This is a genomic window from Sphingorhabdus profundilacus, assembly GCF_009769755.1.
Lineage (GTDB): Bacteria > Pseudomonadota > Alphaproteobacteria > Sphingomonadales > Sphingomonadaceae > Sphingorhabdus_B > Sphingorhabdus_B profundilacus.
Map to the genome: position 1 here is coordinate 920,669 of NZ_SDWJ01000001.1, position 57,671 is coordinate 978,339.

Sequence of the window (57,671 nt, forward strand, 5' to 3'; positions counted from 1 at the left end):
GGGCGTGGCAACAGGGGCGAGCGGAACAACGACGTTCATCGGGTCGGGTCCGATGCTCTCGATCAATGCGGCGCCGTGCGCGGATGGCGCACATAGCTGTTCAATGGTCGCAAGCAACAGCTTGGCATCGACCGGTTTTGTGATCCGCAAATCCATACCCGCTTTCCGGCACCGGATTTCCGTATCTGCCGTGGCATCGGCTGTAACGCCGACAATTGGCAAATGCTGGCGACCCCCTTCTATTTGGCGCCACATCATGCAGGCATCTATGCCGTTCAAGCGCGGCATATTTATGTCGAGCAACAAAATGTCGAATTGCCCATTTTCTAGGGCATCCAGCGCCTCGTCACCATCGGCCACCATTGTGACTTCATGATGCGCCGTCCCCAAAATGGCTCCCAACACATTCCGGTTGGTGCGATTGTCGTCGGCGACCAATATCTTGCGCGGTTGATAATGGGGTTTTTCCGAAGGTGCATTTTCGTCGACAGGTTTGAACTGCCGCGCGAAAGAACATCCGATCCGGATGGCGCTCCGCAATTCTGCAAAATTGGGCGACGCGGGCAAAATCGATGCAAATGCCGCGCGCAAGGCAACTTCTTCGATATCCACCGCATTGTCATCAGTAACAAGAACAGGCGCGATTTCGGCATCTGCAAAGCTATCCCAAATGGGGCTTTCCGGCTCGATTTGGCGCGCTAGCGCGTGCGAAATCAGGGCCACCTTAAATTGATGAAGCCCTTTATCCGCGATAATGGCAGCCAGTTCTGCTGGCGTTTCACAGTTGATGTGCCGCAAAATGAAATTGTCCGCTGTCCTTGCCTCTACCAGCAATTCCGGCGCAATATTGCCAAAGGATATGATGTGAACGAGGTCGCTGGTCCCGGAAACCCATTCAGTTTCTTCAATCTCGACCAGATTGACCGGTACTTCGATCAGGAAAGTACTTCCCCGACCCAAATTGCTTTCCGCCGATATCCGGCCGTTGACCTGCTCGACGAGCTGCTTGCAGATGGCCAAGCCGAGACCTGTTCCACCAAAGCGGTTCAATACCGTTTCGTCCGCTTGCTGAAAGGGCTGGAAAATGCGTTCGATCGCGCTTTCCGCGATCCCGATGCCGGTATCGCTCACCGAAAACCAGATATAATCCTTGCCTGCCTGAATCGAAAAGCCGCTATGGATCGAAATATTGCCCGCCTCGGTAAATTTGAGCGCGTTGCCGACCAGATTGAGCAAAATGTTCCGCAACACATCTGTCGGTCCCTCAACCAGACGGTCTGACAGCGGCTCGGCTTGCAAATGGAGCGCCAAGCCTTTGTCTTCGATACGGACCGCCATGATGTTGCGGATTTCGGTCAGCAATTCGGTCGGACGGAATGCGGATGTTTTTACCTGCGCCGAACCAGTGCCCGTTTTGGCGACTTCAATCAATTGTTCGATCAGGTGAAGCAGATGTTCCCCCGCCAAAACGCTGGCCTCGATCATTTCCTTTTGCGCGCGTGGCATTTCGGATTGGCGCAAATGGTTGCCATAACCGATGATGGCATTCAACGGGGTGCGTAATTCGTGGCTCACGCTTGCAAGGAAATAGCTTTTCGCCTTGCTGGCCATTTCGGCCTGTTCCTTGGCATGGGAAATTTTGCGGATCAGTGTCGAACAATAAGCAGGGATAACCATGAGCCCGAGAGTCAGTGCATATCCCAGATTGGAATTTCGCTGCCAATATTCTGTCGAAGCCACGATGAAACCAAATGCAATTGTCGAAAAAATTGCGGCAATAAACAGCCATTTCAAGCCATATCGAAATCCGTTGCCCAATATCATCCATAATATGATGGGGTAGAATATGGACATATGCTCCGGTTCGCGCATCATCACCGTAAACGCCATCATCACATCCAGAATGATTGCGGAGAACCATCGTTCTTCGGGACGTCTGATGCCTCTTTTCTGCATGGCATACAAAACGGCGTTGAAGGACAGATAGGCGAAAAATGCAGAAAAGATGATCGTGTCAAATGCAAACAAGTAACAGCCAATGCCAGACGCTCCGCCCATGACCAGGCGGTTGCGTAAAATTTCCTGTTCCGGGCTGAGTTGGCCGCGTATCTGCTTTAAATAGGCAATCATGGTGCGCCTGTTTCAACTTTAGGGGCGAGACCGGTAAAGAGATTGCGAAGTTCGTTTACCGCCAGAGGACGGCCAAGTAAAAATCCCTGTGCCTCGTCACAGCCCGATGCCCGGAGCAGTGCAAATTGCGCTTCATTCTCGACACCTTCCGCCACCACGCGCATATTCAGGGCATGGGCCAAATGGGCGATTGTCGATATAATGGCGCGGTCGGCAGAAGAATTTTCGATACGCGCGATAAAGGTCTGATCGATTTTCAAGCGCGTTGCCGGCAGATCGCGCAGATATTGCAACGATGAATAGCCCGTTCCGAAATCGTCAATCGAAATGCCGACCCCGCTGGAACGCAATTTCATCAGCTGGTCGCGCACTTCCTGATTATGTTCCAACAATAATTCTTCGGTAATTTCAATCGCAAGCCTGCCCGTGGGAATATTATATGTGGCAATATTTTCCAGAATGTCCGCGCTCATATTGCTATATTGAAATTGCTTCGGCGACACATTGACGGCGACAGGTGGCAGGATAATGCCTTCATCTGCAAAGGCTGAAATTTGCCTGCATGCCTTGTTGATGACCCACTGACCGATATTTCCGATCAGCCCGGAGTCATTGGCAACGCGGATGAAATCATGGGGCACAAGCCGCCCGCGCACGGGGTGTTGCCACCGTAACAGTGCCTCTAGTCCCACATAATTGCCGGTTCCAATGTCAACAATGGGCTGATATTCCAGGAACAGTTGTTCATGGTTGAGCGCGTCACGCAAATCACTTTCGACCCCGGCATTTAGCTGCGCGATCTGGTTCATTCTGGGTGAAAAGAAACAGAATCTGTTTCGGCCCGATGATTTGGCCTCATACATCGCCAGGTCGGCAAGCCGGAGAAGTTCATCCGACGAATTGCCATCGTCGGGGATCAGGGCAATACCGATGCTCGCCCCGATCAATTGCTCCACCCCGCCAACCGAATAGGGCTCGCCAATTTGTGTCAACAGCTTCGAACAACTGGCAACCAACTGGTCCTGGCTTTCAAGATTTTGCATGACGATAGCAAATTCATCACCGCCAATTCGGGCGGCGAACCCATTTTTGTCCAACGCTCCGCTCAATCGTTCGGCAACCTGACGCAGCAACATGTCGCCAGCCTGATGCCCTCTGGTGTCGTTAATGACCTTGAACCGGTCCAGATCAAGTAACAGCAGCGCCGCACCTTTGCCCGTCGCATTGCAATCATCAATCGTAATTCGCATGCGTTCGGACAGCAAAGTCCGGTTCGGAAGGCCGGTAAGCATATCATGCAAAGCCAGATGGGTCCGATGTTCTTCGGCAAATTTGCGCGCCGTGATGTCCAGCCCTGTGGTCAATATCCCGATGGTTTGATTATCTTTGTTTAACAAAGGCGACTTGTTGCAATGAAAGGTCAGTTCAATGTCTTCACTAACAAATTTCTCTTCATAATTGGGAATCGAAATGCCGGTTTCCAAAATGACATTATTCCGGCGTTGTTCGCGTTCGACAACTTCAGGGGGTAGAATTTCAGTGATCGGATGGCCGACCAATTCTTCGGGATCGCGACCAAATAGGGCGGCTTGGTAGGAATTCAGAAACAGGAATTTGCCGTTGCGATCAGTGGCATTGATCAAAATCGGCGTTGTGTCGATAATCTGTTCCAGCATGGATTTGCCAGTCGGTTCAATACCGTCGTCTTCGCCGGGCACAGTGCGGTTATTGAGGGCGAGGGACTGTTTCAGTTCCTGTTGTTTTTGAAACTGGCCGAGCAGCAAAATGGCGCGGTCGCGAAACTCGACATGAGACACAGGACTTTGCAGAAAATCTGTTGCCCCTGCATCCAGCGCACTAATCCGGCATTCCCTGTCTTGCCGTGCGGTGATGATGATCGCCGGAATATGTGCGCCAACTGTTCGTGCCCTGAATTTGGAAATAAAGGCCGCGCCATCCATTTCAGGCATACGATAATCAACGATGAGGAGGTCGGCATGCTCGGTTTCGAGCCACTTCAATGCCTCTACAGCACTGTGGAAGCATGTGGCGGAGTATTCCGGACCCATCATTGCGACATATTGCGCGTAGACGCGCAAATTGGTCGAACGATCATCAACTATGACTATGCGCGCAAGCATGCTTCTCGCGTTAGCCGGAGAACCTCAAGGATTGGTTAAGGGAGCGTTTGTAAATTGCGCCGAATTTGTAAGGTTCAGGACCCAAAACATCATGGTCGATCCTAGTTGGGCGCCCCGGGGGAATTTGACCCGTTTTGCCCAAGGGCATCGATGTCGGCTTTTGCGTCGGCTTCTATTATTTTGGTGGCCTCTTCAGCTGCCTTTTCGATCGAATCCTGACGGTTTCCGATCTTGTCCTGCTTGTTATCGTCTGTGGCGGTTTTTTCAGGATCGCCCGATTTAACGGCAGACGGCTGGGATGTACAGGCCGATAAAACCGCGATCATGCAAACCAGAAAAATCCGAGTTCTCATGGCATCGGCTCCGGATTGAGCGGGCCTTCATAATTTGCAACCAACGCAAGGGTGGAAACCCAAGCGGCCACATTTTGGCGCAATTCGGCCTTATCGATCTTGTCCAGCGTGTCGTCAGGCGTGTGATGCAGGTCAAAATATTTGGTGCCATCTTGTTGCAAGTCGATGATTCCCGGTTTTTGGGCGGCGATTATTGCCCCGATATCGGCACCGCCAGCAGCAACATTCTTACGGGGAACAACGCCGAGTGGGGCAAGTGCTGCAACTATCTTTCTTTTCAGTTCGGACGCACTTTCAGGAAGCAGAAAATCGACAGCCCATACATTACCGGCGCCAAAATCGGATTCCATGGCCAGACCATGTCCTTCGGTCGCATGTTGCGCGCCATAATCCTTGCCGCCCCAAACCCCCACTTCTTCGGCACCTGCCCACAAAAGTCGAACAGTCCGTTTAGGTTGTCCTAATGTTTTCAGATGCTTGGCCGCCGCTGTTATTATTCCACATCCTGCGGCATCATCAATCGCGCCGGTCCCAAGATCCCAACTGTCGAGATGACATGCGATGACAATAATCGGCAATTTCGGGTTACTACCGGGTATTTCGGCCAGAACATTGCCCGATGTCTGCATTCCGATATTTTGCGGCGTCAGTTTAAGTTTCATGGTTATGGCTTTGCCGCGCCCGAGCATTCTTTCGAGATTTTCCGCATCCGGTATCGAAATTGCGCCGGACGGAATCGGCGTAACCCCGGCTTCAAAGTTGGTGTTGCCGGTGTGCGGATTGCGATGATAATCGGTTCCTGCCGACCGAATAATGATCGCCGCAGCCCCCTTTTTCGCCGCAATGTTCGGGCCGACAAATCGCGCAGGTCCAAAGGCGGCATAGCTGCTGCCGTCTTGCGTCCGGTGCATGGCATGGCTGACAAAGGCGATCTTGCCTTTCAGGCTGCCATCCGGGACAACGCGCAGGTCATCCAAAGTCGGGAAATAGGCAATTTCAGCCTCCAGTCCCGCTTCGCCAGTGCTACCGCTATTGCCCAGCGCCGTGATGGCGAGCTTTTGCCTGAAAGGCGATGAAATTTCCGCCTTTTCTTCGCCCCGGACCCAAGTCGGCATCTTGAATTCTTCAATGCGGACATTTTCGAAACCCAGCGCCTTCAACTTGTTTACCGCCCAGATTCGCGCCCGCGCCTCTGCCTCTGTTCCGCCCTGACGGGGGCCGATTTCGGTGGTCAGGCCTTCGATGACGTCATACGCTACTTCGTCACTTTTCAGCACGCTTTCGCGTGCATCAGATAATGTCGATTGTGCGTTGGCGACGGAATAAGTTGCTGAAATCAGCAGCATTGATGCTGCGGCGAATGATCTGGAATGTTTGTTCATGGGGCACAGGCATAATAGCCTGCCATAGTTTTGCAATCCCGCCTTGCGAGGATAAGGCCAGATGGTTAGGGAAGCGGCCAAATCAAAGTAAATCCCAGACAGGAAAGTTACCGACATGGCAGCGCAATATAGCTTCGTAATGAAAGGGATGACCAAAACCTTCCCCGGCGCGAGTAAGCCCGTCCTCAGCAATATCAATTTGCAATTTTACCCGGATGCTAAAATCGGCATCGTTGGTCCGAACGGTACCGGTAAATCGACGCTGATGAAAATCATGGCTGGCATGGACACGGAATTTACCGGTGAAGCATGGCCGGGCGAAAACATCCGCGTGGGATATCTGGCGCAGGAACCCGAACTTGATCCGAACAAAACGGTCAAGGAAAATGTCATGGACGGAGTCCGCCCGGTTGCGGATCTGGTGGACCGTTTCAACGAAATATCGATGCTGATGGCCGACCCGCCAGAAGACGCCGATTTCGATGCCTTGATGGAAGAAATGGGAACGCTGCAGGAAAAGATTGACGCCGTCGATGGGTGGAGCCTCGATAGCCAGTTGGAACTGGCCATGGACGCCCTGCGTTGCCCGCCTGCAGATAGTCCGGTTACGAACCTGTCAGGCGGCGAAAAGCGCAGAATTGCCTTGACCCGATTGCTGCTGGAAAAGCCTGACATATTGCTGCTCGACGAACCGACCAACCATCTTGATGCCGAATCTGTGGCGTGGCTGGAAAAGCATCTCGTCGACTATAAGGGCAACGTCATTCTGGTTACCCACGACCGTTATTTTCTGGATAATGTCGTCAGCTGGATACTCGAACTCGATCGTGGACGGTATTTTGTCTATGAAGGCAATTATTCCACCTATCTGGAAAAGAAAGCCAAGCGGCTCGAACAGGAATCGCGTGAAGATGCCGGACGGCAAAAGGCGATCAAGGACGAGCTGGAATGGATCCGGCAAAGCCCCAAGGCGCGGCAAACCAAATCCAAGGCGCGTATCAAATCTTTCGATCAATTGGTCGAGGCACAGGAGAACCGCACCCCTGGAAAGGCACAGATTGTTATCCAGATACCGGAACGTCTGGGCAGCAAGGTGATCGAAGTCAAAAATGTGTCGAAAGCCTATGGCGACAAATTATTGTTCGAAAACTTGTCGTTCAGCATTCCGCCCGGCGGCATCGTCGGTGTTATCGGCCCCAATGGTGCAGGTAAATCGACCTTGTTCCGGTTAATCACCGGTCAGGAAACCCCGGATAGCGGCGAAGTTGATATTGGCGAGACAGTGCGCTTGGGCTTTGTCGACCAGAGCCGTGACGACCTTGATCCCAATAAAAATGTCTGGGAAGAAATTTCCGGTGGGGCGGATTTCATGAAATTGGGCAAACATGAAACGCCAACGCGCGCTTATGTTGGTGCATTCAATTTCAAGGGCACGGATCAACAGAAAAAGGTCGGATTATTGTCGGGCGGCGAACGCAATCGCGTCCACATGGCCAAGATGCTGAAAGAGGGCGGCAATGTTCTGTTGCTTGACGAACCTACCAACGATCTTGATGTGGAAACATTGTCTGCGTTGGAAGAGGCATTGGAAAGTTTTGCCGGTTGCGCGGTGGTCATAAGCCATGACCGCTTTTTCCTCGACCGTCTGGCGACCCATATTCTCGCATTTGAAGGCGATAGCCATGTCGAATGGTTTGAAGGTAATTTTGAATCTTACGAAGAGGACAAGATTGCCCGCCTTGGTGACGAAGCGACCCGGCCACATCGGGCTACCTACAAGAAAATGACGCGATAGGATTCATCCATATATTCGGGAAAGCGCTGTGACAATTTCCAGACGGATATTGGGCTATGCACTGGCCGCCGGGATATTGTGCGGTGGCGCATCTGCACATAATATATGGGCTGTGGGTCCGGTTGAACAATGGATCGCGGCCGATGATGATGTCGCGCGAAATATTTCGGAAACTGGATTTTTCAGCGGCATCGAAATTGCGGACTATCGATTTTCAGAGAACGGATTTGACTGGCATCTGATCCGGTTTACCAACACTGCCAAGCCTTATGGTCCACTTTGGCTTGTGCCGCATGATGACGAAAATGCCGCTTTCGACGCGATGATTGCCGCGCTTAAGGAACATGGCGGGGTCGGTATCGCCGTGAATAGCGGAAACGGAAGCGCCCGGATGCAAAGCGGTTATGGCCGTTGCGGGGTTGATGTCCGCAAAAAAGCGGCATGTGACCCTAACCGGAATTTTGACAGCCAATCCCCGGCATTCACATCCACGATCCTTGATCAGCGCCCCATCGGCCAGCCGGTTATCGCGTTGCACACCAACAGCCCTGGATTTGCGGGCGATGGCCAAGGGGGCAGGGGCGATATCAGCATCGTTGACAAGATCGCTTTCCGCCAAGGTGAAAAGCGAGCACGAAAAGGTGCGTTACTGGCGGTAAGCCCAATTCCCCTGATGGCCAATTATGACACGCTCGGGCTGGTCGCCCATGCGCGTGCCCATGGCTCCCCATCTGCGGCGACAAAGGCATGTGGGCGCGCCTTATCCGACAGCGGGATACATTTCTGGCATGAAGAGGTAGATCAAAGCGACGGGTCCATGTCGAATTACCTCGCCTTGAACGAGCCCGATATTGCCTATTTCAATGCGGAGAGCCGTGCAGATGCCGATCTTGCGATAGCGGCGTCGCGGCACTTAATCATGGTGAAAACCTTTATTGATCGCTGTTCGTCAGGGAACAAGCCAACGGCCGGTCCATGAACTGTTTTCATCCTGCCAATCCCAACGCGCACGCCGGTGGCCCATATTGGCAAGAAATAACCATTCGATAGAGCGAACCTCGAACAACAATAGCGCGAAATTTTCGCGGGCGTCGCTCAGTTGCGCTTCGTCGGGTTGGCGGCCTTCGATCCATTGGGGTAAACCCGATGTTGGCCCCTCACTGGGCGTTGCCGGTGCCATTTCCGACATGTAGCAACGCCTTGCAAACGGCGTAGAGCCTGACCATGCGATATTTACAGCTTCGGGATCGGTGGCCAAAATTGCCTTGCCTCCCAATCGCAATTGCAGCCTTTCACCGGCGTCATACATCAGCACCGATGCGTTGCTATTCAAGGCGATTTCGCCGATTTTGGTTGAGCGTAAATCAGTGTGAAATCGCAAGCGGCGCATATTGCGATCCGCCTCGCGCAGGACCATGACACGCAATTGGGGGACGCCGTCGCCATCCACAGTTCCCACCACCGGCGTGTGGGCCGCGGATGATCTTTTGCTTGCACCCGGCTCAATCAAGTCCCACGCTTTGGTAAAACTTAAGTCAATATCATTATAAAATTCAGTATCTTGTAGGCTTGATGTCATTGCGGCTCGAACATTCCTGTTGCTTCATCAAGAACATGTAACTCACCCTGCGCTATCCCGAAATAGGCACCATGGAGTTTGAGAAAGCCCGTCTTTTCACGCTCTGTAATGAAGGGAAATGTGCGTAAATTGGCAAGGCTTACCCTAACCGTTTCCAGTTCCAGCGCATGTTGCGGATCATCGCAATTGGCCGCCAAAATTGCGTCACGGGCATCATCGATGATGCCCACCCATTTATCGACAAAACTATGGCCCTGCTGACCAAGATCGCTGCCCGACAGCGAAGCCGTGATCCCGCCGCACTGGGCGTGACCGAGAATGACGATATGCCTGACCTCCAGACCAAGAACGCCAAATTCGATCGCAGCCGACACACCGTGGAGACCACCGCCTGTTTCATAAGGCGGAACGAGATTTGCGACATTTCTCAGCGCGAAGACTTGACCCGGCACTGTATCAAAAACCGTTGCCGGATCGACACGGCTGTCGCAGCAGGAAATAATCATCACGGGCGGCGATTGACCGTCACTGGCCAGAGCGTCAAAACGCGCCTTTTGCTTGACATAGGCATCATTTCGAAACCGCTTGTAACCTTCAATCAACGAAGCAAATTCCGGCATTTAAAAGCGGTCCCCACGAACAACCTGGACATCACCAATGGTGAGCAGGAGCCGGTAGCTATCCAGCAAAGGAACCAGGGCGTCCACCAGATGATTTGCCTTTTCTGTGGATGCGACGACAAGGACAATGGTTTTCGCCGCAGCGCCGGTAACATCGTCCTGTTGCCATTGACCGTTCCGGCCACCGCCTGAATCAACATGAATAAGACTCCACCCCGAGATATCTACTGCCTTGATCAGGGCGGTAATCCGGGGGGCAAGAGGGGTGTCGACGAGTATTTCGATCCGTTTCCGGGTGACTGTTTCTGCCATATTCTATCCGATCAGCTGAGCATAAGCGGCCATCAGTGAAATGCCGAAGATGATATTGAATGGAAAGGTGATACCCAAAGACATGCTCAAATAAATCCCCGGATCAGCCTCTGGCAATGCCAGACGCATCGCAGCCGGGACGGCGATATAAGACGCGCTTGCCGCGAGAATTCCAAGCGCCGCCGCAGAGGCAATGTCTAGGCCGATGGCGGTCCCCAATGTCGTCCCGATGACACCGTTCAGCACCGGTAAAATGATGGCGAGAACCACCAGTTTTAGCGTTATTTTCCGCGATTGCACCAATCGCCGGGCCGCGATCAGCCCCATGTCGAGCAAAAACAGGCAAAGGACACCGCGAAAGCCGGTGTCAAATAACGGTTTAACAGGCGCGAAACCGTCCTTCCCTGCGATCATTCCGATTACAAAACTACCGACGAGCAGGACGACCGAAGCGTTCGTAAGCACTTCGTGCCAAGGGACCGTGGCGCCTGACGACGCTTGTCCGCGGCGTGCCAGCACCAGGCCGCTGATGATGGCGGGTGTTTCCATCAATGCCAGAACGGCAACCATATAGCCAGCCGGCCCCAATCCCTGACCGGTCAATATTTCCTTTGCGGTCACAAAAGTAACGACACTGACCGAACCATAATGTGCTGCAACCGCACCGGCATCAATTTTTGAAAGGCCGCCAAAGCTGCGTAGCAGCGCGAATGCGATGATCGGCAGCAAAAAGCTTAAGGCTATACCCGCCACAGAAGCGGCGATAAGGTCGGCGGTAATCCCGCTGGACGCAACTTCAACGCCGCCTTTCAACCCGATGGCCGCCATCAAATATAGAGACATGGCTTTTGCAAAAGCCTCGGGAATGGAAAGGTCCGACTTTGCCAGCGCCGCCAAAAAGCCCAGAACGAAGAACAAAATGACCGGAGATGTCAGCGTATCAACGATCATACCACCTCCTGATTGCAAAAACACCCTCTCGATAGCAGGCAAGTTGCAGTTGGCAAGTGGGTGCCGCATCGCTATCTGGGCGACATGAACGCACCCATCATCCCGCCCGAACGACCACAGCGTGAACGCAAACCTGACTGGATCAGGGTAAAAGCGCCGACAAGCGCAGGTTTTAATGAAACCCGTCGCCTTATGCGCGACCTTAATCTGAATACTGTGTGCGAAGAAGCGGCATGCCCCAATATCGGTGAATGCTGGACGAAGAAACATGCCACCGTCATGATATTGGGCGATGTATGCACGAGGGCATGTGCATTTTGTAACGTCAAAACGGGCATGCCAAAGGCGGTTGATCCACTTGAGCCGGAGCATGTTGCGATTGCCGCTGCAAAAATGGGATTGGAGCATATCGTGATCACGTCGGTGGACCGCGATGATTTGCCCGATGGTGGTGCCAGTCAGTTCGTCAAAGTGATTGAAGCGCTGCGTCGCAATACCCCCAAAACGACGATTGAAATCCTGACACCCGATTTCAGGAACAAGGCAGATGCGGCCGTTGAGGCTATCGTTGCCGCCCGTCCCGATGTGTATAACCACAATCTGGAGACGGTGCCGCGTCTGTACCCGACGATAAGACCGGGCGCGCGTTATTACGCATCGTTGCGTTTGCTTGAATCTGTCAAACGGCATGATCCATCTATTTTCACTAAATCCGGTGTCATGCTTGGTTTGGGTGAAGAACGGATGGAAGTGCATCAGGTCATGGACGACATGCGGAGCGCCGGCATCGACTTTTTGACGATGGGCCAATATTTGCAGCCGACACCCAAGCATACCAAAGTCATGGATTTTGTGACGCCTCAAGCTTTCGATGCATATGCTGCTATTGCAAGGGCGAAGGGGTTTTTGTTGGTCGCTTCCAGTCCGCTCACACGTTCGAGCTACCATGCGGGGGACGATTTCGCCAAAATGCGCGACGCACGGGCGGCACAACTGGCCAAAGCAGGCTAGATCCAACGCCGATGCCCCACCACCACGAACGCCGGACTTTGCCGCACAGCGCCGCGCAAATGTTTGATCTGGTTGCCGATGTCGGTCGCTATCCCGAATTTCTTCCCTGGGTCAGCGCCGTGCGTATCCGAAAGGATGACGACAGTGAAATGCTGGCCGACATGATCGTCGGTTTCAAATCATTGCGCGAAACATTCAGCAGTCGGGTTTTAAAGACAGAAAATTCATCGATAACGGTCGATTATCTTGATGGACCGATGAAGCATCTGCATAATAGCTGGCGGTTTGAAGATAATGCGGATGGTGGTTCAACGGTGGATTTTACCGTTGATTTTTCGTTCCGGAACAAGGTGTTCGAAGCGTTGGCAGGGCAATTTTTTGACGCGGCACTCCGCAAGATGACATCTGCATTTATCGAGCGGGCGGACGTCCTTTACGGGGCGGGGGGAAGCAATAGCCCCAACGCGTGAAGCGTCGCATAACTGCGAATATCCGCTCTGCTTTTGTCGGAACCGAACTGAATTTTGTCGCCGACCATATCCTCGGCATCTTTCCCTTTTTCGGCGACGGCGAATACAACGGTTCCCACCGGCTTTTTTTCCGTACCCCCGTCGGGTCCGGCAATTCCACTGATCGCCACGGCAATATCGGCACCGCTTCGTTTCAAGGCACCTTGTGCCATTGCCCATGCCACCGCAACGGAAACCGCACCGAAAGTGTCAAGAATATCGGCATTTACACCAAGCATTCTCATTTTAGCTTCGTTTGAATAGGTCACAAAGCCGCTGTCCAGAACCGAACTGCTGCCCGGTACTTCGGTTATAGCCGCTGCGACCAGCCCGCCAGTGCAGCTTTCAGCGGTTGCGATCGTTCGCCCCGCAGCGCGATTTTCGGCGACAACGCGTTCGGCCAATTTGGCTATTTTCTGGGGCAGGACGGATTTCATCAGTTTGGCTTTTCAAAAGTGGCAATCGCTTGGGCTGCTATACCTTCACCGCGCCCGGTAAAGCCAAGCAATTCGGTTGTCGTCGCTTTTACCGATATACGCTCGATATCTGTACCGGTTATTTCCGCAATGCGCGCCCGCATTGCGGATCGATGCGGCCCTATTTTAGGAGCCTCGCAAATTATGGTGACATCGACGTTTGAAAGCTCGTACCCCATATCGCGCGCCAATTTCATCGCATGGGCCAAAAAGCGGTCAGACGACGCCCCCTTCCATTGGGGATCGGAAGGCGGGAAATGGTCACCGATATCACCCAAGGCGAGTGCGCCTAGCATCGCATCGGTCAAGGCGTGCAGCGCGACATCGGCATCGCTATGACCTGAAAGACCTTTGTCATACGGGATCAGAACGCCGCAAAGCCATAATTGTTCACCGGCGACCAGACGATGGACGTCGAACCCTGTTCCGCTTCGCATCGAAGTAATCATGTCTTTTCCTGAAAAGTCCTTGGCAAATGTCATTTTTGTCAAAGCGTCGTCGCCCGGAACAATATGCACTTCCAAGCCATTGGCCATTAGCATCCGGGCGTCATCGGTCGGTTCTGCACCACTCCAGCCCAAATGTGCAGCATGGATTGCACTGAAATGGAAGGCCTGGGGTGTTTGGATCCGCCACAGATTTTCTCGCTCTACTGTCTCGGTCAATATGTCCGTCCCGCGCGCGATGCTGTCGACCATCGGCAGGGCAGGCACTGCTCCCGGTGCCTCCAAAAGCGCATTTAGCAGGTCGTCAATCACCTGTTCGGGCAGAAAGGGTCGCGCAGCATCATGTATCAACACATAATCTGCCCCCCCCATTTGCGCGATTGCGGCCAGCCCGTTGCGAACACTTTCGCGCCGCGTTGCGCCGCCGGTTACCAAAAGTGGGGCGGGCAATCCTTCAACCGCGGCCTGCGCCTGATTTTCCTGTCCGGCCCCGATGACCAGGACGACACTCTCTATTTCCGGGCGGTTGGAAAAAACAGCATAGCTGTGGCGCAGCATCGGCTGCCCTTTTACCTTGCAAAATTGCTTGGGAGTTGATCCACCGGCCCGGCTGCCCGAACCGGCCGCAACGATGAGGGCAATGATATGCGGACGTGAAGCCATTGTCGCGCCTTAGCCATCCCGCTGTTGCACGCCAAGCCGAAAGCGAGTAACGGCCTGCCTAAATTTTAGGCAATGTAGAAAAGATGAAACTCGCACCCATTCACATCGGCAATATCGAAATTGATTGCCCTGTCATTTTGGCACCGATGACCGGTGTTACCGATATGCCATTTCGTAAAATCGTCCGGCGTTTCGGATCAGGGCTGAATGTCACTGAAATGATCGCCAGCCAGGCTATGGTTCGCGAAACGAGGCAATCATTACAAAAATGCGAATGGGACGCGATCGAAGAACCGGTTTCCATGCAATTGGCCGGATGCACCGCCTATGAAATGGGGGAGGCAGCCAAGCTAAATGAAGATCGCGGCGCCGCGATCATCGACATCAATATGGGGTGCCCGGTCAAAAAAGTGGTGAATGGCGATGCGGGTTCTGCGTTGATGCGCGATTTGCCATTGGCTGCCAGCTTGATCGAAGCGACGGTAAAGGCGGTTTCGGTTCCGGTCACGGTGAAAATGCGGATGGGGTGGGACCATGGCAGTCTGAATGCCCCGGAACTGGCGCATATCGCCGAAGATCTGGGCGCAAAAATGGTGACGGTCCATGGCCGTACCCGTAACCAGATGTATAAAGGGTCCGCCGATTGGGCCTTTGTCCGCAATGTCAAGGATCGGGTGTCTGTTCCCGTTATCGTCAATGGCGATATCTGCACGATTTCCGATGCTGAACAAGCGTTGGAACAAAGTGGCGCTGATGGAATCATGGTAGGCCGCGGCGCTTATGGCAAGCCGTGGCTGTTGAGCCAGATGATGCACTGGTTCCGCAATGGAAGCATTTTGCCCGATCCGGGTATCGAGGCGCAATATCACCTCATCATCGAACATTATCGGGCGATGCTGGATCTTTATGGAAATGATGTCGGGCTACGGTGTGCGCGAAAGCATATTGGCTGGTATACCAAGGGACTGAACGGTTCGGCGGAGTTTCGCAATTTTGTGAACCGTATCGATGACCCTGAAATTGTCGTCGATGAACTGACACGTTTTTACGAACCATTTTTGTCGCGCACTGCGGCCTGATGGCGCATTCGGCGATGAAGCATCCGGACTTTGGGCAAATCCTGACCAATATTCCGGTGCCGGTTTTGCTTATCTCGCCCGATAACAAAATTGCTTACGCCAATGATGCAAGCGAGGCGTTTTTTGGCAGAAGCAGAAAACGACTTGAAGGGCAGTTTGTCGAATCGGTTTTGCTTTTTGAAAGCGAGCGAATGAATCTTGCGCTTGTTTCCCAGGAAAATGACCTTTCGGCGCAGGATATGGAATTGAAGTCTGTCCACGGGTCGATCACCGTCGACATCAACATTTCGTTACTGCCCGGTGAAACCGACTGGCGGATTGCCGTTATTTCCCCCCGACATGGGGGTCGTGAACATATCGGCGAACAGAAAGACAGCGGGCAACAGCAGGCTATGGGTGCGCCGGCGATATTGGGGCACGAAATCAAAAATCCTCTGGCAGGGATAAAAGGAGCGGCGCAATTACTGGCACGGCATGTGGACAAGAAAAATCAGCCTTTGACCGAATTGATAGTCAATGAAGTCGACCGGATTGCCCGGTTGCTGGATCAGATGCAAAAACTTGGACGATCCGAACCGCCGGAACTTGCGCCTGCAAATGTGCATTTGTTGATCGAACGTGCGATCCGATCACTCAGGGCGGCGAATCGGGCAATGCCTGAACTTTCGATCAATTATGACCCGTCCCTTCCCGAAGTGCTTATCGATGCCGACGGTATGGTCCAGATATTGATAAATCTGATGCAAAATGCGGTTGATGCGTTGCAAGGCAGGCTGGATGGGGTCATCGGCATATCCACCCGTTTTGTGATGAGCGGCGCCCTGCGTGAGGCTGACCTTGAACGAAAATCGGTAAAGCTGCCCGTCGAAATCGCCATTTCTGACAACGGCCCCGGCGTGCCCGCGCATATCGAGGATGAACTGTTTTCCCCGTTCGTAACCACCAAGCGTGACGGGCAGGGCCTTGGCCTTGCGATTGTGCGGAATCTTGCCCAAAATATGAACAGCCGCATTGTGTTTGAACGTGACGTTCAGAAGAATATCACCATTTTCCGCCTTTTCCTGCCCGTCGCAACTATGAAAGCTGACATATGACCAATCCCAGAGTTTTGATCGTCGAAGATGACGCATCGATCGGGATGGTCGTTAGCGCCGCTTTATCGGCGGAGAATATCGATACCCAGATTTGTGATTCAGTCAGTGCACGAAATGCGGCACTCGATACGGGGCATTTTGATTTGATGCTGACCGATGTGGTGCTGAAAGACAGCGACGGGCTGGCGACATTGAAAGAGGTGATGGCGGCAACGCCGGACATGCCGGTGATTATCATGTCCGCACAAAACACTCTGGAAACCGCCGTGCGCGCCAGCGAAATCAATGCGTTCGAATATTTCCCCAAGCCATTTGACCTGAACGACCTTGTCCTGGCGGTAAAACAGGGAATTGATAAGCGACGTACCACGCCGGATAGCGGCGCAGATACCCTGTCCGAAGCCAACCTGCCCATGATCGGCAGGAGTGTGGCCATGCAGGATGTTTACAGAATGGTTGCGCGTTTGCTCCGCAATGACCTTTCAGTGCTGATTTCGGGGGAAAGTGGTACCGGCAAGGAATTGGTGGCGGAGGCTATTCATAGTCTGGGTCACCGGCAAACCGGACCCTTTGTTGCAGTGAACATGGCCGCGATTCCAAGCGAGTTGATAGAGGCTGAACTTTTCGGGCACGAAAAAGGCTCTTTTACCGGCGCAGTAGGACAGGCCATAGGCCGTTTTGAACAGGCGCAGGGGGGCACGCTATTTCTCGATGAAATTGGCGACATGCCCAAACATGCCCAAACCCGCCTATTACGCGCGTTGCAAAGTGGCGTTATAAGCCGCATCGGCGGAAAAGCCAGTATCAGGCTGGACGTCCGTATCATCGCTGCCACCAATCAACGGCTTGAGGAATTGATCGCGAATGGTAAATTTCGTGAAGATCTGTTTTACCGTCTGAATGTGGTGCCGATACATATGCCGCCACTGCGCGATCGCACCGATGACATCGGTTTGCTGGCACATCATTTTTTGATCCTTGCCGCCAAAGACGGCCTTCCGCTCAGGAAAATTGATGATAGCGCAATCGCGGCGTTAATGACGATGCCCTGGCGCGGGAATATCAGGGAGCTTCGAAATCTGATCTATCGTCTGGCGCTGGTGTGCCGTGAGGACGTCATTACCGATTCCACCATTTTCCAAAATGTGGAAAGTGCGCCAGACGGCGACGCGCCGGTACAAGGCGCCAGTTTTGAAGCAGCGGTCGTCCAGTTTCTTAGGGATCATAAACAGCGGGGGCATATAAGAGACAAGATTTATCCCAAGGCATTGGCCCAATTCGAAACGCCTTTGCTGCAACATGTCATGCGGCAGGTTAAAGGTAATCAGTTGAAAGCAGCGGCATTGCTTGGGATCAACAGGAACACGTTACGCAAAAAGCTGACCGAATATGGGATTGGTACCGGACTTTCAGGTTGAATCGGGTTTTGGGCAAGATGACAAGTTATGAAACGCGCAATTTTGTGCTTTTCAGGCAACGCTGACGCTGCCACAGTGGCTTTATGGCAACAACCCCAATGATCGAGGAAGGAAACGGGCAATCGTTCGCCAAGCGTTTGCTTCAGTCGACCGCCAACGCGCTCGGCAATAGCCAGTCGATCAAATTTATGGAGATTGGCAGCGCGTTGCTGTTGATCGGTGTGACCGCAGCAACGGCTTTTATCTTGATGGATCAAGGCCCCCAGTCAGAACCACTTTCTCCTGCGGCATCGGCAACCATGTTGGTTGCAAATCTTTTGCCTGCAACTTTGCTGCTGGTGCTTTTCGGACGCCGGATCGCATTGAAGCGGGCCGAAGGCAGCAATATCGATAGCCAGCAATTATTGCATGTGCGGCTCGTCGCGATTTTCTCCGCGATCACGGCCGTCCCGACATTGCTACTGGTCGTTTTTGCGTCCCTGCTGTTCCAAAGCGGCGTGCAATTCTGGTTTTCAGGATCGGCCCGCGGCATGCTGGAAAATGCCGGCGAACTTGCCAAAGGCTATTATGAAGTCAACGCGCGGGATGTGGGTGACGAAACACTGACAATGGCGGGCGATTTTCGCAATGCCTTAAGCCAGACAAATCCCGACGACCCGGCATTTCTTAGCTATTATTTCGAACAGGTTTTTCGCCGCAGGTTAAGTGAATCCGCAATTGTATCGGTCCAGGCGGACGGCATACAGCGCACTGAAGCCGTCGCGACCGAAAATACAGGCCGCACGCAAGACTGGATCCCGCCCGAAACCTTGGCAAAATTGCAAGCGGGGGAGGGCACGGTTGTGACCAATCGGACCGACCGGATTGAAGTGGTCACGGTGTTGTTCGATTCACCGCGCAGCTATCTTTATGCGAGCCGGGCCTTGTCAGTGCCGTCCTTTCAGCTGGGTGCGAAGGCGCAATCGGTCTTGAGGGATTATGACAAGATGGTCGCCCGCTCCCGCGCGTTGCAACTGCAATTCAATATAGCGCTTTATATCGTGTCTCTGCTGATTATCGGGATTACCCTCTGGATTGCTTTGCGCGTCGCTGACCGGCTTGTGCGTCCTGTCAACAATCTGGTCGAGGCTGCACAGCGTATTGCAGGGGGCGATCTTTCTGCACGGGTCAGCGAAGATCAATATCGTGCCGATGAGGTCGGGTTTCTGTCGCAATCATTTAACCGGATGACGGAACGCCTGGAACGTCAGACGGGTGCGTTGTTGGCCACGAACCATCAATTAGGCGAAAGACGGGTATTCATAGAGACGGTGCTGGAATCTGTGTCGGCAGGTGTCGTCTCGGTCAATGAACAAGGCGAAATCGAACTCGCCAATTCGACCGCGGAAAAAATGCTTTTCGGCAAGGCGCAAACGATCGTGGGTCTGAAATTCAGGGATGTGGCACCTGCGCTTGCCGAATTGACGGAAGACCGATCCCGCGGCGTGGTCCAACTGGGCGACGGACCAGAGCCTTTGACCGTGGCTGTCAAGGCGACGCAAAGGGAAAGGGGTGTTGTGGTCACATTCGAAGATATCAGCCAGCAATTGGCGGACCAGCGCCGGGCTGCGTGGTCCGATGTCGCGCGGCGTATCGCGCATGAAATCAAAAATCCGCTAACCCCTATCCAACTCGCCGCCGAACGATTGCAACGGAGATTCGGCAAGCAGGTGGAAAATGACAGCGGCATTTTTGAGCAGCTTACCGCGACCATTATCCGGCAGGTGGGCGACTTACGCAATATTGTCGATGAATTTTCATCCTTTGCCCGAATGCCGAAACCCGTTTTCAGAAACGAAAATCTGCAGGACATTGTCGGACATGCGGTTTTTCTATTTGAAGTGGCACATCCCGATATCAGTTTTAGTTACCAACCCATCGCGCAGTCACCGATGCTGATTTCCGACCGGCGGCAATTGGGGCAAGCTTTTACCAATATATTGAAAAATGCCGTTGAATCTATTCAGGAAAGACAGAAATCGAACCCGATTGACGGTAAGATTTCGGTCGAAATCAAGGAATCCAGCGGTCATCTCTATATCCAGATTTGCGACAATGGCATTGGCCTTCCTGAAGATCGCGACCGGATAATGGAGCCATATATTACCAATCGGGCGACAGGGTCGGGCCTTGGCCTGGCGATCGTCAAGAAGATTGTCGAGGAACATTTTGGTGAAATCTCATTACAGGATTCTCCTGGCGGCGGCGCGATCATAACTCTGACGTTCATCCCGCAAATGGTAGCGGAAAAAGTGAAAAATGCATTTTCGCCGGCGGAACAAAGTAAATTAGCACAGGACGAGTTTTAAACATGGCGCTCGATATTTTGGTAGTAGATGACGAACAGGACATCAGGGATCTGGTGTCCGGCGTGCTGGACGACGACGGCTATAACACGCGCACCGCCGCCACCGCCGATGAAGCGCTGTCCGCACTTGATGAACGCTTGCCTTCATTGATCTTGCTTGACGTTTGGCTGCGCGGGTCATCGATGGATGGCATCGAACTTCTAAAGGCGATAAAAAGCCGTGATCCGCAAATACCGGTGATTGTGTTTTCGGGGCATGGTAATATTGATACCGCAGTTGCCGCGATATCGCAGGGCGCTGTTGATTTTATCGAGAAGCCCTTTGAAGCCGAAAAACTTCTTCATCTGGTTGCTAAAGCAACAGAGACGGAGAGGTTGCGTGCCGAAAACGCATCTTTGCGCGCAAGGGTAGGGCATTCAGAGGAACTGAACGGTTCATCGGCCGCAATCAACAATGTGCGCGCGACGTTGAAAAAAGTGTCCGGCACCGGTAGCCGTATGTTGATTACGGGCCCTGCCGGGGTAGGAAAAGAGGTCGCTGCGCGGCTTTTGCACAGTTGGAGTCCGCGGTCGGAATCTACTTTTGTGTCGGTGAGTGCCGCGCGCTTGTCGCCGGAACGCTTTGATGAAGAGTTATTCGGAATAGAGCAGGATGGCAGCCTGGTGCAGGCCGGGATGCTGGAAAAAGCGCATGGCGGAACATTGTTCCTTGATGAAGTTGCCGATATGCCTTGGACGACTCAAGGTAAAATTTTACGGGTGCTGACCGATCAAAGCTTCGTTCGGGTAGGCGGAGACCGCCAGATTCGCGTCGACGTCCGCTTTGTATCGGCCACCGCAAGGGATTTGGCGCTGGAAATCGCCGAAGGTCGTTTTCGTGAAGATCTGTTCTATCGGCTTAATGTCGTGCCCGTCGAGATTCCGCCTTTGGCGAGCCGACGCGAAGACATTCCTGATCTAGCCAACCATTATGCGGCCCGCTTTGCGTCCGAACATCGAATATCGCCACCGGTTATATCGGATGACGCTATGGCCGCGTTGCAGGCGTGCGAATGGCCCGGCAATGTCAGACAGTTGAGGAATATCATCGAACGGACGATCATATTGGCGCCGTCAAACCGGATTCACCGGATTGAAGCGGACATGTTGCCGTCCGAAATCATCAACAGCTATGAAGGTTCCGAACATAATGTCACCTCCCTGATGGGTGCCCCATTACGCGAGGCAAGGGAGGCCTTTGAACGGGAATATCTGCGGGTTCAGATCAAGCGTTTTTCAGGAAATATTTCCAAAACTGCGGCATTTGTAGGCATGGAGCGGTCAGCGCTTCACCGGAAACTGAAATTGCTGGGAATTTCCGTTCGCAAAAATGGCGACGAGGCCGTCGATGACGAGGACTAGGCCGTGAACCTGGGGCCCGACTGCATAAATACCGCAATTGCGAAAAAAATGTCACTGTTGTAAATAAAATGCATCACATGCACGTTAGGGCTTGCAATCAGGGTCCAGCCTGCATTTGCAAAAAGATAAAATAAACGGATAATGACAATGACTGAAAAGAATAATGGTCTCCAAGACCTCTTTCTGAACTCCCTCAGAAAGTCAAAAACACCGGTAACCATGTTCCTTGTAAAAGGAGTTAAACTACAGGGTGTTGTTACATGGTTTGATAACTTTTCGGTTCTTCTGCGCCGTGATGGTATGTCACAATTGGTGTATAAGCATTCTATTTCAACAATCATGCCTTCATCTTCGCCGGACCGCGCTATATTTGAAGAAATGATGTCACGAGTGACCCATAGAGCAGGCATGTTACAAGATGTATTCCTGCACGCCATGTGTGACAAACGCGAATCAGTTACCACATTTCTGGTAAATGGCGTGATGTTGCAGGGGGCAATTGCGGCTTATGACCTGTTTTCGTTATTGCTGGAACGTGATGGTACGACGCAGCTTGTTTATAAGCATGCCGTTTCGACAATTCAGCCCGCCCATCCCGTCAATTTGGCCGAATATAATCATGGCGTAGATGAGGGCGATGTTTGAGCGTCTTTGATCGTAGTGATTCGGACGAATTTGCCCGCGGCGCTCGTACTCTTGTTATCTACCCCGAATTGCCGGGTAAAGCAGCGGTAGGCGCAGAGGCCCGGCTGGATGAAGCCGAGGGTCTTGCGCTCGCTATCGGGTTGCAGGTCGTCCGCAAGAAACATTATCGCGTTCGCAGCCCCCGTGCTGTCACTCTATTGGGGGGCGGGCAGGTCGAGGAAATAGCCGAAATCGGGCGTGAGCTTGAAATCGATCTTTTGATTGTCGATGCATCACTGACCGCAATACAGCAACGCAATCTGGAGGAAAAAACCGGTCTCAAGACGATCGACCGGACAGGATTAATTCTCGAAATCTTTGGCGAACGCGCGGCAACGGCAGAAGGTCGGTTACAGGTCGAACTGGCACATCTGGATTATCAGGCAGGCCGGCTGGTCCGCAGCTGGACCCATTTGGAACGGCAACGTGGTGGTTTCGGTTTTTTGGGAGGGCCGGGCGAAACGCAAATCGAAGCTGACCGCAGGATGATCCGCGATCGGATGGCAAGATTGCGGCGGGAGCTGGAGGATGTGAAGCGGACGCGATCTCTGCATCGTGCCCGACGCAAAAGGGCGCCGTGGCCGGTAATCGCCCTTGTCGGCTATACAAATGCGGGCAAATCCACATTGTTCAACCGTCTGACACGCGCAACTGTTCTTGCCGAGGACATGCTCTTTGCAACACTGGACCCAACAATGCGGGAAATTTCACTTCCGGGGGTTGAAAAGGCTATCCTATCCGACACCGTCGGTTTTGTATCAGATCTTCCAACGCAACTGGTCGCAGCCTTTCGTGCGACGTTGGAAGAAGTGATTTCTGCCGATATTATCGTGCATGTCCGGGATATTGCCCATAGCGAAAGCGATGCCCAGCGCGACGACGTGCTATCGATACTGCGCGATCTGGGGATCGGGCAGAGTGAAGATGATGGATCGGGGCCGGAAATCATTGAAATCTGGAACAAAGTCGATCTTTTGAGCGACGAACGACGCTTGGAATTAACTGCGATTGCGAAACGCAATGCGGATATTCTTATGATATCGGCCGAAACCGGGGAAGGGGTCGTTGCGTTCAAGCAAAGCCTGTCGGCAATTATCGCCAAACGAAATATCGTTCGGATAATCACAATCCCGAACAATGACGGAGCGATCCTAGCCTGGCTACACGCACGCGGGAAGGTAGATGTCAGAAGCGAAGGGAAAGGCAATCTATCGATCGAAGTGTCCCTAAGTCAGCAACTTTGGGGGCAGTTTGAAAAACAGTTCCCCTATGTCTTGGACTTGCCCTGATCGTTTGACATTGCTTTGCTTTCTCGGGATTTGACCAATTGCCAAAGCTCTTCTTTTTCAGTCAGGGAAAGTTCGGCAAATCTCGCACCGGACAATGCTTCCATCGCGCGGAAACGTCGCTCAAATTTTGCGTTTGCCGATTTCAAGGCAGATTCTGCGTCCACATCATGGAAACGCGCCATGTTTACGACTGCAAATAACAGATCGCCAATCTCATCGGTTAATTCATCGGCCGAAGTCGCCGCCTGAACCTCTTGAATTTCTTCATATATCTTGGCCGTTGCGCCTTCTACATCAGGCCAATCAAAACCAGTTCTTGCCGCCCGTTTCTGGATTTTCTGGGCGCGAAGCAATGCGGGTAGGGCGGTTGCGACACCTGCCAACGCACTCCCATCGGCTTTCGCATCACGCTCCGCAGCCTTAATGTTTTCCCAGTTATCGGTCACGGTTTTGGCATCATATGCGTTACCATCGCCGAATATATGTGGATGGCGTCTTGTCATCTTTTCGCAGATGCCGTCAATAACGTCCTGTAAATCAAAAATACCACGTTCGCTGGCCATCTGGCTGTGGAAAACAACTTGAAGCAAAAGATCGCCCAGTTCGTCTTTCAACGAATCCATGTCAGCACGCTCTATGGCATCCGCAACTTCATATGCTTCTTCAATTGTATATGGTGCAATGCTGCCAAAATCTTGTTCAATGTCCCATGGGCAGCCAGTATCCCGGTTGCGTAAACGGGCCATGATGGTCGCAAGGGTGGTAATATTTGGGGCAGAATTTGGGTTCATAGAAAAGTTCGATAATATATATTATGTTAAGTAATTGATGATATCAGGGCTGCAAGGTCATGACATTGCCTTCGACCTTCCAGCTTTTCATGCTGTCGAGAAAGTTCATTCCCAAGACATTCGTGTCATCAAACTTATCAGAAACGACGACATGATGGTCCTCTATTCGATGTGGACCAATTGCCAAAAGCTTTATCGAGCCGCGTTGAGCCGTTACACGGCCATTGGCGGTGGATATGATCACGGGATATCCATCCCGATCCACTTCGACCGATGCTTCGATGGCCGTATTTTCATTGATCGCCGTCGTGGTCGCACCACTGTCGATCAAAAAACGTACCGGCGTCGTGTTGACTTCGACCTGCAGCCAATAATGCCCGTCATCCTGACGCTTGATAATAATGGCTTGCTGATCGACAGACTGGTTGGCTGTGCCGGCCACTTCGGACTTGACGCGATCCCAAATTTGACGAAATTCGAACCGAAAACTGAAAACCGCAAAAAAAGCGGCAAAAATGGCGATCCAGGCAAGTGTCATCTTGGCGACCTGGCCAAAAGGCAAGCGTCGCGCCGCCAAAGCGCTTACTAAAAGCAAAACGCAGACAATGCCCCAGATGAGCGATGGGCCGTCCTCCATAAAGTTCATGGCACCGCCTTTGTGAAAAGACGATAGAAATTTTCGCTGGTTTGCTGTGCAAATGCTTCAAAAGTTTCGCCCCGCAGCCCCGCAACATAACGGGTTGTATCGGCAACAAAGCCCGGTTCACCGGTTTTGCCACGATGCGGCACAGGTGCCAAAAATGGGGCGTCGGTTTCCACCAATATTCGATCATGCGGAAGCCATTTGGCAACATCTTGCAAGTCAGCCGCGTTTTTGAATGTCACAATACCGGATAATGAAATATAAAACCCCAGATCAAGCGCAATCCGGGCAAAATCTGCGCTGGCCGTGAAGCAATGGATCACGCCGGTGAAACGGCCCCTGGCCATTTCATCCGACAGAATCTGCGCCGTGTCATCCTCGGCATCGCGCGTATGTACGATGAGCGGAAGGCCGGTTTCCCGCGCTGCCACAATATGTTCGACAAAAGATGCGCGTTGTTGTGCGCGATCGCTATGGTCGTAAAAATAGTCCAGACCAGTCTCGCCAATTCCGATCACCCGTTCATGGCGTGCGCGATCAATAAGTTTTGCGGCATCGACGCCCAAATGGCCGTCGGCTTCATGCGGGTGAATACCCACAGACGCCCAAATATCCGGTTGCTGTTCAGCTAACCCAACTATTTCATCCCATTCGCTTTCACGCGTAGAAATATTCAGCATCGCGGTTACGCCGCCCGCACGTGCCCGCGTAAGAACCTCGTCCTGCTGCTCTATCAACCCTTTATAGTTGAGATGGCAATGGGAATCGACCAGGTTCAAGTGCCACTCCCCTCGTCCAGCGGAAGCTCAAGTCTCGGGAACAAACCCTGAGGTTGCTCCAAGCGATAATTGCTTTCGGCAAGGCCTGAATACCAATGTGTACCGATCATTTCAAAGTTCCGGACCGCCTTCGGTATGCCCATCTGGTCGAGCAATTTTTTGGCACTTTCGGGAATGACCGGTAATGCAGCGACGGCCAATTGTGCGATGGATATGAACAAGGTTGCCAATATCGTTTCCATCCGCTTCGGGTCTGCTTTCTTCAACGCCCATGGCGCTTGCGCGTCAATATAGGCGTTGCAAGCGAACACTGCCTGTATCCAGCTTTCCAAGCCTTGCGACATTGCAAGATTCTGGAAATGGTTGGGAATCTCGTTTGAAACACTATTTCCGATTGTTCGGAACAATTCTTCATCTTCACGATGATGCCCATGTATTTCCGGTAGATATCCATCACAATTTTTGAAGATCAGCGACAATGTCCGTTGTGCAAGGTTGCCAAAACTATTGGCCAGATCTGCATTGACGCGCGTAACAATTGCTTCTGCGCTGTAGCTTCCATCTTGACCGAAGCTGACTTCCCGCAAGAAAAAATAGCGCAGCGCATCGACGCCAAACAGGTGCGCCAGTTCCATGGGGTCGACGACATTGCCGAGCGATTTGGACATTTTTTCTCCACGGGAAAGCAGAAAGCCGTGGCCAAAAATCCGCTTTGGCAACGGCAGTCCCGCAGACATCAGGAATGCCGGCCAGTAAACGGCGTGGAACCGTACAATGTCTTTACCGATGATATGAACGTCGGCAGGCCAAAATCTCGCAAACTCGCTCCTATCGTCGGGATAACCAACGCCGGTCATATAGGTGGTGAGTGCGTCGACCCAAACATACATGACATGGTCAGGTGAACCGGGAACTTTGACCCCCCAATCGAAACTGGTACGCGAAACGCTTAAATCACGTAACCCGCCTTCAACAAAGCGCATGACCTCGTTGCGGCGGCTATCGGGCTGGATGAATTCGGGGTTTTCTTCAAACAGCTTAAGCAATGCATCCTGATAGCGCGAAAGCCTGAAGAACCATGTTTCCTCGACCGTCCATTCAACGGGCGTATCTTGGGGCGAAAGCTTGATACCCCCCTCCCCGATATGCAGTTCACTTTCGTCATAAAAGGCTTCATCACGAACCGAATACCAGCCTTCATATCGATCAAGATATAAATCACCGCTCGCTTCCATCGCCTTCCACAGCGCCTGACTGGCCTGATGGTGCCGATCTTCACTGGTGCGGACAAAAGCCGTATATGAAATGTTCAGTTTGTCGCACATCTCTTTGAAGTAAGACGACATTTCGTCAGCGAATTCCAGCGTATCGCGCCCGGCGGCACGGGCCGTCTGAACCATTTTCAATCCATGCTCGTCCGTGCCAGTGATAAATCGAACATCGCGCCCCATCAGCCGTTGAAAACGTGCAATGGCATCGGTTGCTATCGCTTCATAGGCATGACCGATATGGGGCTTGCCATTGGGATATGCGATTGCGGTTGTGATGTAAAAAGGGTCGGACATGAACTCTCTAGCGTTTGATTGATTTACGCTGCCTTATTCGGTTGCACCGAAGCCAGCAAGCTTCCCATTTGGAAAACAACGCTCTGTTTATCAAGGCTGAGAGCGATTGCGCGGTTCGCCAATGCGCTTGCGCTGGCCCACGCATCGGTTGCGCGCGTTACGTCACCCGCCTGCATTTGGCGCGCGCAATCGGCGATTAACGAAGGCGCAAGCCTCAAAAATGCTTCATAACGTGGCTGCGCTGCTTTCAATGCCAATTGGTCGGCCAATAGGCTCCGTATTTGATTGTTCCGATCACCTGTATGCAAAATTGACGTCATGGCGTCTTCCAACTGACGCAGATCAAGTCCCATGAAATCAAGAGCTTGCCCTGGGGAGCCCTTGCCGAATTTTATATAGCTGTCCAATTCTTGGACGCTGATATCGGGCGCAGCCGCACGCAGGGCGACAGACATTTGCTGATCATCCAAAGGTTCGAACCGCAACATCTGACAGCGGGATCGAACCGTTGGCAATAATCGATCGCTGGCGTGACTGACCAATAGAAAATAGGTTCCGACAGGCGGCTCTTCCAAAGATTTCAAAAGCGCATTGGCGCCGCTGCGTTCCAGATCATCGGCTGCGTCGATGATGATCGCACGCTTGTTTGACAGACCGGGTCGTGTCGTTAAGGCAGATTGCAGTTGGCGGATCTGGTCGATGCTGATGCTGCGTTTAAGTTCCGCATTTTCATCAATTTCTTCATCTTCCTTTGGTGGGTCTTTGGGTAAGCGTTTAATGGTCAGAATATCAGGATGCGACCCGCGGTCTATCATCGTGGCAAATTGTCCCTCAGGATCAACCAGCGCCGCCGCCGCCCGCCGTGCAAAACCCGCCTTCCCCAATCCGCGCGGTCCTGCGATTATCCATCCATGGTGCAGTTTGCCAGCAAGCATAGCCGATGAAAATTGTCGCCACGCCGCATCATGCCCGATATATTCAGTCATGATTTTATAAGAAGATCGGAAATTTCGGATAGCAAGCGCGCCGTCACGGTCTTTGGCTCCCCCGACGCATCAACCAGCCTGACGCGGGGGTCGGTTTCGGCAAAACTGACAAAGGCATTGTCGACATCCGAATGAAAGGCCGAATTGCGGCCTTGAATACGATCAGCCTGCCCCGCATCCCGCGCCGAGGCGCGGCGTATGGCTTCACCGGAATCGAGACGAAGAACCAGCGTCCTGTCGGGTAGCAGGCCCCGGCTACCGATCTGATGCAAGGTCAATATATCCGCATCGGAAAGGCCTGAACCGCCGCCTTGATATGCGCGGCTGCTATCCAGAAACCGGTCGGAAATAACCCATTTCCCGCTTTCCAGTGCCGGTTTGATCAGCCGTTCGACATGATCGCTTCTGGCCGCGGCAAACAAAAGCGCTTCGGCCCGGGGGTACCAGCGTTCCGCGCTGCCACCCAGTACAAGCTGCCGGATGGTTTCTGCACCAGATGTGCCACCCGGTTCGCGGGTGATGACCACATCATGACCGGCCTGACGAATAGCGTCTGCGAGCGCAAGGATCTGCGTTGACTTGCCGACCCCCTCACCCCCTTCAACGGAAAGAAAGCGCCCCCGTGCGTTCATGCCTTGACCCGGTGGGCGGATTTTTTACCTCCAGAATAAGGCAACCCGCTCTGTCTATTGAATTTTTTTGACATTTTTGACAAAATCAAGGCACTCTCATTCATGCTTGTCCACATATCCGCTATGTGGCCAGCCAGCCGAAAATGCTAGTGCCAATGGACAATGTGCGACTGAAATTTACGCCATTTAGACTGGCGCTGCGGGTCTGGGGGCATCAATTGCGATAGATTTGCGCCTGATTAAAGCCTTTGCCACGGGCATTTTTCAATCCTGCTTCGGCAGCCGCTTTATCAGCAAATGGGCCCAATCGGACACGGTACAATCCGCCCGCGCCGCCAGAAACAACTGTAGCACCTTCTTTTCTGGCCAGCAAAGCCGCCCGTTTTTCATCGGAAAATGCCCCCAGCTGAACGACATAGTTTCCCGCCGCGGTCACCGCCTTTTTAGGAGTTATTTTGTCCGGCACACTGGTTTTGGATGGTGGTGCCTTTATTTCTATAGCCCTTGCCTGTTCATGCTGTGGCTCGACTGTTACCACAGGTTGAGATTTGGCCAATTTGGCCCGTAAAACTCTCAGGAGCGACTCGGGCGTGTCGATACGCTGCGATGCCATGGCTCCGTCGCGCAACACCGCCTTTTCTTGCTCCGGCGGATTTACCCTCCGGACGCGGACAGCTGTGGGCACGTGCGCCGACAATCCCAATTGCTGCGCCGCCAAAGGCGATATTTCGATTAGGCCATTGCCCGACATCGGCCCACGATCGCTGATGCGGACGAGAATTGTCCGGCCATTGTTCAATTCAGTCACTTCGACATAGCTTGGCAGTGGCAAAGTTCGATGCGCGCCCGACATTCCTGTTGCAGGATAGATATTCGCCAAACCTACGTCATCATAGGTCGGGTTGTCCTGAGGTACATATGTCGTGCCTTCGATGACATAGGGCGCACCGATTTTTACAGGATCATCGCTGACCCCTGAACCTTCCGGTGCCACAGCGGCAGAAGTCGTCGCTGTCGGACTGTCCCCAAAGGTAACGCAACCTGCCAATGCGGCGAATATCACCAAAGCGTATGAATTTTTATTTGCGAACCTCATCAGCCAGTAACCCCACCGAAAGCGCGTAGAAATTAGAACAGTTATAATCCAATATCACGCGGTAGTTGCTACCGAGTAAATAGGCGGTCTTTCCGGGGCCGTCAGGCTCTACCAAGGTTGCAAGCATAGTGTCTTTTGGCCAAAAACCGCGCTCGGTGGTCAAGCCCGACTGTCTCCATTCGGCAATTGTCATCCATTTGCTATGTCGGGCAAATACGCGCGGGCAACGCGGAGCAGTCATCAACGTCTTTACGCCAGCGCGGTTAAATGTCGCGGGGACTTGAACGGCAAACCCCCATTCTTCATCTCGCCGCCAACCCGACTTTACAAAATAATTGGCGATTGAAGTCATCGCATCGACTTCGCTTTTCCAGATGTCCGCATATCCGTCACCGTCGCCGTCCCGCGCCAGACGAAGATAGACGGAGGGCAAAAACTGTGGTTTTCCCAAAGCCCCTGCCCAACTTCCGGTAATTGCATATTGCGGCACGCCTCGGTCAATCATTTTCAGGACAGCGATCAGCTCCGCTTCGAACAGGCTGCGACGGCGGCCTTCATATGCAAGCGAGGCAAGCGCTTCGGGCGCGTTATAATTGCCGGTCACGGCCCCATAATTGGTTTCGTGGCCGTAAATGGCGATCATAATCTCTTCGGGCACGCCCGTTTCCGCCTCGATCCGTCCCAGCATCGGCCGCAATTCCGTGTATTTGCTGCGTCCCCTGCCGATCCGCGAACTGTCCACATGCCGCGCCTTATAGGGGGCGAAATTGGGAACGGGTGCGTCGGTTGCGCCTTCGGGTTGGGAACGGTCAAGCCGGACGACACGTTCATTATAGCTGATTGAAGGAAGCACCGTATCAACCGTCTTGACCGACACGCCTTCATTTAATGCCCGCTGCCGCACTTGGGAAAGATAAGCTCGAAAGCCCCTTTCCAGGGCAATAGCCTGTTGATCAGGCATAACCGCATCCTGTGCAAGGCATGGCTGCGCCAACAGAGCCAAGGAAAGGCCCAGCCCTTTTAAATGTGCAGCTTTGCCGACTTCCACAATCAATCCCCTTGGTCCATGATGGCCAATATGTTGCCACAATACGGGCGATGTGTGAATGACTTTGGTCGTTAATGACAGGCCATCCAACGCAAAAGCGACGAAATTTTGATATCTCATCGCTTGCATGGCCGCAAATTGCTGGCTAGTGGCAATTTCGTCGCGGACAGGTGGCCGAGTGGTTTAAGGCAACGGTCTTGAAAACCGTCGTGGGTGGAAGCTCACCGTGGGTTCGAATCCCACCCTGTCCGCCAGTTTTTCCTTGCATGGATTATTGGGTTCGAGCTAACACCCTTCTATCGGGGCAAGGCAACTTCCCGAATAGGCGCTTCGCCCAAATGTTGTTTTTTTCGTTTGATTTTTCAGGCGTTTAAGACTTGGAGTGGATATGGCGTCCCAAATTACAACCCCTCCTTTCTCAGAACTTGTCCGTGTTTTCACGCGTATCGGCTGCCTCAGTTTTGGCGGCCCTGTTGGGCAAATAGCGTTGATGCACCGGGAATTGGTAGAGGAGCGCAAATGGATTGACGAAGAGCAATATCTCCATGCGCTGAATTTTTGTCATTTGCTTCCCGGTCCCGAAGCGCAACAACTCGCGACTTGGATTGGCTGGCGAATGCATGGTGTCAAAGGTGGGCTTGCGGCAGGATTGCTGTTTGTTGTGCCGGGTGCTCTTATCATTCTGGCGCTGTCTATCCTCTATGCCTATGCCGCGAATCTCACATGGTTTGCGGCCCTGTTTTTAGGCATGAAGGCTGCCGTCCTGGCGATTGTGGTTCAGGCACTAATCCGCATCGGTGGACGGGCGCTGAATACAAGTTTCAAGCTGGCCATGGCGGCGGTCGCGTTTGTGGCGCTATTCTTCTTTAACCTGCCCTTTCCACTTGTTGTTTTAGGTGCTGGCCTGACCGGGATTGTGGTGGCGCAGCGGCAACCCCGGTGGCTGGCCTTGAAAACTGGACTTGCCCCGCCGGTGACAACCCCGCGTCCCTGGGGTAAAACGCTTGGAACCGTTGGAATATGGCTGACGATATGGGCCGCGCCAATGGTCGTTGTGCTACTCACCTTGGGCCAGGATCATGTGCTTTGGCAGATTGGCAGCTTCTTCTCCCAATTAGCCATCGTCACCTTTGGCGGGGCCTATGCCGTGCTCGCCTATATGGCGCAGGAGGCGGTGCAGGGTTATGGCTGGCTAAGCGCCGGGGAAATGGCGGATGGACTTGGTCTTGCCGAAACAACGCCCGGCCCGTTGATAATGGTCACCCAATTTGTCGGCTATCTGGCGGCCTTTCGTTCGCCTGAACCTTTTGCCCCGTTGATTGCCGGTATAATTGGCGCTGGCCTTACGACCTGGGTCACATTTGCCCCCTGTTTTCTGTGGATTTTCGCATTCGCCCCTTGGGTAGAGCGAATGGAAAATGCACAATGGTTAAAAGGCGGTCTGGCAACCTTAACCGCCGCGATTGTTGGCGTGATCGCTAATCTGACCATCTGGTTCGCATTGCACGTCTTGTTCGCGGGTGTCGCAGAACGGCAATTTGGCCCTGCCCGCCTATATTGGCCGGACTTATCAAGTTTCAGCAGTCAAGCCGCGCTGCTTTCGCTGCTTGCCGCGTTTCTGATTTTCCGCCTGAAATGGAATGTCATCAAGACGCTGTCCGTCACCTGCCTTACAAGTCTTGCCTGGGGCTGGATAGCGTTATAGAGGCATATTCCCTTATTTTTCAGGAGTTAATTTTGCATTGTTTTCAAGATTTTCGTTGAAGCTACTGACGATCGAATCAACAATCATCTGCACTTCTTCGTTGGCGAATTTTTCGGCGTCATTCTGGTTTGACCCATAAGAGCGTTCCGACTTAATCAATATGTCGCGATAGGCGCCACGTTCGGTCACGCAAGCCTCGTCCGCCAATTTGGTAAAGCTATTGGGTGGTGTTTTATCATCGATGGCTTTGTTGTGCGTTTCGATCATACAATTGTTGAATGCCTTGCGCGCATTATCCATCGGATCGGACTTCATAGCGGCCATGCTCAGCATAGTTGCGGCGACCAAAGTCAACATATTCATAACCCCCAGCTACATTTCAACATCGGTTCTGTGAACCTTGCGTCAAAAGCATTACCACAGGTTCCACCGGTCAATCAATGCACTTGCATCGATATCGCCAAGCTGAACAGGCCGACTTCATTCGATCAGTTTGCCACTTTTTACAACTGCATCGACCGACTCCAACTCGCGCACATTTGTTAAAGGGTTACCGTCGACCGCAATGATATCGGCATAACGTCCAACCTCGATGGCCCCGACATCTTTTTCACGGCCCAGCGCCAGTGCGCCATTGCGTGTCGCGGCTTGAATAGCTTCAAGCGGGGTCATGCCATATTCAACCATGACGCGGAATTGCTTGCCAACATCGCCGTGTGGCATCACGCCGGCGTCCGAACCAAAAACCATTTTGACCCCGGACTTATGTGCCTTACGGAAATTATCCCTTTGTATTTGAGCAACTTCCCGGTCTTTTCTAAGATTATCTTCGAGCACGCCGTTCTTCGCACCCTCCGCCTGTGTATATTCGGTGTTATAGATATCCATTGAGAACCAGACCGGACGTATCCGCGCCGCTGCAAGCTTTATGCCTTCATCATCGACCAGACTTGCGTGCTCAATGGTATCGATCCCCGCCTTGATAGCGGCCTTGATGCCGTCGCCACCATGCGCGTGTGCCGCGACCCGAAGGCCCCATTGATGCGCCTCGTCCGCAATAACGCGTAGTTCGCTCTCGGAAAGCTGCTGCTGCCCAGGTTCGGTGTTGCGGGAAAAAACGCCGCCTGTGGCACATACCTTAATAACTTCCGCGCCATATTTGCGTTGGCGCCGGACCTGATAGCGGAGTTCATCCGGGCTGTCGGCGATGCCCTCTTCCTTTTCGGCTTTTTCAAGGCTGGGTGGCAGGAAGGTAGAATCGCAATGTCCGCCAGTTGCACCGAGCGCATAACCTGCCGGAACAATGCGCGGACCCACAGCATAGCCGTTTTCAATCGCCTGTTTCAGGCCAATGTCATTTCGGTTGGCAGAACCGACATTCCGCACAGTCGTAAAACCCGCCTTTAGCATCGCATGTGCATTACCAACGGAAGCCATGCCCCAAAAGCTGTCGGTGAACTCCAACCCGCGATAGCCTCCAATGTCGGCGGGACTATCGAGATGAACATGCATATCGATCAATCCGGGCAGCAATGTCTTGCCCGACAGATTGATATGCTTGACGTCGCTGCTCCACTTCACCGTGCGCGCGTCTGCAATGCTGGATATCCGGCCGTCTTCCCCGACGAAAATCGCTGGATATTCGACGACCTTCCCGGTCAGCACATCGACCATCTTGTCAGCTGTGATGACGATATTCTGCGCGTTCGCCGCAGTGGTAAAAAGTGCGGCGCTGCAAAGCGCCAAAATCCGAGCTTTCGTCCCGAAGTTCACATTTCTTTTCATATTCTTACATCCTGCAGCAATTCGATTCTGACAAGATGGCAAAAACATGGCGCGGTGGACAGAGAAAAACGCCATCGCGCAGATTAAGGCGAGAGGACCGACGGAAAATGGGCCGTGCGCTGACGCTGGCGATAGGCAATGATCGCCGCCGCAGCCAAGGCAAAGGACGTGCCGAGCATCCAGCCACCCAGAACATCGGTCGGCCAATGGACGCCGAGCATGATCCGCGATATGCCGGTCAGGACTATCATGACGGCCGCTGCGGCCCGCCAAAGGGGATGCCGTGCCTGCGGTACGAGCATGATGAACAGGATATAGACCACGGCGGCATTGTTCGAATGACCACTGGGAAAGGCCGGACTGTGGATGATATCCAGTTGCGGCACCAGATCCGGACGGACCCGACCAAAAAATGCCTTCATGACGTCAGACGTAAAGGCGGAAACCAAGGTTGTCAGCCCCATAGCAAGCGCCGCGCCCCAGCCCCACCAGCGCCAAAGAGCCAAAGTCAGGATCGCCACAATGACATAACGCTGCGCCCCGCCCCCAATCCAGCTAACGCCCTGCATAGTCAGGATCAGCCATTCAGGGGTCACGCCACGTTGCATATTCAGCGCGTCGGAGACGGTGAGGTCGAACGCCCGAAAATGGCCATCATCCACCGCAAAGCCCAAGCCAATAACAAGGGCAAACAGCAGCAAGGCGGCGCTTAAAAGGCGGATAGGTAGCGTCAGCAAATTAGCCCTATTGTACCGTCTCGACTCTGGCAGACGGCGACATTCTACATATGCAACATTTTGCCATAAGCCCCCAGCACACTTTCGTGCATCATCTCGCTCAGGGTCGGATGGGGGAATACGGTGTGCATAAAATCGGCCTCGACCAGTTCAGCTGTTTTACCAATGGTATAGCCCTGGATCAATTCGGTCACTTCCGCGCCCACCATGTGCGCGCCCAGCAATTCGCCAGTTTTGGCGTCGAAAACGGTCTTGATGAAACCTTCTGCCTCGCCCAGCGCAATGGCTTTGCCGTTGCCGATGAAAGGGAAGTTGCCGACCTTCACGTCATAGCCGGCTTCCTTGGCCTTGGCTTCGGTCAGGCCAACGCTGGCAACCTGCGGATGGCAATAGGTGCAGCCCGGGATATTTTTCGGGTCCATGGCATGCGGATGACCTCCGGCGATCGCTTCGGCGGCAATAACGCCTTCATGGCTGGCCTTGTGCGCCAACCAAGGCGGCGCGGTCACATCGCCGATTGCCCAGATGCCCGGCACATTGGTGCGGCACATCGGGTCGGTATCGATATGGCCTTTGGTAGTCGTGATGCCCAGCGTTTCCAATCCGATATTCTCGGTATTGGGCACAATGCCAATGGCGACGATGCAGTGGGTATATTCGCCATTCACGACGGCGCCATCTTTGCCCTTGATCGCAACGGACACGCCGCTTGCCGTGGCATTCAAGCTTTCGACTCCCGCACCGGTCATGATCGTCATTCCCTGTTTTTTCAGGGACTTTTCAAGGAAAGTTGAGACATCGGCGTCTTCAACGGGAACAATGCGGTCCATCATTTCGACAACGGTCACCTCAGCGCCCATGTCATTATAGAAGCTCGCAAATTCGATACCGATGGCGCCGGAACCTATAACCAACAGTTTCGTGGGCATTTCCGGCGGCACCATTGCGTGGCGATAGGTCCAGATGCGCTTTCCGTCAGCAGGCGCAAAGGGCAAATCGCGTGCGCGTGCGCCGGTGGCGATGATGATATTCTTGGCGGTGAGTTCTTCCACCTTGCCGTCTTTGGTCACGCTTAGCTTGCCCGGTGCGGTCAGCTTGCCGTCGCCCATATGGACGGTGATCTTGTTCTTCTTCATCAGATGCGTGACGCCCTGATTGAGCTGCTTGGCTACACCGCGTGAGCGCTTCACCACCGCATCGATATCTGCGCTGATATTCGCCGCCGTCAGGCCATAGTCACCCGCATGCTGCATATAATGGTAGATTTCCGCCGACCTCAGCAATGCCTTGGTGGGAATGCAACCCCAGTTAAGGCAGATCCCGCCCAAATTCTCACGCTCGACGATGGCTGTCTTCAGACCGAGCTGCGCGGCACGGATCGCGGCGACATAGCCACCGGGGCCGGAGCCGAGGACGATAAGGTCGTAATTGCTCACAATTTAGCTCCATGCTCGTTAGCCCTCTCCCCTTGCGGGAGAGGGTTGGGTGTGGGGGCGCCGCACGTCTGTGCGGTATTATTTCGAGGCGCAGCGATAATTGCTTCTGCCACGCCTTCCATATTGTTCAAGATGTCGCCATTCCAGAAACGCAGAATGCAGAAGCCTTGACCCATTAGCCAAACATCGCGTCTGACATCGGCTTCACTTGCTACATGCTGACTGCCATCCGCTTCAACAATCAACCGATACTCAAAGCAGACAAAATCGACTATATAGCGATCATCAATTACCTGTTGTCGACGCCATCGCAACCCGTTCAGCCGCTTATCACGCAGGATATACCAAAGCTTCCGTTCGGCATCTGTGGGATTAGCGCGCATATATCTCGCACGCTTTTTCAATAGCTCATGACGGGATTGAACTTGCACCAAAGTCTTTTGCGTCGCTTGCCGCGACGCGACCCCACACCCTCCCACCGCTTCGCGGCGGGCCCCTCCCTCTCCCGCAAGGGGAGAGGGGGGCGGCGTGCCTACTTCAAAACTCAACCTTCCCGGCCCTGATAAAATAGAAATGACTCCAAAAGGGCCATTGTTAAGCCACCAACCCCAGAGGCTTCTCCACCAATTCCTTGAACACCTTCATCAGCATCGCCCCATCCGCCCCATCGATGGCGCGGTGATCGAAGCTGCCGGTGGCGCTCATGACGGTCGCAATCGCCAATGCGTCGTCGACGATATAGGGGCGCTTTTCACCTGCACCTATGGCCAGGATCATGCCTTGTGGCGGGTTGATGACGGCTTCAAACTGCTTGATACCCATCATGCCCATATTGGAGATGGACGCGGTACCGCCCTGGAATTCATGGGGTTGCAACTTGCCTTCCTTGGCCTTGGCGGCCAGCGCAGACATTTCGGTCGAAATAGCCGAAACCGACTTGTTACCGGCATCTACGATAATCGGTGTGATCAGGCCGGTCGGTATGCTGACCGCGACGCTGATATCGGCGCGGCTATACTGCAACATAGTATCGCCCGCAAAAGACACATTACAATTTGGCACCTGCATCAATGCCTTAGCCAAAGCTTTTATCAGTAGGTCATTGACCGACAATTTAATGCCCTGCCCCTCAAGCGCGGCATTTAATTCGCCCCGCAATTTCAGCAAGGCGTCAAGTCGGACATCGACCGTCAGATAGATATGCGGCACCTGTTGCTTGCTCTCGGTCAGGCGACGGGCAATAGTTTTACGCATGTTGGTCAGCTTGATCGCTTCATGCGGAATGCCATAATCGGGGACAGGAACAGGGGCCGCGGGGGCCGCAGGCGCAGAAGCAGCTTGCGGTATGGCCGCCGCAATCGGAGCAGGTCCGGCAAGGTTGCCACCTGCAGCGGCTTCGACATCATGTTTGACGATACGACCGTTCGGTCCAGTGCCGGAAATTTTTGAAAGGTCAATCGCGCGTTCATTTGCGATGCGGCGGGCGAGAGGGCTGGCCTTTATCCGGTCGTCATGGGATGGCGCGGTTGGTGCGATAGAAGCGGCAGGCGGTGCCGGCGTAGCTTGTACCGGTGCGGCAACTTCGGCCTTTGGCAATATAGGCGCGGCCTTTGGCGCAGGTGTGGAGTCATCATCTTCACCTGCAATCGTGGCGATAACCGTCCCGACCTTTACCCCATCGGTGCCCTCTGCCACCATCAATTTCGTGATAATGCCTTCATCAACCGCTTCGAATTCCATGGTTGCCTTATCGGTTTCGATTTCGGCCAACAAATCACCTGACGAAACCTTGTCCCCTTCTTTCACAAGCCATTTCGCAAGCGTACCCTCTTCCATTGTCGGGGAAAGTGCGGGCATTTTAAGTTCTATGGGCATTCGAACGGCCTTTTCTGGGTCAAGATTTCAGTTCATCGAATAGCCAAGCTTTCCCCAGCGTCAAGCGCGATAAGGTTGCCAAGGCTTCAAATTTCGCGCAGGCTATACGAATTCATAATGGCTTGAACAACAAGGACAAGCCGGGGGGTACGCATGCGGACATATTTGGTGGTCATTGACGAAACGGACGAAGCGCGGCTTGCCTTGCGGTTTGCCTCGCGCCGCGCCGCAAAAACGGGGGGCGCAGTTCATATCTTGGCGCTTGTGGAACAGGCTGATTTTGTTGCGTGGGGCGGTGTTCAGGCCACGATGGAGGCAGAAGCGCGGGTTCGGGCGGAAGAACTCGTGACCGCTGCAGCCGGATCAATATTCGAAGAATTAGGCGTGCGACCGGCCATCACCGTTAAATCAGGCGACGCCATTGAAGTTGTAAAAGCGATGCTAGCCGAACATCCCGAAATAGCCGCGCTTGTGCTGGGGTCGGCGGCTCAAGGTGCGCCAGGGCCACTCATCGCACATTTTACCGGTATTAACGCGGGAACTTTGCCCTGCCCGGTAATGGTGATTCCCGGGTCACTCAGTGATAAAGGTTTGGATGACCTTAGTTAGGCCGAGAACGCAAATTTGGGATCGTGATTAAGCTACGGGCTATCGCTTCTTTCCCTGATGCCGGATATTCTGGGGGCGTCCACGTTTTCCTGTGTCAAATTTGCGCGGCTTACCCTTGTGCCTCGGCCGATCAGAGGCATAGCTGCCGCCTTCGGGCAATTCGAAGCGCAGCGACCCCGACACGGGATTGGCCTCGGCCAGCCGCAGTTCAAGACGCATGCCGGGCCGGAATTCCTGCCGTGTCTTTTCACCGATCAGGGTCTGGCTCGCCTCGTCATAATGGAAATAGTCCTTGCCTAGAGTTGATACAGGCACCAAGCCATCGCCGCCAACCCCTTCAACTGTTGCGAAAAATCCGAAATTCTGCACGCCGGTGATGCGCGCCTGCACAATTTCCCCAACATGTGCCGACAGATAGGCGGCGATGTAGCGGTCGGTGGTCTCGCGCTCGGCTTCCATGGCACGGCGTTCGGTGCGGCTGATTGCTTCGGCCGTGGCGCCAAGCTTGGCGACCGCAACATCGGTCAAGCCGGTCATCGGCTCCACATCATTCAGCTTCGGCTTTGGCATTTCCAGGCCATAAGCGCTGACAAGCGCGCGGTGGACGATCAGGTCGGCATAGCGACGAATGGGCGAGGTAAAGTGGGCATAACTGCCAAGCGACAGGCCGAAATGGCCGACATTTGTCGGACCGTAATAGGCCTGGGTCTGGCTCCTAAGCACTGCTTCCATAATTTGTGGGCGGATTTCCTCGTCGATGACCTTGCTCAGGATCATATTGAACGTCTCAGGCTTGATGACTTGGCCCAGCGCGAAATCAATGTCGAAGGTCTGCAGATATTCCTTGAGAGCGACCAGCTTTTCGCGGCTCGGCGGTTCGTGCGCGCGGTAGATGAGCGGCGATTTCTTTGCCTCCAGCGCTTTTGCGGCGGCGACATTTGCGGCGATCATGAAATCTTCGACCAACCGGTGCGCCTCCAGTTGCTCACGCTCCGCAACGCCCGTGACGCGCCCCTGCTCGTCGAGCGTGATCCGCTTTTCCGGTAGGTTCAGTTCCAGCGGCGCGCGCTTGCTCCTTGCCCGCGCCAGCAACCGCCAGCACGCCCAAAGCGGCTTGAGCGCGGTCTCCAGCAGGGGATTTTCCATCTTTCCATCTATTGCCGCCTGCGCGTCGGGATAGGGAATATTGGCGGAAATCCGGGCCACAGCGCGGGCAAAACGCCATGACGTCACTTGTCCGGTCTTGCCGATCGCCAGATGGCAAGCAATCACCGCCCGATCTTCCCCTGCCCGTAATGAGCATTTGTCGGAGGACAAGGCGTGGGGGAGCATCGGGACCACGAGGTCCGGGAAGTAAACACTATTTCCGCGTTTGACGGCTTCGCGGTCGAGCGCGCTGCCGGGGCGGACATAATAGCTGACATCGGCAATGGCGACGATGGCATCAAAGCCGCCTGTCTCCGCATTGGGCGCTGCCCAAATGGCATCATCGAAATCGCGGGCGTCGCGTGGGTCGATCGCGATGATCGGTAAATGCCGCAAATCTTCGCGATGGTCCGCGGTGACCGGCAAGCGGCTGACCAAAGCGGCCTCCACTTCGGCATTTTCCGGCATTTCAAAAGGAATGCCATATTTGTGGATCGCAATCAGGCTAAAGCTTTTCGGCGCAAAGGGATCGCCGAGCACTTGGGTCACCCGCGCCGACTTGCGTTGTGCGTTACCGGTAAGCTCTGCCAGGACCAGATCACCGGCCTTCGCATCCCCAACCTCACCAATGGGCGTGTCGAAACGCGCCTTTTTATCTACGGATTTCAGCCAGAAACGGCCATTGTCGCCACTTTCGACCACGCCCAATATCTGCTCGCTTCCCTTGGCGAGCTTTTTCATGACGTGCGCCGTCCAGCCGTTGCCGCGCTCTTCGGTGCGGGCAAGGATCCGGTCGCCTATTCCAAGCGCCCCACGCTTTCCCTTGGCCTCCACAACACGGATTTTGGGGATCGGGATGCCCTCGGCTTCCCAATGTTCGGGAACAGCAACAGGCTGGTTGCCATCAATGCCGACGATTTTGAGAACCGTAACCTTGGGTACGCCGCCCATCTTATGAAATGCGCGACCCGGTGCCATATCGATTAGCCCTTCGTCGGTCATATCCTTCAGCAGCGCCTTGAGCGCGATTTTCTCATTCCCACGCAACCCGAATTCACGCGCAATTTCACGCTTTCCGGCAGGTTCGTTTGACGATTGGATAAACGCCATGATCTGGTCGCGGGTTGGAAGACCGAAGGGCTGAGCCTTCTTCACAGTGAATGCACGATGTCATTGTTCGCGCGAAGACGCGAAGACGCGAAGTCTCTATGATTGTCACGGTGCATGCCGAATGCAATATCGACAACTATAGCCGATAACTCTTCCACATTCGGCATCAGTCAAAATCCTTCGTGTCTTCGCGTCTTCGAGCGAACAAAATGTCGAACCCTAATAAGTCCGCCCGATCAAAATCCGCTCGACCGCTGGCTCTCCGGTAAAGAAACATGAGCCAACTACAGGAGCTGCATCAAGCGGGCTGTTACGCATGGTCAGTTTCAGAGCTTTCAACTGCTCGACAATCTGATCGAGCACAGCACCCGTCGGCCGTGCCCATTGCACTTCGACCCATCCGGCAAATCCGGCTTCATCGCCCGCAAAATGGGTGGCGAGGTCGGTCACATCGCGGCGGATATTGGCGTCCATGCGGGCCTTCGCCTCCGCATAAAGCGTGGCCTGAATATCTTCGATCATTGCAACAGCGCCGCTGACAAATTCAGCTCGTGGCGTGAAGGCTGTGGCGAGCTTGCCATCGTCCTTGTACAGCCGGTCACGCCGTAAAACCGCTGCTTTCCCCTCGGAGACATCGCGAGGACCGACTTCGACAACGATCGGCGCACCCTTTTTGACCCAGGACCAGCGTTTGTTGGACGCCTTGGTCGCTTTGGTGTCGAGCAATACACGAAGTGGCTCACCGAACGCCGAAAGCGCCAGCAATTCGGTACGCAGGGCGCGGCAATATTCTAAAACCGCCTCGTCATCCTCATTGTCGCGCAGCATCGGAATGATGATAATCTGGTGCGGTGCAATCTGGGGCGGACAGCGCAAGCCGTCATCGTCGCCATGGGTCATGATGACCCCGCCAATTAAACGCGTCGAGACACCCCAGCTGGTGGTGTGTGCATATTGCTGGCTGCCCTCTTTGTCCTGATACCGGATCCCTGAAGATTCCGCAAAGCCGGTGCCGAGATAATGCGACGTTCCGGCCTGCAGGGCTTTGCCATCCTGCATCATTGCTTCGATCGAATAGGTTGCGACGGCGCCTGGAAATCGCTCATTTTCGGGCTTTTCGCCCGCCATAACAGGCATGGCAAGTGGACCTTCGGCAAAAACGCGGTACATTTCGAGCGCGCGCATGGTTTCCTTAAGGGCATCTGCCCTGTCGACATGGGCCGTGTGCCCTTCCTGCCATAAAAATTCACTGGTGCGTAAAAACATGCGAGTCCGCATTTCCCAGCGCACGACATTTGCCCATTGGTTCACCATCAAAGGTAAATCGCGCCAGCTTTGGGCCCACCGGCTCATCGCGGCACCGATTACCGTTTCTGATGTAGGGCGAACGACCAATGGTTCTTCCAGCTTGGATTCAGGGTCGGGAATCAGCTTCCCTTTACCGTCACTGACCAGCCTGTGATGCGTTACGACCGCCATTTCCTTGGCGAAACCCTCGACATGGTCCGCTTCCTTTTCAAAAAAAGATAGCGGGATGAACAGCGGAAAATAGCAATTGTCGACCCCGGCAGCCTTGATTTGCGCGTCCATCAACTTTTGAATGCGCTCCCAAATGCCATATCCCCATGGCCGGATCACCATGCACCCGCGCACACCAGATTCTTCGGCAAGATCGGCTTCTGAAATAACTTCCTGATACCAGCTGGCAAAGTTTTGCGCGCGGGTGACGTTTAATGCATTTTTTGTCAAAACAATATCCGCTATTTATTTGAATTATTTATATTTATATTAAGAAGACAGCTTATCGATCTTCGCCTGCAAAGCCGCCATTTGCTGTTTCAATTCGGCAAGGCTCTCCGATTTTTCAGGCTTTTTACCTGTCAAATTGGGCATGAGCGCTTCCCTGGCAGAACGCATGAATTCGATATTTTGTTTTGCGATATGTCCAAACGGCCCCGACGTTATCGCTGTTTCAATAACTTCCTGAACCTGCTTCTGGTTCTTCCGGAAATTATCCATGGAACTTTCCAGAAATTGCGGAACCATTCCCTGCATGGAATCGCCATACATTGAAATAAGCTGCCGCAAAAAACCGACGGGCAACATTTGTTGACCGCTATTTTCCTCCTCCATGATGATCTGGGTCAATACACCATGCGTGATGTCATCATTGGTTTTTGCATCCAATACCTTGAAATCTATATCTTTTCGAGTCAACTCGGCAAGGAAATCAAGTGTTATATATTTGGATGACTGTGTATTATACAGTCGCCGATTGGCGTATTTTTTGATGATGATCGGGCCGTCCCCGCTTTTACTGGCTGCGCGTGCCATGAACCATGTTCCTTTCGGGATTAACCTCCATCCACTAGCACTAGATTATCCTGCACTGCAACATAGATGGCGTATCCTAATCAGGTTTCACGAATCGGTATCGCCGAGCCTGATGAAAGCTTGTCACTGAATTGACATAAAACATGACATGGAAGCGGGAATTAGGATGCCCGCCCCATCGGAACAAGGCGATCAATCGAAAAAACTTGTATGAAAGTTATCACTAGCGCATTTGATCATGTTTTCGTGTCAAAAGTCATTTTGAAAACAGCGGCGACTAACCTGTGTAATAATATTACAATATTCTCACTAGTAATAACTTAAATTGTTAAATTACGAGACTCGTCGTCCACGCGCCTCATGTGGCAGATCGGCAACAGTCGAGCCAAAATTAACTCCCAACCTGCTTAGCGCTTGCACACAACAGACATGCACGCTTTACCCGTGAGATTGTTTTTCAAACAACTAATAGCTGGGGAGCTAATATATATGAGAAAGTCACGTTTTTTGGCGGCGTCTTCGCTTGCCTGTGTCGTTTTGGCGTTTTCCGCGCCAGCCTTCGCTCAAACTGCACCGGCCGACGAAGCCGCAGTTGAAGAAGAAGAAGGCGATGGCGCACCGATTTTGGTTACCGGTTCGCGCATTTCTTCGCCTAACCTGACCTCGTCGGTACCGGTCACCAGCGTGCTGGGCGAAGACCTTCTTGAATCAGGCGTGATTTCCATCGGTGACAAGCTCAACCAGCTTCCTGCGCTCCGCAGCACATTCAGCCAGGCAAACTCAACGCGCTTCCTTGGAACTGCCGGTCTTAACCTGCTCGACCTTCGCGGTTTGGGAACGCAGCGTACATTGGTCTTGGTCAATGGGCGCCGTCACGTCGGCTCCGACATTCTAAGCAACGGCGTTTCGCCAGATACAAATACATTCCCGACCGATTTGATTGAACGGGTTGATATCGTGACCGGCGGCAGTTCGGCTGTTTATGGTTCTGACGCCATTGCCGGGGTTGTTAACTTCATCCTGAAAAAGGATTTTGAAGGACTGCAGCTTCGCGGTCAGGGCGGAATAAGTGAATATTCAGATGCGGGATCATATTTTGTTTCTGCAACTGGTGGTCAGAACTTTGCTGACGGCCGTGGTAATATTGCCGTGAGCCTCGAATATGCGCGTCAAGAGCAATATTTCGGTGCCAATCGTCCATTTATTGCATCGCAAGATGCTTTTATAACAGTGGATCGCGACACCGGCGTAGCCGGCAATAGCGATGGTATTGCAGACACAATTTTCTTACGCAACATTCGCAGCGCAGGCTTGTCAAACACCGGCGTTGTCCGCGTTGGCGGCAATGCCGCTCTCAATGGCGGGCTTGATCCATTGGGCGGATTCTACAATGTGCCGCTGCAATTTAATGCAGATGGAACTTTGGCACCGCTTACCGGCATTCGGGTCGGACTTGGCCCTAATGGTAGCTTCATTGGTGGTAATGGTGAAAATTTCCGCGGTGGCGACCAGATCCAGCTTTCACCAAAGCTTGACCGTTATTCGGCAAATGTCATTGGCCATTTTGATGTTTCCGATGCGTTCCAGCCGTTCTTTGAAGCGAAATATGTTCGCACGGATGCAGCCGGCACCGGAAATTCGGGCCCTGCATTTATCACCGGTACGACGCTTGGCGGTGACCCACGTGAACGTCCTCGTCTTGATAACCCATTCTTGACCGCGCAGGCACGTGCATTGCTTACCCAGCAATTGACATTGGCCAACGGCGTTGCCCCTACTGGCGCCTCCAGATTCTCGGTTCGTTTGAACATGACAGGCCTTGGCGCTCGCAAGGAACTTTTTGAACGTGAAACCTATCGTGGCGTTCTTGGCGTCCGAGGCACTTTCAACGATGATTGGCAATATGAAGCCTCGGTTAACTACGGGGAATTCAAGGAAAAGAATCGCATTCTTGGTAACTTGAATACGCAGCGCTTCTTGCTGGCAATTGATGCAGTCGCAGATCCGCTGCAGGGTGGAAAAGTCGTCTGTAACTCAACAATCAATCCAGCTGCGGCAATCGATACAGTTGGTGATGCCGCCATCCTTGCAGCAGATGTTGCCGCTTGCGTTCCCATCAACGTGTTTGGTGGCCAATTCACTCAGGCGCAGCGAAACTATTTGCTGGCTGACACTACGGCCCAGGGAAAAATCACGCAATTTGACGTGAACGGATTTGTTTCCGGCGACTTGAGCCAATTGTTTGAGCTTCCAGGTGGCCCTGTCGGTTTTGCTATCGGCGCGGAATATCGCAAGGAAACCAACTTCTACACACAAGATCCTTTGGTCAATGCGGGGTATACATTCTACAACGCTATTCCAACATTCACATCACCAGCATTTGAAGTGAAGGAAGCATTTGGCGAAATTCGCATTCCGTTCTTGAAAGACTTGCCATTTGCAAAGGAATTGACAGTAACGGCTGCTGGCCGCGTCGCAGATTATAAGCAAGGCGCCGGTACAGTTTACAGCTATAATGCCGGCATAGAATATGCGCCGATCGATGATCTGAAACTCCGCGCCAACTATGGTCGCGCAGTCCGGGCGCCTAATCTGTCCGAACTGTTTGCTGTTCCTGGTCAGAATTTTGCAACCGTTGTTGATCCTTGTTCGTTGAATAACTTGGCAAACGGTACCGCAAATCGCGCGGCCAATTGTACAGCGGCCGGGGCACCTGCAGGATATAACTTCATTTATTCGCAATCATTGGAAATTGTCAGTGGTGGTAACCCGGATCTGGCAGCAGAAACGTCTGATTCTCTGACTGTGGGCGGGGTATTCCAGCCGTCCTTTGTTCCAGGGCTGTCGATTTCGGCGGATTATTTTGATATTAAGGTGAACAAAGCGATTGCATCGGTAGGTGCACAGACCATTTTGAACCAATGTTATGATTTGGCCACGCTCAACAACCCGTTCTGCGGGCTGTTTCAGCGCAATACAACTGCGGCGGGTCCAAATGGAGAAGTCTTGTTCCAGGTGCTCGAAGGAAGTCTGTTGCAATCAAGCGTTAACTTTGCGGGCTTCAAGGTTCGCGGGATCGACGTTGAGGTCGGTTATAACCGAGAAATTGATGGTATCGGCAAGTTGTCAACGCGTTTGAATTACACGCACACCTTCCAGAATGACACATTCCAGGATCCCACGGATCCTGCGTTTATCACACGTCTTCTTTATCAGTTGGGCGATCCGGTTGATGAATTCTCGTGGGATACAAATCTGAAAATCGGGAAAGTTGATATCGGCTATAATCTGCGCTTCATCGGCAAGCAGCTTCAGGTCGGCTATACCAGCATCTTCCCACTTAATGGAGATCCTGCTCAAAACCTCGATGCTTCGGAAACGCTTTTCTACCCATCGGTTTTCTATCACGACATCAAGGTTGCGGTTGATGTGACCGACAAGTTCAATTTTTATGCCGGTGTAAACAACCTGCTGAACAAAGAACCACCATTGGGTCTGACAGGAATCGGCGGCGGAAGCGGTATCTATGATAACCGTGGTCGGTTCTTCTATCTGGGCTTCAAAGCCAACTACTGAGACCGATAGGTTCCAATTCAAGAAGGGGCGGCGAGAAATCGTCGCCCTTTTTTTGGGCAGGTGCTTTACATATTTCTATGATCCAGATTGCAAACGGTTTGCCAACCTATCCGCCTTAACTCCAAATATATTCAAATCGCTTTCCTAAATTGGTGAGCAATTCATATTGTGACAGGCCGGTCAACTTTGCGTTTTTCGCCAAGTTGTAATTAACGTCGATCCAGTCGCCCTCTATGGCATCTGATATGCTTGTGATGTCTACAGTTACCAAGTCCATCGATACCCGCCCGATCACAGGGACTGATTTGCCATTTAAATCGAGCAAACCAACGCCGCCAAAGCTGCGTAAATATCCATCGGCATAGCCGATTGATATCGTCGCAACCTGTGTTGGTGACGAGCAGATATAGGTCGCGTTATAGCCGACACTATCACCGGCTTGCAGCCATCTTGTTTGCAAAATCCGTGCCGCAAGTTTGACAACGGGCTTTATTGCCGCTTCCATTTCCGGCCTTGTTACCCCACCATATAGCGCAAGTCCTGGCCGGACGAGGTCGAAGTGATAATCGGGCCCAAGAAACACCCCGGCACTGTTGGCCAAGCTATATCGGTTCGCCGTGACCAGTTTGGACAATTGCTGGAATCGGTCCAATTGTGCGGCATTTTGTGGGGAATCTTCGTCAGCCGACGCAAGGTGTGATATCAATAAATCGATATCCAATCCTGCAAATAGAGCATCCGAGACATGTTCAGGGCCAATACCCAGCCTATTGATTCCGGTATCGACCATGACGTGGCACGTGCCGCCACCAGAGGCTTTCCAAAGCGCCAATTGATGTGGAGTATTGAGAACTGGAATGGCGCCCAGTTGTTTGATCGCAGGAATTTCGCGCGCTTCGATCCCGTTCAAAACCGCGATCCATTCAGGCGGAACCAAATCGGCGATTTCCAACGCCTCGCCCCAATGGGCCACAAAGAAATTACGGCATCCTGCGTCCCGCAATCGCGCCACGACCTGTCTTGCACCAAGTCCATAGCCATTGGCTTTCACCGCTGCGCCACATGCTGCGTTTCCCTGCGACTGCATATAGCGCCAATTGGCGACCAAAGTGGCTCCATCAAGATGTAATCGAAGCGGCGAGGAAAATTCAACCATGGCTGCCCTTCGCCTGCGATGGCAAAACTGTCAATCCAGCTCGGTTCGTCCCGACGTTTCCGGAAGCCAGATCAACGCCACCACAAAGGCCATCGCGGTAACTGCGACAGTATACCATAGGCCGGAAAATGGCTGACCCGTCTGCGCCACAATATATTGCGAAATATAGGGGAGGAAACCTCCAAAATAGCCGGTGCCGATATGATAGGGTATCGACATGGAAGTATAGCGGATTTTTGCCGGAAACATTTCCACCATGATGGCAGCAACCTGCCCATAGGTCATTCCTGACAAGGCGACCATCAGGAATACCGACAGGATAATTTTCCACGGCTGTCGTTCCGCCGGATCGGATTTGTCAGGATAACCGGCACGCTCAAGCGTCGCTATATAGGATTTTTCATCAAAACCCTTCAATTCGGCCGACCCGACTTTCAAGGTCACCGTATCGCTTTCAACCTTACTATAGGCAATGCCGCGTTTGGTCAGGAAGTTCAGTGCCTCCGCACATTCGCTTTCATGAACCCGGTTGAGCGCATTGAAATCACATTCGGGCAGCGAAAGGGTGACCGGATTGCTTTTTGTAGCCCTTGCCAACGCCGGATTGGCAGCATCGGCCATCATCCAGAAAATGGGAAACACACCGACAATCGCCAAGGCATAGCCCAGCAGTAGCAGACGTTTCCGACCCCATTTGTCGGACAACCATCCGCATGCCACATAAGTGGGCGCCGCCAGGGCTGCGCCTACCGCCATATATAGCAAAGCGTCGGTTTCAGGCACGCGGGCTGTTCCGGTAAGGAAATAAAGCGTGCCAAATTGCGATGTATAATAAATCACCGTCAATCCCGCTGCGACACCGAACATCGCCACGAAAATGCGCTTGATGTTGCCGGGATATTTGAAGCTATCGACAAAGGGATTTTTGGACGTCGTGCCCGCTTCTTTCATCGCCTTGAAAACCGGGCTTTCTGACAGCTTCAACCGCATATAGAGCGAAATCGCCAAAAGCAGAATCGAGGTGAGGAAAGGTATGCGCCATCCCCATTCTTCAAAGGCTTCGGGGCTCATCGACTGGCGTGTTGCCAAAACGACGATCACCGCAAGCAAAAATCCACCTGCGACCGAAGCCTGTATCCAGCTTGTATACTGGCCGCGTTTGCCGTCAGGCGCGTGTTCAGCGACATAAATTGCCGCTCCGCCATATTCGCCGCCCAAAGCCAGACCTTGCAAGCAACGAAGCAGTAACAGCATTCCCGCTGCCCACAGACCCGCAGTTTCAAATGTCGGTAACATACCGATGGCCGCAGTCGCGACGCCCATCAAGGTGATGGTGACGAGAAAAGTATATTTTCTGCCTATCTTGTCGCCAAAATATCCAAAGAGGATGGCACCGAAAGGACGGACCCCGAAACCTGCCCCGAAGATCGCTAAAGAAGCCAGCGTTGCTGCTGTGGGATTGTCGGCGGGAAAAAACAGTTTGCCGATCAGGGCTGCCAATATGCCGTAGACGAAGAAATCATACCATTCGAACACGGTCCCCAAGGACGATGCGGTAATGACCAGCCGATCCCGTTTCGGATCAAGCACGACTTCGGTTGCAGCGGCGTCCGCCATATTTATCCCCTCAAGCTCTTGCCCCTGTCTTATCGCGAACGAAGCGCGGTTCAAGCGGCATGTTGCGTTTATCCACAACCGCCCTTAGCTTTCCGGCTGAGGAGAGACCTATGCCCCGCTTCATTGACCTATCCATCCCTATCACCAATGATGTCGTTTCCGACCCGCCGGTCATGCGGCCGCAGATCACCTATATGACCCATGAGAACACATGGGAGCAGATTGCGATGTTCTTTCCGGGGCTGACGCGCGAGGATTTGCCCGATGGCGAAGGATGGGCCGTCGAAAGCCTGACATTGAGCACCCATAACGGGACGCATATGGATGCCCCCTGGCATTTTCATTCGACGACAGACAGCGGCGCGACCCCTGCCCCATCGATCGACGAAGCGCCACTTGACCTATTTTTCCGGCCAGGGGTGAAACTCGACTTTTCACATCTGCCCGCCGGTCATGTCGTTACCGCGCAGGAAGTAGAAAATGAACTTGAGCGTGTCGGCTATACGCTGAGACCGAATGATATCGTACTCGTCCAGTCAGGCGCCGTTTACGGGACCGACAACTTCACCGACCAAGGTTGTGGTATGGGGGCAGAAGCGACGCTGTATCTGACCCAACATGGCGTACACGTCGTCGGCACCGATGCATGGAGCTGGGACGCCCCCTTCAGCCATACGGCCCGTCGCTGGGCGGAAACGCGGGATCCGGATATCATCTGGGAAGGGCATAAAGCCGGACGCATCATGCCCTATTATCAGATTGAGAAACTGACCAATCTGGAGTCCCTGCCCGCCTTTGGCTGGACGCTGAGTTGCTTTCCCGTGAAAATAGAGCGCGCCAGTGCAGGCTGGATCCGCGCGGTTGCCATAATTGAATAAAGTCAGTTGTTAGCGGCCAAAAGGCCGATCGTCCAACCGCTCAACGATGCAAGAGTAATCCAAGTCAGGATAACCCCGATACTGCGGGGTAAAGGTGGCTTGCCGGGTTCAGCTTTCGCGTAAAGGCCAATGATATGGGAAACACGGCCGGCAAGAAAAAGCGCACCAATAGCCATCAACGCCATATGATTGGCTCGGCTCATTTCCAGAAAAGCCAGCATCAATATAACAATGGGCGCATTCTCCGCCAAATTTCCATGGCTGCGACTTGCACTGATGATCCCCTGATCCGCATTATCGCCAAAGGCTATTTTCGCCCGCATCCGGTGACGGACTGTATCCATCGCGGTGATCAGCAACATGATCGCGCAAATAGCGGCGACGAAAGCAGTTACAGGTAATGTCATTTCAGCGTCTCACCATTCAAACAACGCGAACGCAGGATCTGGGTCTGATCAGATTCCGGTTTCCCAAATGACTTTGCCATTTCGCCGCCTCCCGCGTGGCATTGATGGCAGACCGGCGCGCACAGCTCAAGCTGGAATTCCGCAAAAGCGGATAGTTGCCACAAAACGCTCATCCGGTTCGATCACCGGCATGTCGCCATCGGAACGATTTATGGCATTGTTGATATGTGGTACCGGTTCGAAACAGAAAAAGTCGGTTTCGACAGGCGTGTAAACGACGGCGTGCGGCAAATCGGATGTGATCTCTAATGCAAGGCGTTCCCCTTCCCACTCAATCCGTGCAGTACCAAGCCATTGGCCATATAGATTATCAACATCTACTTCGCTTACTGCTTTGCCATGTTCAAACTGGTTTCCGGCACCGATCTGTTCACCTTCGAGCGGTAAATTGTCGGCCCCAGATGGGTAGAAATTTCCCGCCTCAAATCGCAACGATGCGTTCTTACTGTTAAAATATGGGTGAAGTCCAAACGCCAAAGGGACTGCGGCACTATGCGTATTTTTGGCTATGAGACGAAGCTCAAGCCAATTTTGGCCAATGAATATATGCTGTTCGGCCTCAAACGGCCAAGGCCAATCACGATCGCCAGGATGGGATAAGAATAATATCGCCGAGTCAGGATTATGGTGGTGTACGTGCCACGGACGTTCCCACCCGATCCCGTGAATAGCATGAGGTGCCGCCTGTACATGGGCCGGCAGCGCGTACCTTGTTCCATCCCAGCTAAACTGTGCATGGCCAATGCGGTTCGAATAGGGGACTAATGGAAAAGAGGCGGATTCCAGAGGGTTTCGATCCGGCCCCGCGCATCGGAACAGATGTTGGCCACCGACACTCCACGAAGACAGCGACCCACCGGCGGACGGCCTTATGAAACATTCGCTGTCGCCGCTGGCAATCCGGATGACATTATCGACTAAAATTGCTTTATTCCATCTCTAGAATGACGGCATCGACTGCAAGGCTCTCCCCAGCGACGGCATTAATGCTCTTCACCACGCCTGATTTCTCTGCTCTCAAAATATTTTCCATCTTCATCGCTTCGACGATGGCCAGCGGCTGTCCCGCCTCCACCTTGTCACCGACGGACACATGCACTGCAGTGATTAGGCCGGGCATGGGGCAAATGAGATATTTTGACAGATCGGGCGGGATCTTATCGACCATATGCGCGGCCAGATGGGCAATATGTCCGGGTAGAACGCGGACCATGTGGCTTGCGCCGCGGGTGTTTAGTTTGAACCCTGTTCGGGTCTTTGCCACTTTGACAGCCAATTCCTCTTCGCCGACTTCGGCCTCGATCAGACGGTCACCGGGTACATATTCCATCGACAAGGCAAAGTCTTCGCCATCAACTAAAATAGCGCCATCATCCATCTCTATGTTGTGTACCGCATCGCCGATCTTGACCTGCCAGCGCGAAGGAGGCGGAAGCGTGCTGCCCAACTGGCCGTCAACCTGACGTGCGCGATCGGCTTCTGCTGTTGCGATAAATCCGGCAATGGCCGCCAACGATTTAATGAGGTCTGTGTCTGCCGGTGCCCCATGGAATCCATCGGGATATTCTTCTGCAATAAAGCCAGTCGTCAACTCGCCTGAACGAAAGCGGGGATGCTGCATGATCGCGCTGACGAAATCGATATTATGGCCCAGGCCTTCAATTTCGAACCGGTCGAGCGCTGCGATTTGCAAGTCGGCGGCTTCGTCGCGCGTTGCCCCCCAAGTGACCAGCTTGGCGATCATCGGATCGTAGAACATGCTGACTTCGCCGCCTTCGGCGACGCCGTCGTCTACTCTCACTCCGCCTACACCTCTTAATCCGTTCGTGTCGAGCGAAGTCGAGACACCGTCCGTTCGCGCCCGATCTTGGGGCATCTCGACTTCGCTCGATGTGAACGGTTTCTGGGGGATTGGTGGGCGATAGCGGGTCAAGCGGCCTGTCGAAGGGAGGAAACCGCGATAGGGGTCTTCGGCATAGACGCGGTTCTCGATTGCCCAACCGTCGATTTTGATGTCGTCCTGCGTCATGCTGAGCTTTTCACCAGCGGCGACGCGGATCATCTGTTCGACCAGATCGATCCCGGTGATGCATTCGGTGACAGGGTGTTCGACCTGCAAGCGGGTGTTCATTTCGAGGAAGTAGAAACTTTCACCGCTGGGGTCGGCGCCCGACACGATGAGTTCGACGGTGCCTGCGGAGTAATAGCCAACCGCACGCGAAAGCGCCACGCATTGTTCGCCCATCGCTTTCCGCATCTTTGGCGTAACGAAAGGCGAAGGTGCTTCCTCCACCACCTTTTGGTGCCGTCGCTGGATCGAACATTCACGTTCGTTCAGATAAAGGATATTGCCATGCTGGTCGCCCAGTATTTGGATTTCGATATGGCGCGGATTGAGGATGAACTTCTCGATAAACACGCGGTCGTCGCCGAACGAATTCAGGCCTTCCCGTTTCGTGGCTTCAAACCCTTCGCGCACGTCCTGTTCATTATAGGCAAGCCGCATTCCCTTGCCGCCGCCGCCAGCGCTGGCCTTCATCATCACGGGATAGCCGATTTCCGCCGAAATCCGCACCGCATGTTCGGTATCGTCAATCTCGCCGACAAAGCCGGGGACGACATTGACGCCCGCCGCCAGCGCGAGTTTCTTGGACTCGATCTTGTCGCCCATTGCGGCAATCGCGTTCACAGGCGGGCCGATGAAGGCAATGCCTTCGGCAGCGAGCGCCTCGGCAAAGCTGGTGCGTTCGGACAGAAAACCATAGCCCGGATGCACCGCCTCCGCGCCAGTTTGCTTGCACGCCGCGATGATCTTGTCGGCGAGCAGATAGGACTGCGCCGCAGGCGAAGGCCCGATATGCACCGCTTCGTCGGCCATCTGCACAAAGGGCGCACGCGCATCGGCATCGGAATAGACCGCAACGGTCGCGATCCCCATGCGCCGCGCGGTCTTGATGATCCGGCAAGCAATTTCGCCACGGTTTGCGATCAGGATTTTTTTGAACATTATTTTTTCCTTGCCCCGGTCCACCAAATCCCAAGCAGGACAATCAACAAGGCACCGGTACCTATGTAGTAAAAATTCATTAGACGAGCTTGCCCGATAGCGCAGGCCTCAGGCGTGGCATTGGCGGGGCATCCTGTCACGCGGTAGTAGCCGTAGAGTGCGCAGACCGTCCAAAAAGCTAGCGTTAGTAGAAGTGAGGTTTTCTTACTCATAACTTTTACTCCACCGCCTCCAAAGCCTTGCAAGCTCGCAGAGGCTCCTCTGCCTCCATCGGCACCAGCCCTAGCTTCGTCAGCATCGCCGCGTCCTTGTCGTCGCCTGCATTGGCTGCGGTGAGCAGTTTGTCGCCGGTGAATATGCTGTTCGCGCCCGCCATGAAGCACAAGGCCTGCGTCGCCTCGGACATTGACTCGCGCCCCGCGCTCAGCCGCACCATGCTCATCGGCATGGTGATACGCGCCACGGCAATCGTGCGGACGAATTCGATATCGTCGATCTTCGCCAGTGGCGTATCGGCGAGCATATCGCCCAGCACGGTGCCCTTCACCGGCACCAGCGCGTTGACGGGAACGCTTTCGGGGTGGGCCGGCAAGGTCGCCAGCGTGTGGATGAAGCCCACCCTGTCGGCGCGCGTTTCGCCCATGCCGACGATGCCACCGCTGCACACGTTGATGCCAGCACGGCGAACTTCGGCCAGCGTGTCGAGTCTGTCCTCCATCGTCCGCGTGGTGATGATCTCGTTATAGCGTTCGGGCGAGGTGTCGATATTGTGGTTGTAATAATCGAGCCCCGCCTCGGCCAGTATATCGGCCTGTTTGGGCGACAACATGCCCAAGGTCATACAGGTTTCCATGCCCATCTGCCGCACGCCCTTCACGATCTCGACAATCGCGGGCATGTCGCGGTCCTTGGGGTTGCGCCATGCAGCCCCCATGCAGAAACGGCGTGAACCGTTGTCCGCCGCCTGCGCCGCCTTTTGCAGCACCGCCTGCACATCCATCAACTTGGTGGCCTCGACCCCGCTATCGGCCTTCACCGATTGGCTGCAATAGCCGCAATCTTCGGGACAGCCGCCAGTCTTGATGCTCAGCAAGGTGCAAAGCTGAATTTGTCCCACTGCATGATGCGCGCGATGGACAGTTGCGGCCTGATAGACCAGTTCATCAAACGGCAGGTCGAACAGTGTCGCGATTTCTTCGCGGGTCCAGTCGGTTCTAACAATCATAGATAAATCTCTTCTCTGCGGTCTCTGCGTGATCTCTGCGCCTCTGCCCGAAACCTGCAACGTTTTTTGGTTCGCGCAGAGGCGCAGAGGAAGCAAAGACCGCAGAGAGTTTTATTGTTTGGGTCAAGCAGCTTCTCCCAAAGGCGGCATATTGTGGCCAAGCAGACGCAATATGTCGCCTGCACATTCGACGATGTTGCTGCCCGGTCCGTAAATACCGACGACACCTGCGTCGCGCAGAAATTCATAATCCTGCGGCGGGATAACGCCGCCGGCGAAGACTTTGATGTCAGGGCGGCCCGCTTCGCGCAGGAGGTGGATGAGTTTGGGGATATTTGTTTTATGACCCGCAGCGAGCGATGATGCGCCGATTGCGTCGACGTCTTTTTCAAGAGCTAACGCAAGCGTTTCCTCCGGCGTTTGGAACAACGGTCCGCTAATGGCGTCGAAGCCCATGTCACTGAAAGCGCTTGCGACCACATTAGCACCGCGATCATGCCCGTCTTGGCCCATTTTGGCGATGAGGACGCGGGGTTTGTGGCCGAGGCGGCGGCCAACGGCGTCGACACCTTCGACCACCAAAGCCCAAGCCGCGTCAAATTCATGCGCGCTGCCGTAGATGCCTTTTACAGGAACGGGGGTGGTGGCATAGCGACCGAAGACGGTCTCCATCGCGTCCGAAATTTCACCTAATGTTGCACGAGCGCGGGCTGCGTCGATCGCTCTGGCTAACAAATTGTCTTCAAAATTCCGTTCGCCTCGAGCAACGCCGAGAGGCCCATCGGTTCGCGCGCTACTTCCCGGTGTCTCGACTTCGCTCGACTCGAACGGGGAGTGGCGGGCGGCCTCGGTCAGGGCAGTAAGGGCCCGCTGACAGACCGCTTCGTCACGCGCTGCACGAGTTTTGGCCAATCGCGCAATCTGCCCCTGTCGAACTGCATCATTATCGATGTCGAGCGTATCGAGCTGTTCCTCGGTGCCGAGCCGGTATTTGTTGACCCCGACAATGACGTCCTCGCCCTTGTCCACCCGTGCTTGCCGCGCAGCAGCGGCTTCTTCGATCAATCGCTTGGGCATGCCGGACGCGACCGCCTTGGTCATGCCGCCCAGTTCATCGACCTCGCCGATAATTTTCCAAGCCTGATCGACCAGTTCCGCAGTCAATGCTTCGACATAAAAACTGCCGCCGAGGGGATCGACGACCTTGGTGATCCCGGTTTCCTCGGTCAATATGATCTGGGTATTGCGCGCGATCCGCGCCGAAAATTCAGTGGGCAATGCTATGGCTTCGTCCAGCGCATTGGTGTGCAACGACTGGGTTCCACCCAAGGTCGCGGCCATCGCCTCGATCGTGGTACGGACGACATTATTATAGGGGTCTTGCTCCTGCAACGACACGCCCGACGTCTGGCAATGGGTCCGCAGCATCTTGGAGCGTTCGTCCTTTGCGCCGAGACCATCCATCACACGGTGCCACAATGTCCGCGCGGCACGTAGCTTGGACACTTCCATGAAAAAGTTCATGCCGATGCCGAAGAAAAACGACAGCCTGCCGGCAAAGGCATCGATGTCCAAGCCGCTTGCCATGGCACGCTGCACATATTCCTTGCCGTCGGCGATGGTGAAGGCCAGTTCCTGCACCGCCGTCGCGCCGGCTTCATGCATATGATAGCCGGAAATCGAAATGCTGTTGAACTTGGGCATATGCGCGCTGGTGTAGGCGATGATGTCCGACACAATCCGCATCGAAGGTTCGGGCGGATAGATGTAGGTGTTGCGGACCATGAA

The 57,671-nt window shown here is 53.6% G+C and carries 50 protein-coding genes and 1 tRNA gene (2 of these 51 running past the window's edge); 16 read left to right on the top strand and 35 right to left on the bottom strand.

The window, feature by feature from the left end; all coding sequences use genetic code 11:
- The 4 genes from EUU23_RS04225 to EUU23_RS04240 all read right to left on the bottom strand — a co-directional run.
- Window positions 1-2,130, bottom strand: partial view of an ATP-binding protein gene (locus EUU23_RS04225; RefSeq protein ID WP_160352845.1) — the 5' portion only. The gene continues 384 nt to the left of window position 1, outside the view; 2,130 of the gene's 2,514 nt are visible here — the first part of the coding sequence; the start codon lies at window positions 2,128-2,130; its stop codon lies off the left edge, out of view.
- Entirely contained in the window at window positions 2,127-4,271 is a 2,145-nt protein-coding gene (locus EUU23_RS04230; RefSeq protein ID WP_160352846.1) for an EAL domain-containing response regulator, read from the bottom strand. The genes EUU23_RS04225 and EUU23_RS04230 overlap by 4 nt, the downstream gene beginning before the upstream one ends.
- A 101-nt stretch (window positions 4,272-4,372) precedes the next feature.
- Window positions 4,373-4,624 carry a hypothetical protein gene (locus tag EUU23_RS04235; RefSeq protein WP_160352847.1) on the bottom strand — a complete coding sequence of 84 codons (252 nt, stop codon included), beginning with the start codon at window positions 4,622-4,624 and terminating at the stop codon, window positions 4,373-4,375.
- A complete protein-coding gene (locus EUU23_RS04240) occupies window positions 4,621-6,006 on the bottom strand; it encodes a M28 family peptidase (protein ID WP_160352848.1) in 1,386 nt (461 codons plus the stop codon). The genes EUU23_RS04235 and EUU23_RS04240 overlap by 4 nt, the downstream gene beginning before the upstream one ends.
- Window positions 6,007-6,121: 115 nt before the next feature.
- On the opposite strand from EUU23_RS04240, the gene ettA reads away from it, so the two are divergent.
- Together ettA and EUU23_RS04250 are read left to right on the top strand one after the other, a co-directional pair.
- Window positions 6,122-7,801 (top strand): energy-dependent translational throttle protein EttA, encoded by a 1,680-nt coding sequence (gene ettA, locus EUU23_RS04245; protein WP_160352849.1) that lies wholly within the window; start codon window positions 6,122-6,124, stop codon window positions 7,799-7,801.
- A gap of 28 nt (window positions 7,802-7,829) precedes the next feature.
- Entirely contained in the window at window positions 7,830-8,780 is a 951-nt protein-coding gene (locus EUU23_RS04250) for a hypothetical protein (protein WP_160352850.1), read from the top strand.
- Here the strand turns inward: EUU23_RS04250 and EUU23_RS04255 are convergent.
- Genes EUU23_RS04255 through EUU23_RS04270 form a run of 4 tightly spaced genes read right to left on the bottom strand, consistent with a single transcriptional unit; the run spans window position 8,751 to window position 11,263 of the window.
- Window positions 8,751-9,380 (bottom strand): pyridoxamine 5'-phosphate oxidase family protein, encoded by a 630-nt coding sequence (locus EUU23_RS04255; RefSeq protein WP_160352851.1) that lies wholly within the window; start codon window positions 9,378-9,380, stop codon window positions 8,751-8,753. The two genes, EUU23_RS04250 and EUU23_RS04255, sit on opposite strands and share 30 nt — an antisense overlap.
- On the bottom strand, window positions 9,377-10,000 hold the full coding sequence (locus EUU23_RS04260; protein ID WP_160352852.1) for a carbonic anhydrase: 624 nt from the start codon (window positions 9,998-10,000) through the stop codon (window positions 9,377-9,379). Before EUU23_RS04260 ends, EUU23_RS04255 begins: the two co-directional genes overlap by 4 nt.
- Window positions 10,001-10,312, bottom strand: a complete 312-nt coding sequence (locus tag EUU23_RS04265; protein ID WP_160352853.1) for a P-II family nitrogen regulator — start codon at window positions 10,310-10,312, stop codon at window positions 10,001-10,003.
- Between the two features lie 3 nt (window positions 10,313-10,315).
- Window positions 10,316-11,263 carry a sodium-dependent bicarbonate transport family permease gene (locus EUU23_RS04270; RefSeq protein WP_160352854.1) on the bottom strand — a complete coding sequence of 316 codons (948 nt, stop codon included), beginning with the start codon at window positions 11,261-11,263 and terminating at the stop codon, window positions 10,316-10,318.
- Window positions 11,264-11,347: 84 nt separating this feature from the next.
- Here EUU23_RS04270 and lipA point away from each other — a divergent pair, with 84 nt between their 5' ends.
- Together lipA and EUU23_RS04280 are read left to right on the top strand one after the other, a co-directional pair.
- Window positions 11,348-12,274 (top strand): lipoyl synthase, encoded by a 927-nt coding sequence (gene lipA, locus EUU23_RS04275; protein ID WP_160352855.1) that lies wholly within the window; start codon window positions 11,348-11,350, stop codon window positions 12,272-12,274.
- Between the two features lie 11 nt (window positions 12,275-12,285).
- Window positions 12,286-12,744, top strand: a complete 459-nt coding sequence (locus EUU23_RS04280) for a type II toxin-antitoxin system RatA family toxin (RefSeq protein ID WP_160352856.1) — start codon at window positions 12,286-12,288, stop codon at window positions 12,742-12,744.
- Here EUU23_RS04280 and EUU23_RS04285 read toward each other — a convergent pair.
- Together EUU23_RS04285 and EUU23_RS04290 are read right to left on the bottom strand one after the other, a co-directional pair.
- On the bottom strand, window positions 12,708-13,220 hold the full coding sequence (locus EUU23_RS04285; protein ID WP_160352857.1) for a CinA family protein: 513 nt from the start codon (window positions 13,218-13,220) through the stop codon (window positions 12,708-12,710). The genes EUU23_RS04280 and EUU23_RS04285 overlap by 37 nt on opposite strands.
- Window positions 13,220-14,368 (bottom strand): bifunctional 2-C-methyl-D-erythritol 4-phosphate cytidylyltransferase/2-C-methyl-D-erythritol 2,4-cyclodiphosphate synthase, encoded by a 1,149-nt coding sequence (locus EUU23_RS04290; protein WP_160352858.1) that lies wholly within the window; start codon window positions 14,366-14,368, stop codon window positions 13,220-13,222. Before EUU23_RS04290 ends, EUU23_RS04285 begins: the two co-directional genes overlap by 1 nt.
- A gap of 83 nt (window positions 14,369-14,451) precedes the next feature.
- Between EUU23_RS04290 and dusB the strand changes: the two genes are divergently transcribed.
- From dusB to hflX, 7 genes are all read left to right on the top strand, one after another.
- Window positions 14,452-15,447 (top strand): tRNA dihydrouridine synthase DusB, encoded by a 996-nt coding sequence (dusB, locus tag EUU23_RS04295; protein ID WP_160352859.1) that lies wholly within the window; start codon window positions 14,452-14,454, stop codon window positions 15,445-15,447.
- Window positions 15,447-16,541 carry a two-component system sensor histidine kinase NtrB gene (locus EUU23_RS04300; protein WP_160352860.1) on the top strand — a complete coding sequence of 365 codons (1,095 nt, stop codon included), beginning with the start codon at window positions 15,447-15,449 and terminating at the stop codon, window positions 16,539-16,541. The genes dusB and EUU23_RS04300 overlap by 1 nt, the downstream gene beginning before the upstream one ends.
- Complete coding sequence (locus EUU23_RS04305; RefSeq protein ID WP_160352861.1) at window positions 16,538-17,959, top strand: sigma-54-dependent transcriptional regulator; 1,422 nt, start codon at window positions 16,538-16,540, stop codon at window positions 17,957-17,959. Before EUU23_RS04300 ends, EUU23_RS04305 begins: the two co-directional genes overlap by 4 nt.
- A gap of 83 nt (window positions 17,960-18,042) precedes the next feature.
- Entirely contained in the window at window positions 18,043-20,307 is a 2,265-nt protein-coding gene (locus EUU23_RS04310; protein ID WP_160352862.1) for a sensor histidine kinase, read from the top strand.
- 2 nt (window positions 20,308-20,309) lie between these two features.
- The gene (gene ntrX / locus EUU23_RS04315; protein WP_160352863.1) at window positions 20,310-21,707 is read left to right on the top strand and encodes a nitrogen assimilation response regulator NtrX; all 1,398 of its coding nucleotides are present in this window, start codon (window positions 20,310-20,312) and stop codon (window positions 21,705-21,707) included.
- A 147-nt stretch (window positions 21,708-21,854) separates the two neighbouring features.
- Window positions 21,855-22,352: an RNA chaperone Hfq gene (gene hfq, locus EUU23_RS04320; RefSeq protein WP_160352864.1), complete on the top strand. Its 498-nt coding sequence runs from the start codon at window positions 21,855-21,857 to the stop codon at window positions 22,350-22,352.
- Complete coding sequence (hflX, locus tag EUU23_RS04325) at window positions 22,349-23,680, top strand: GTPase HflX (RefSeq protein WP_160352865.1); 1,332 nt, start codon at window positions 22,349-22,351, stop codon at window positions 23,678-23,680. The genes hfq and hflX overlap by 4 nt, the downstream gene beginning before the upstream one ends.
- Here the strand turns inward: hflX and mazG are convergent.
- From mazG to EUU23_RS04365, 8 genes are all read right to left on the bottom strand, one after another.
- Window positions 23,659-24,471, bottom strand: a complete 813-nt coding sequence (gene mazG, locus EUU23_RS04330) for a nucleoside triphosphate pyrophosphohydrolase (RefSeq protein ID WP_160352866.1) — start codon at window positions 24,469-24,471, stop codon at window positions 23,659-23,661. The genes hflX and mazG overlap by 22 nt on opposite strands.
- A gap of 43 nt (window positions 24,472-24,514) precedes the next feature.
- Window positions 24,515-25,117, bottom strand: a complete 603-nt coding sequence (locus EUU23_RS04335) for a retropepsin-like aspartic protease family protein (protein WP_160352867.1) — start codon at window positions 25,115-25,117, stop codon at window positions 24,515-24,517.
- On the bottom strand, window positions 25,114-25,893 hold the full coding sequence (locus EUU23_RS04340; protein WP_160352868.1) for a TatD family hydrolase: 780 nt from the start codon (window positions 25,891-25,893) through the stop codon (window positions 25,114-25,116). The genes EUU23_RS04335 and EUU23_RS04340 overlap by 4 nt, the downstream gene beginning before the upstream one ends.
- A complete protein-coding gene (gene metG / locus EUU23_RS04345) occupies window positions 25,890-27,458 on the bottom strand; it encodes a methionine--tRNA ligase (RefSeq protein ID WP_160352869.1) in 1,569 nt (522 codons plus the stop codon). Before metG ends, EUU23_RS04340 begins: the two co-directional genes overlap by 4 nt.
- Before the next feature lie 23 nt (window positions 27,459-27,481).
- Entirely contained in the window at window positions 27,482-28,444 is a 963-nt protein-coding gene (locus EUU23_RS04350; protein ID WP_160352870.1) for a DNA polymerase III subunit delta', read from the bottom strand.
- The gene (gene tmk / locus EUU23_RS04355) at window positions 28,441-29,076 is read right to left on the bottom strand and encodes a dTMP kinase (RefSeq protein ID WP_160352871.1); all 636 of its coding nucleotides are present in this window, start codon (window positions 29,074-29,076) and stop codon (window positions 28,441-28,443) included. Before tmk ends, EUU23_RS04350 begins: the two co-directional genes overlap by 4 nt.
- Window positions 29,077-29,290: 214 nt before the next feature.
- Window positions 29,291-30,139, bottom strand: coding sequence for an SPOR domain-containing protein (locus EUU23_RS04360; protein WP_343032692.1), 849 nt, complete (start codon window positions 30,137-30,139; stop codon window positions 29,291-29,293).
- Window positions 30,140-30,155: 16 nt separating this feature from the next.
- Window positions 30,156-31,133: a lytic murein transglycosylase gene (locus EUU23_RS04365; RefSeq protein WP_160353527.1), complete on the bottom strand. Its 978-nt coding sequence runs from the start codon at window positions 31,131-31,133 to the stop codon at window positions 30,156-30,158.
- Between the two features lie 251 nt (window positions 31,134-31,384).
- Here EUU23_RS04365 and EUU23_RS04370 point away from each other — a divergent pair.
- Both EUU23_RS04370 and chrA read left to right on the top strand, forming a co-directional pair.
- A tRNA-Ser gene (locus EUU23_RS04370) sits at window positions 31,385-31,474 on the top strand.
- 134 nt (window positions 31,475-31,608) lie between these two features.
- Window positions 31,609-32,925 (top strand): chromate efflux transporter, encoded by a 1,317-nt coding sequence (gene chrA / locus EUU23_RS04375; RefSeq protein ID WP_160352873.1) that lies wholly within the window; start codon window positions 31,609-31,611, stop codon window positions 32,923-32,925.
- A gap of 12 nt (window positions 32,926-32,937) precedes the next feature.
- Here chrA and EUU23_RS04380 read toward each other — a convergent pair whose 3' ends face one another.
- From EUU23_RS04380 to EUU23_RS04405, 6 genes are all read right to left on the bottom strand, one after another.
- Window positions 32,938-33,288, bottom strand: coding sequence for a hypothetical protein (locus EUU23_RS04380; RefSeq protein ID WP_160352874.1), 351 nt, complete (start codon window positions 33,286-33,288; stop codon window positions 32,938-32,940).
- 117 nt (window positions 33,289-33,405) lie between these two features.
- Window positions 33,406-34,710, bottom strand: a complete 1,305-nt coding sequence (locus tag EUU23_RS04385; protein WP_179956506.1) for a Xaa-Pro dipeptidase — start codon at window positions 34,708-34,710, stop codon at window positions 33,406-33,408.
- An 83-nt stretch (window positions 34,711-34,793) separates the two neighbouring features.
- Entirely contained in the window at window positions 34,794-35,447 is a 654-nt protein-coding gene (locus EUU23_RS04390; protein ID WP_160352875.1) for a phosphatase PAP2 family protein, read from the bottom strand.
- A 44-nt stretch (window positions 35,448-35,491) separates the two neighbouring features.
- Window positions 35,492-36,886: a dihydrolipoyl dehydrogenase gene (gene lpdA, locus EUU23_RS04395; RefSeq protein WP_160353529.1), complete on the bottom strand. Its 1,395-nt coding sequence runs from the start codon at window positions 36,884-36,886 to the stop codon at window positions 35,492-35,494.
- Window positions 36,880-37,362, bottom strand: coding sequence for an endonuclease domain-containing protein (locus EUU23_RS04400; RefSeq protein WP_343032693.1), 483 nt, complete (start codon window positions 37,360-37,362; stop codon window positions 36,880-36,882). Before EUU23_RS04400 ends, lpdA begins: the two co-directional genes overlap by 7 nt.
- A gap of 115 nt (window positions 37,363-37,477) precedes the next feature.
- Window positions 37,478-38,758, bottom strand: a complete 1,281-nt coding sequence (locus EUU23_RS04405) for a pyruvate dehydrogenase complex dihydrolipoamide acetyltransferase (protein WP_160352877.1) — start codon at window positions 38,756-38,758, stop codon at window positions 37,478-37,480.
- A 153-nt stretch (window positions 38,759-38,911) separates the two neighbouring features.
- Here EUU23_RS04405 and EUU23_RS04410 point away from each other — a divergent pair, with 153 nt between their 5' ends.
- On the top strand, window positions 38,912-39,367 hold the full coding sequence (locus EUU23_RS04410; RefSeq protein WP_160352878.1) for a universal stress protein: 456 nt from the start codon (window positions 38,912-38,914) through the stop codon (window positions 39,365-39,367).
- 39 nt (window positions 39,368-39,406) lie between these two features.
- On the opposite strand, the gene rnr is transcribed toward EUU23_RS04410, so the two are convergent.
- From rnr to EUU23_RS14115, 4 genes are all read right to left on the bottom strand, one after another.
- Window positions 39,407-41,668 carry a ribonuclease R gene (gene rnr, locus EUU23_RS04415; protein ID WP_343032676.1) on the bottom strand — a complete coding sequence of 754 codons (2,262 nt, stop codon included), beginning with the start codon at window positions 41,666-41,668 and terminating at the stop codon, window positions 39,407-39,409.
- 174 nt (window positions 41,669-41,842) lie between these two features.
- Window positions 41,843-43,372 carry a proline--tRNA ligase gene (gene proS / locus EUU23_RS04420; protein WP_218939498.1) on the bottom strand — a complete coding sequence of 510 codons (1,530 nt, stop codon included), beginning with the start codon at window positions 43,370-43,372 and terminating at the stop codon, window positions 41,843-41,845.
- Between the two features lie 39 nt (window positions 43,373-43,411).
- Entirely contained in the window at window positions 43,412-43,957 is a 546-nt protein-coding gene (phaR, locus tag EUU23_RS04425) for a polyhydroxyalkanoate synthesis repressor PhaR (protein WP_160352879.1), read from the bottom strand.
- A gap of 563 nt (window positions 43,958-44,520) precedes the next feature.
- Window positions 44,521-44,697, bottom strand: a complete 177-nt coding sequence (locus EUU23_RS14115; RefSeq protein ID WP_246156345.1) for a hypothetical protein — start codon at window positions 44,695-44,697, stop codon at window positions 44,521-44,523.
- Here EUU23_RS14115 and EUU23_RS04430 point away from each other — a divergent pair.
- Window positions 44,615-47,533, top strand: coding sequence for a TonB-dependent receptor domain-containing protein (locus EUU23_RS04430; protein WP_246156267.1), 2,919 nt, complete (start codon window positions 44,615-44,617; stop codon window positions 47,531-47,533). The genes EUU23_RS14115 and EUU23_RS04430 overlap by 83 nt on opposite strands.
- A gap of 115 nt (window positions 47,534-47,648) precedes the next feature.
- Here EUU23_RS04430 and alr read toward each other — a convergent pair whose 3' ends face one another.
- Window positions 47,649-48,689 carry an alanine racemase gene (gene alr, locus EUU23_RS04435; protein WP_160352881.1) on the bottom strand — a complete coding sequence of 347 codons (1,041 nt, stop codon included), beginning with the start codon at window positions 48,687-48,689 and terminating at the stop codon, window positions 47,649-47,651.
- A 30-nt stretch (window positions 48,690-48,719) separates the two neighbouring features.
- Window positions 48,720-50,306 carry an MFS transporter gene (locus EUU23_RS04440; RefSeq protein ID WP_160352882.1) on the bottom strand — a complete coding sequence of 529 codons (1,587 nt, stop codon included), beginning with the start codon at window positions 50,304-50,306 and terminating at the stop codon, window positions 48,720-48,722.
- 110 nt (window positions 50,307-50,416) lie between these two features.
- Between EUU23_RS04440 and EUU23_RS04445 the strand changes: the two genes are divergently transcribed.
- Window positions 50,417-51,184 (top strand): cyclase family protein, encoded by a 768-nt coding sequence (locus tag EUU23_RS04445; RefSeq protein WP_160352883.1) that lies wholly within the window; start codon window positions 50,417-50,419, stop codon window positions 51,182-51,184.
- A gap of 2 nt (window positions 51,185-51,186) precedes the next feature.
- On the opposite strand, the gene EUU23_RS04450 is transcribed toward EUU23_RS04445, so the two are convergent.
- The 5 genes from EUU23_RS04450 to scpA form a co-directional block, all read right to left on the bottom strand.
- Window positions 51,187-51,591: an MAPEG family protein gene (locus tag EUU23_RS04450; protein WP_160352884.1), complete on the bottom strand. Its 405-nt coding sequence runs from the start codon at window positions 51,589-51,591 to the stop codon at window positions 51,187-51,189.
- A gap of 126 nt (window positions 51,592-51,717) precedes the next feature.
- Window positions 51,718-52,575 (bottom strand): aldose epimerase family protein, encoded by an 858-nt coding sequence (locus tag EUU23_RS04455; protein WP_160353532.1) that lies wholly within the window; start codon window positions 52,573-52,575, stop codon window positions 51,718-51,720.
- Window positions 52,576-52,579: 4 nt separating this feature from the next.
- The gene (locus tag EUU23_RS04460; protein WP_160352885.1) at window positions 52,580-54,658 is read right to left on the bottom strand and encodes an acetyl-CoA carboxylase biotin carboxylase subunit; all 2,079 of its coding nucleotides are present in this window, start codon (window positions 54,656-54,658) and stop codon (window positions 52,580-52,582) included.
- Between the two features lie 217 nt (window positions 54,659-54,875).
- On the bottom strand, window positions 54,876-55,883 hold the full coding sequence (bioB, locus tag EUU23_RS04465) for a biotin synthase BioB (protein ID WP_160352886.1): 1,008 nt from the start codon (window positions 55,881-55,883) through the stop codon (window positions 54,876-54,878).
- A gap of 123 nt (window positions 55,884-56,006) precedes the next feature.
- Window positions 56,007-57,671: the 3' portion of a methylmalonyl-CoA mutase gene (gene scpA / locus EUU23_RS04470; RefSeq protein WP_160352887.1), read on the bottom strand. 549 nt of this gene lie beyond the right edge of the window; 1,665 of the gene's 2,214 nt are visible here — the last part of the coding sequence; the start codon falls outside the window, past its right edge — the gene reads right to left on this strand; the stop codon is at window positions 56,007-56,009.

Excerpts from the sequence above, each read along its gene's own strand:
- EUU23_RS04230 (WP_160352846.1), bottom strand. The coding sequence starts at position 4,271 with ATGCTTGCGCGCATAGTCATAGTTGATGATCGTTCGACCAATTTGCGC.
- EUU23_RS04235 (WP_160352847.1), bottom strand. The coding sequence starts at position 4,624 with ATGAGAACTCGGATTTTTCTGGTTTGCATGATCGCGGTTTTATCGGCC.
- EUU23_RS04240 (WP_160352848.1), bottom strand. The coding sequence starts at position 6,006 with ATGAACAAACATTCCAGATCATTCGCCGCAGCATCAATGCTGCTGATT.
- ettA (WP_160352849.1), top strand. The coding sequence starts at position 6,122 with ATGGCAGCGCAATATAGCTTCGTAATGAAAGGGATGACCAAAACCTTC.
- EUU23_RS04255 (WP_160352851.1), bottom strand. The coding sequence starts at position 9,380 with ATGACATCAAGCCTACAAGATACTGAATTTTATAATGATATTGACTTA.
- EUU23_RS04260 (WP_160352852.1), bottom strand. The coding sequence starts at position 10,000 with ATGCCGGAATTTGCTTCGTTGATTGAAGGTTACAAGCGGTTTCGAAAT.
- EUU23_RS04265 (WP_160352853.1), bottom strand. The coding sequence starts at position 10,312 with ATGGCAGAAACAGTCACCCGGAAACGGATCGAAATACTCGTCGACACC.
- EUU23_RS04270 (WP_160352854.1), bottom strand. The coding sequence starts at position 11,263 with ATGATCGTTGATACGCTGACATCTCCGGTCATTTTGTTCTTCGTTCTG.
- lipA (WP_160352855.1), top strand. The coding sequence starts at position 11,348 with ATGAACGCACCCATCATCCCGCCCGAACGACCACAGCGTGAACGCAAA.
- EUU23_RS04280 (WP_160352856.1), top strand. The coding sequence starts at position 12,286 with ATGCCCCACCACCACGAACGCCGGACTTTGCCGCACAGCGCCGCGCAA.
- EUU23_RS04285 (WP_160352857.1), bottom strand. The coding sequence starts at position 13,220 with ATGAAATCCGTCCTGCCCCAGAAAATAGCCAAATTGGCCGAACGCGTT.
- EUU23_RS04290 (WP_160352858.1), bottom strand. The coding sequence starts at position 14,368 with ATGGCTTCACGTCCGCATATCATTGCCCTCATCGTTGCGGCCGGTTCG.
- dusB (WP_160352859.1), top strand. The coding sequence starts at position 14,452 with ATGAAACTCGCACCCATTCACATCGGCAATATCGAAATTGATTGCCCT.
- EUU23_RS04300 (WP_160352860.1), top strand. The coding sequence starts at position 15,447 with ATGGCGCATTCGGCGATGAAGCATCCGGACTTTGGGCAAATCCTGACC.
- EUU23_RS04305 (WP_160352861.1), top strand. The coding sequence starts at position 16,538 with ATGACCAATCCCAGAGTTTTGATCGTCGAAGATGACGCATCGATCGGG.
- EUU23_RS04310 (WP_160352862.1), top strand. The coding sequence starts at position 18,043 with ATGGCAACAACCCCAATGATCGAGGAAGGAAACGGGCAATCGTTCGCC.
- ntrX (WP_160352863.1), top strand. The coding sequence starts at position 20,310 with ATGGCGCTCGATATTTTGGTAGTAGATGACGAACAGGACATCAGGGAT.
- hfq (WP_160352864.1), top strand. The coding sequence starts at position 21,855 with ATGACTGAAAAGAATAATGGTCTCCAAGACCTCTTTCTGAACTCCCTC.
- mazG (WP_160352866.1), bottom strand. The coding sequence starts at position 24,471 with ATGAACCCAAATTCTGCCCCAAATATTACCACCCTTGCGACCATCATG.
- EUU23_RS04335 (WP_160352867.1), bottom strand. The coding sequence starts at position 25,117 with ATGAACTTTATGGAGGACGGCCCATCGCTCATCTGGGGCATTGTCTGC.
- metG (WP_160352869.1), bottom strand. The coding sequence starts at position 27,458 with ATGTCCGACCCTTTTTACATCACAACCGCAATCGCATATCCCAATGGC.
- EUU23_RS04350 (WP_160352870.1), bottom strand. The coding sequence starts at position 28,444 with ATGACTGAATATATCGGGCATGATGCGGCGTGGCGACAATTTTCATCG.
- tmk (WP_160352871.1), bottom strand. The coding sequence starts at position 29,076 with ATGAACGCACGGGGGCGCTTTCTTTCCGTTGAAGGGGGTGAGGGGGTC.
- EUU23_RS04365 (WP_160353527.1), bottom strand. The coding sequence starts at position 31,133 with ATGCCTGATCAACAGGCTATTGCCCTGGAAAGGGGCTTTCGAGCTTAT.
- chrA (WP_160352873.1), top strand. The coding sequence starts at position 31,609 with ATGGCGTCCCAAATTACAACCCCTCCTTTCTCAGAACTTGTCCGTGTT.
- EUU23_RS04380 (WP_160352874.1), bottom strand. The coding sequence starts at position 33,288 with ATGAATATGTTGACTTTGGTCGCCGCAACTATGCTGAGCATGGCCGCT.
- EUU23_RS04385 (WP_179956506.1), bottom strand. The coding sequence starts at position 34,710 with ATGAAAAGAAATGTGAACTTCGGGACGAAAGCTCGGATTTTGGCGCTT.
- EUU23_RS04405 (WP_160352877.1), bottom strand. The coding sequence starts at position 38,758 with ATGCCCATAGAACTTAAAATGCCCGCACTTTCCCCGACAATGGAAGAG.
- EUU23_RS04410 (WP_160352878.1), top strand. The coding sequence starts at position 38,912 with ATGCGGACATATTTGGTGGTCATTGACGAAACGGACGAAGCGCGGCTT.
- phaR (WP_160352879.1), bottom strand. The coding sequence starts at position 43,957 with ATGGCACGCGCAGCCAGTAAAAGCGGGGACGGCCCGATCATCATCAAA.
- alr (WP_160352881.1), bottom strand. The coding sequence starts at position 48,689 with ATGGTTGAATTTTCCTCGCCGCTTCGATTACATCTTGATGGAGCCACT.
- EUU23_RS04440 (WP_160352882.1), bottom strand. The coding sequence starts at position 50,306 with ATGGCGGACGCCGCTGCAACCGAAGTCGTGCTTGATCCGAAACGGGAT.
- EUU23_RS04445 (WP_160352883.1), top strand. The coding sequence starts at position 50,417 with ATGCCCCGCTTCATTGACCTATCCATCCCTATCACCAATGATGTCGTT.
- EUU23_RS04450 (WP_160352884.1), bottom strand. The coding sequence starts at position 51,591 with ATGACATTACCTGTAACTGCTTTCGTCGCCGCTATTTGCGCGATCATG.
- EUU23_RS04460 (WP_160352885.1), bottom strand. The coding sequence starts at position 54,658 with ATGTTCAAAAAAATCCTGATCGCAAACCGTGGCGAAATTGCTTGCCGG.
- bioB (WP_160352886.1), bottom strand. The coding sequence starts at position 55,883 with ATGATTGTTAGAACCGACTGGACCCGCGAAGAAATCGCGACACTGTTC.